Annotated in this window: 50 protein-coding genes and 1 pseudogene (1 of these 51 cut by a window edge); 27 read left to right on the top strand and 24 right to left on the bottom strand. The window is 62.0% G+C overall.

Annotation, left to right across the window (positions count from 1 at the left end):
* Positions 1-914, top strand: the 3' portion of a protein-coding gene (ltaE, locus tag U5A57_RS08735) for a low-specificity L-threonine aldolase (RefSeq protein ID WP_321910407.1). The gene continues 91 nt to the left of window position 1, outside the view; 914 of the gene's 1,005 nt are visible here — the last part of the coding sequence; the start codon falls outside the window, past its left edge; it ends in the stop codon at positions 912-914.
* Between the two features lie 97 nt (positions 915-1,011).
* Here the strand turns inward: ltaE and U5A57_RS08730 are convergent, their stop codons facing one another.
* On the bottom strand, positions 1,012-1,665 hold the full coding sequence (locus U5A57_RS08730) for an ankyrin repeat domain-containing protein (RefSeq protein WP_321909945.1): 654 nt from the start codon (positions 1,663-1,665) through the stop codon (positions 1,012-1,014).
* 79 nt (positions 1,666-1,744) lie between these two features.
* A complete protein-coding gene (locus tag U5A57_RS08725; protein ID WP_415774593.1) occupies positions 1,745-3,223 on the bottom strand; it encodes a catalase in 1,479 nt (492 codons plus the stop codon).
* A gap of 298 nt (positions 3,224-3,521) precedes the next feature.
* Here U5A57_RS08725 and U5A57_RS08720 point away from each other — a divergent pair, with 298 nt between their 5' ends.
* From U5A57_RS08720 to U5A57_RS08710, 3 genes are all read left to right on the top strand, one after another.
* Positions 3,522-4,193, top strand: a complete 672-nt coding sequence (locus U5A57_RS08720) for a heavy metal response regulator transcription factor (protein WP_321909942.1) — start codon at positions 3,522-3,524, stop codon at positions 4,191-4,193.
* The gene (locus U5A57_RS08715; protein ID WP_321910406.1) at positions 4,190-5,587 is read left to right on the top strand and encodes a heavy metal sensor histidine kinase; all 1,398 of its coding nucleotides are present in this window, start codon (positions 4,190-4,192) and stop codon (positions 5,585-5,587) included. Before U5A57_RS08720 ends, U5A57_RS08715 begins: the two co-directional genes overlap by 4 nt.
* A 415-nt stretch (positions 5,588-6,002) precedes the next feature.
* Positions 6,003-7,148, top strand: coding sequence for a DUF3300 domain-containing protein (locus tag U5A57_RS08710; RefSeq protein WP_321909940.1), 1,146 nt, complete (start codon positions 6,003-6,005; stop codon positions 7,146-7,148).
* Between the two features lie 86 nt (positions 7,149-7,234).
* Here the strand turns inward: U5A57_RS08710 and U5A57_RS08705 are convergent, their stop codons facing one another.
* From U5A57_RS08705 to U5A57_RS08685, 5 genes are all read right to left on the bottom strand, one after another.
* Positions 7,235-7,633: a helix-turn-helix domain-containing protein gene (locus U5A57_RS08705; protein ID WP_321909938.1), complete on the bottom strand. Its 399-nt coding sequence runs from the start codon at positions 7,631-7,633 to the stop codon at positions 7,235-7,237.
* Positions 7,634-7,739: 106 nt separating this feature from the next.
* Complete coding sequence (locus tag U5A57_RS08700) at positions 7,740-8,816, bottom strand: lactonase family protein (RefSeq protein WP_321909937.1); 1,077 nt, start codon at positions 8,814-8,816, stop codon at positions 7,740-7,742.
* Between the two features lie 78 nt (positions 8,817-8,894).
* Positions 8,895-9,704 carry an NAD(P)-dependent oxidoreductase gene (locus U5A57_RS08695; protein WP_321909935.1) on the bottom strand — a complete coding sequence of 270 codons (810 nt, stop codon included), beginning with the start codon at positions 9,702-9,704 and terminating at the stop codon, positions 8,895-8,897.
* Positions 9,705-9,788: 84 nt separating this feature from the next.
* Positions 9,789-10,526, bottom strand: a complete 738-nt coding sequence (locus U5A57_RS08690; protein ID WP_415765393.1) for a GntR family transcriptional regulator — start codon at positions 10,524-10,526, stop codon at positions 9,789-9,791.
* A 142-nt stretch (positions 10,527-10,668) separates the two neighbouring features.
* A complete protein-coding gene (locus tag U5A57_RS08685; protein ID WP_321909934.1) occupies positions 10,669-12,408 on the bottom strand; it encodes an IlvD/Edd family dehydratase in 1,740 nt (579 codons plus the stop codon).
* A 119-nt stretch (positions 12,409-12,527) separates the two neighbouring features.
* Here U5A57_RS08685 and U5A57_RS08680 point away from each other — a divergent pair, with 119 nt between their 5' ends.
* From U5A57_RS08680 to U5A57_RS08655, 6 genes are all read left to right on the top strand, one after another.
* Positions 12,528-13,529: a D-glycerate dehydrogenase gene (locus U5A57_RS08680; RefSeq protein WP_321910402.1), complete on the top strand. Its 1,002-nt coding sequence runs from the start codon at positions 12,528-12,530 to the stop codon at positions 13,527-13,529.
* A gap of 123 nt (positions 13,530-13,652) precedes the next feature.
* Positions 13,653-14,939, top strand: a complete 1,287-nt coding sequence (locus tag U5A57_RS08675) for an MFS transporter (RefSeq protein ID WP_321909932.1) — start codon at positions 13,653-13,655, stop codon at positions 14,937-14,939.
* 72 nt (positions 14,940-15,011) lie between these two features.
* Positions 15,012-15,797, top strand: coding sequence for an SDR family oxidoreductase (locus U5A57_RS08670; RefSeq protein WP_321909930.1), 786 nt, complete (start codon positions 15,012-15,014; stop codon positions 15,795-15,797).
* Positions 15,798-15,844: 47 nt separating this feature from the next.
* Positions 15,845-16,552 (top strand): ribonuclease activity regulator RraA, encoded by a 708-nt coding sequence (locus U5A57_RS08665; RefSeq protein WP_321909929.1) that lies wholly within the window; start codon positions 15,845-15,847, stop codon positions 16,550-16,552.
* A 113-nt stretch (positions 16,553-16,665) separates the two neighbouring features.
* Positions 16,666-18,213 carry an altronate dehydratase family protein gene (locus U5A57_RS08660; RefSeq protein WP_321909927.1) on the top strand — a complete coding sequence of 516 codons (1,548 nt, stop codon included), beginning with the start codon at positions 16,666-16,668 and terminating at the stop codon, positions 18,211-18,213.
* A 65-nt stretch (positions 18,214-18,278) separates the two neighbouring features.
* Positions 18,279-19,217: a dihydrodipicolinate synthase family protein gene (locus U5A57_RS08655; protein WP_321909925.1), complete on the top strand. Its 939-nt coding sequence runs from the start codon at positions 18,279-18,281 to the stop codon at positions 19,215-19,217.
* 43 nt (positions 19,218-19,260) lie between these two features.
* Here U5A57_RS08655 and U5A57_RS08650 read toward each other — a convergent pair whose 3' ends face one another.
* Positions 19,261-20,568, bottom strand: coding sequence for an MFS transporter (locus U5A57_RS08650; RefSeq protein WP_321909922.1), 1,308 nt, complete (start codon positions 20,566-20,568; stop codon positions 19,261-19,263).
* A gap of 132 nt (positions 20,569-20,700) precedes the next feature.
* Complete coding sequence (locus U5A57_RS08645; RefSeq protein WP_321909920.1) at positions 20,701-21,627, bottom strand: LysR family transcriptional regulator; 927 nt, start codon at positions 21,625-21,627, stop codon at positions 20,701-20,703.
* A 127-nt stretch (positions 21,628-21,754) separates the two neighbouring features.
* Between U5A57_RS08645 and U5A57_RS08640 the strand changes: the two genes are divergently transcribed.
* The 3 genes from U5A57_RS08640 (at position 21,755) to U5A57_RS08630 (ending at position 24,910) form a co-directional block, all read left to right on the top strand.
* Positions 21,755-22,879 (top strand): mandelate racemase/muconate lactonizing enzyme family protein, encoded by a 1,125-nt coding sequence (locus tag U5A57_RS08640; RefSeq protein ID WP_321910401.1) that lies wholly within the window; start codon positions 21,755-21,757, stop codon positions 22,877-22,879.
* A gap of 54 nt (positions 22,880-22,933) precedes the next feature.
* On the top strand, positions 22,934-24,421 hold the full coding sequence (locus U5A57_RS08635; protein ID WP_415765390.1) for an MFS transporter: 1,488 nt from the start codon (positions 22,934-22,936) through the stop codon (positions 24,419-24,421).
* Positions 24,422-24,520: 99 nt separating this feature from the next.
* Complete coding sequence (locus tag U5A57_RS08630; RefSeq protein ID WP_321909918.1) at positions 24,521-24,910, top strand: RidA family protein; 390 nt, start codon at positions 24,521-24,523, stop codon at positions 24,908-24,910.
* A 52-nt stretch (positions 24,911-24,962) separates the two neighbouring features.
* On the opposite strand, the gene oxlT is transcribed toward U5A57_RS08630, so the two are convergent.
* Complete coding sequence (oxlT, locus tag U5A57_RS08625) at positions 24,963-26,237, bottom strand: oxalate/formate MFS antiporter (protein WP_321909915.1); 1,275 nt, start codon at positions 26,235-26,237, stop codon at positions 24,963-24,965.
* 768 nt (positions 26,238-27,005) lie between these two features.
* Here oxlT and U5A57_RS08620 point away from each other — a divergent pair.
* The 3 genes from U5A57_RS08620 (at position 27,006) to U5A57_RS08610 (ending at position 29,872) form a co-directional block, all read left to right on the top strand.
* A complete protein-coding gene (locus U5A57_RS08620; RefSeq protein WP_321909913.1) occupies positions 27,006-27,773 on the top strand; it encodes a c-type cytochrome in 768 nt (255 codons plus the stop codon).
* A gap of 255 nt (positions 27,774-28,028) precedes the next feature.
* Positions 28,029-28,685, top strand: coding sequence for an acetyltransferase (locus U5A57_RS08615; protein WP_321909911.1), 657 nt, complete (start codon positions 28,029-28,031; stop codon positions 28,683-28,685).
* A gap of 164 nt (positions 28,686-28,849) precedes the next feature.
* Entirely contained in the window at positions 28,850-29,872 is a 1,023-nt protein-coding gene (locus U5A57_RS08610) for an aldo/keto reductase (protein WP_321910397.1), read from the top strand.
* A 57-nt stretch (positions 29,873-29,929) separates the two neighbouring features.
* On the opposite strand, the gene U5A57_RS08605 is transcribed toward U5A57_RS08610, so the two are convergent.
* From U5A57_RS08605 to U5A57_RS08590, 4 genes are all read right to left on the bottom strand, one after another.
* Entirely contained in the window at positions 29,930-31,141 is a 1,212-nt protein-coding gene (locus U5A57_RS08605; protein ID WP_321909909.1) for an MFS transporter, read from the bottom strand.
* 192 nt (positions 31,142-31,333) lie between these two features.
* The gene (locus tag U5A57_RS08600; RefSeq protein ID WP_321909907.1) at positions 31,334-32,680 is read right to left on the bottom strand and encodes an MFS transporter; all 1,347 of its coding nucleotides are present in this window, start codon (positions 32,678-32,680) and stop codon (positions 31,334-31,336) included.
* 142 nt (positions 32,681-32,822) lie between these two features.
* Positions 32,823-33,995, bottom strand: a complete 1,173-nt coding sequence (locus tag U5A57_RS08595; protein ID WP_321909905.1) for a DSD1 family PLP-dependent enzyme — start codon at positions 33,993-33,995, stop codon at positions 32,823-32,825.
* The gene (locus U5A57_RS08590) at positions 33,992-35,545 is read right to left on the bottom strand and encodes a M81 family metallopeptidase (protein ID WP_321909903.1); all 1,554 of its coding nucleotides are present in this window, start codon (positions 35,543-35,545) and stop codon (positions 33,992-33,994) included. The genes U5A57_RS08595 and U5A57_RS08590 overlap by 4 nt, the downstream gene beginning before the upstream one ends.
* 24 nt (positions 35,546-35,569) lie before the next feature.
* Here U5A57_RS08590 and U5A57_RS08585 point away from each other — a divergent pair, with 24 nt between their 5' ends.
* Positions 35,570-36,610 (top strand): LysR substrate-binding domain-containing protein, encoded by a 1,041-nt coding sequence (locus U5A57_RS08585; RefSeq protein WP_321910395.1) that lies wholly within the window; start codon positions 35,570-35,572, stop codon positions 36,608-36,610.
* Positions 36,611-36,641: 31 nt separating this feature from the next.
* Here the strand turns inward: U5A57_RS08585 and U5A57_RS08580 are convergent, their stop codons facing one another.
* Entirely contained in the window at positions 36,642-37,619 is a 978-nt protein-coding gene (locus tag U5A57_RS08580; protein WP_321909900.1) for an ornithine cyclodeaminase family protein, read from the bottom strand.
* Between the two features lie 609 nt (positions 37,620-38,228).
* On the opposite strand from U5A57_RS08580, the gene U5A57_RS08575 reads away from it, so the two are divergent.
* Positions 38,229-39,407, top strand: a complete 1,179-nt coding sequence (locus tag U5A57_RS08575; protein WP_321909898.1) for a porin — start codon at positions 38,229-38,231, stop codon at positions 39,405-39,407.
* A gap of 165 nt (positions 39,408-39,572) precedes the next feature.
* Here U5A57_RS08575 and U5A57_RS08570 read toward each other — a convergent pair whose 3' ends face one another.
* Complete coding sequence (locus U5A57_RS08570) at positions 39,573-40,961, bottom strand: sigma-54 interaction domain-containing protein (RefSeq protein WP_415765462.1); 1,389 nt, start codon at positions 40,959-40,961, stop codon at positions 39,573-39,575.
* A 252-nt stretch (positions 40,962-41,213) separates the two neighbouring features.
* On the opposite strand from U5A57_RS08570, the gene U5A57_RS08565 reads away from it, so the two are divergent.
* From U5A57_RS08565 to U5A57_RS08555, 3 genes are all read left to right on the top strand, one after another.
* Positions 41,214-42,098 carry an MBL fold metallo-hydrolase gene (locus U5A57_RS08565; protein WP_321909893.1) on the top strand — a complete coding sequence of 295 codons (885 nt, stop codon included), beginning with the start codon at positions 41,214-41,216 and terminating at the stop codon, positions 42,096-42,098.
* A 38-nt stretch (positions 42,099-42,136) separates the two neighbouring features.
* Positions 42,137-43,804, top strand: a complete 1,668-nt coding sequence (locus U5A57_RS08560; RefSeq protein ID WP_321909891.1) for a TIGR01244 family sulfur transferase — start codon at positions 42,137-42,139, stop codon at positions 43,802-43,804.
* 80 nt (positions 43,805-43,884) lie between these two features.
* The gene (locus U5A57_RS08555) at positions 43,885-44,691 is read left to right on the top strand and encodes a sulfite exporter TauE/SafE family protein (RefSeq protein ID WP_321909890.1); all 807 of its coding nucleotides are present in this window, start codon (positions 43,885-43,887) and stop codon (positions 44,689-44,691) included.
* Between the two features lie 279 nt (positions 44,692-44,970).
* On the opposite strand, the gene U5A57_RS08550 is transcribed toward U5A57_RS08555, so the two are convergent.
* On the bottom strand, positions 44,971-45,606 hold the full coding sequence (locus U5A57_RS08550; RefSeq protein ID WP_321909888.1) for a LysE family translocator: 636 nt from the start codon (positions 45,604-45,606) through the stop codon (positions 44,971-44,973).
* Positions 45,607-46,013: 407 nt separating this feature from the next.
* Here U5A57_RS08550 and U5A57_RS08545 point away from each other — a divergent pair, with 407 nt between their 5' ends.
* Entirely contained in the window at positions 46,014-46,238 is a 225-nt protein-coding gene (locus tag U5A57_RS08545) for a hypothetical protein (protein ID WP_321909886.1), read from the top strand.
* Between the two features lie 117 nt (positions 46,239-46,355).
* Here U5A57_RS08545 and U5A57_RS08540 read toward each other — a convergent pair whose 3' ends face one another.
* Complete coding sequence (locus U5A57_RS08540) at positions 46,356-47,627, bottom strand: MFS transporter (RefSeq protein WP_415774592.1); 1,272 nt, start codon at positions 47,625-47,627, stop codon at positions 46,356-46,358.
* 95 nt (positions 47,628-47,722) lie between these two features.
* On the opposite strand from U5A57_RS08540, the gene U5A57_RS08535 reads away from it, so the two are divergent.
* Complete coding sequence (locus tag U5A57_RS08535) at positions 47,723-48,628, top strand: LysR family transcriptional regulator (protein WP_321909885.1); 906 nt, start codon at positions 47,723-47,725, stop codon at positions 48,626-48,628.
* Between the two features lie 11 nt (positions 48,629-48,639).
* On the opposite strand, the gene U5A57_RS08530 is transcribed toward U5A57_RS08535, so the two are convergent.
* Complete coding sequence (locus U5A57_RS08530; protein WP_321909883.1) at positions 48,640-49,530, bottom strand: aldo/keto reductase family oxidoreductase; 891 nt, start codon at positions 49,528-49,530, stop codon at positions 48,640-48,642.
* 130 nt (positions 49,531-49,660) lie between these two features.
* On the opposite strand from U5A57_RS08530, the gene U5A57_RS08525 reads away from it, so the two are divergent.
* A complete protein-coding gene (locus U5A57_RS08525; RefSeq protein ID WP_321909881.1) occupies positions 49,661-50,572 on the top strand; it encodes a LysR family transcriptional regulator in 912 nt (303 codons plus the stop codon).
* A gap of 25 nt (positions 50,573-50,597) precedes the next feature.
* Here the strand turns inward: U5A57_RS08525 and U5A57_RS08520 are convergent, their stop codons facing one another.
* Positions 50,598-50,849 (bottom strand): hypothetical protein, encoded by a 252-nt coding sequence (locus U5A57_RS08520; RefSeq protein ID WP_321909879.1) that lies wholly within the window; start codon positions 50,847-50,849, stop codon positions 50,598-50,600.
* Between the two features lie 74 nt (positions 50,850-50,923).
* Between U5A57_RS08520 and U5A57_RS08515 the strand changes: the two genes are divergently transcribed.
* A complete protein-coding gene (locus U5A57_RS08515) occupies positions 50,924-52,636 on the top strand; it encodes a tetratricopeptide repeat protein (protein WP_321909877.1) in 1,713 nt (570 codons plus the stop codon).
* A 158-nt stretch (positions 52,637-52,794) separates the two neighbouring features.
* Here the strand turns inward: U5A57_RS08515 and U5A57_RS08510 are convergent, their stop codons facing one another.
* The gene (locus U5A57_RS08510) at positions 52,795-53,292 is read right to left on the bottom strand and encodes a GAF domain-containing protein (RefSeq protein WP_415765383.1); all 498 of its coding nucleotides are present in this window, start codon (positions 53,290-53,292) and stop codon (positions 52,795-52,797) included.
* A 247-nt stretch (positions 53,293-53,539) separates the two neighbouring features.
* Here U5A57_RS08510 and U5A57_RS08505 point away from each other — a divergent pair, with 247 nt between their 5' ends.
* Entirely contained in the window at positions 53,540-54,619 is a 1,080-nt protein-coding gene (locus U5A57_RS08505; RefSeq protein WP_321909875.1) for a tartrate dehydrogenase, read from the top strand.
* Positions 54,620-54,624: 5 nt separating this feature from the next.
* Complete coding sequence (locus tag U5A57_RS08500; RefSeq protein ID WP_321909873.1) at positions 54,625-55,587, top strand: LysR substrate-binding domain-containing protein; 963 nt, start codon at positions 54,625-54,627, stop codon at positions 55,585-55,587.
* Positions 55,588-55,929: 342 nt separating this feature from the next.
* Here U5A57_RS08500 and U5A57_RS08495 read toward each other — a convergent pair whose 3' ends face one another.
* The 3 genes and pseudogenes from U5A57_RS08495 to U5A57_RS08485 all read right to left on the bottom strand — a co-directional run.
* Positions 55,930-56,325, bottom strand: a complete 396-nt coding sequence (locus tag U5A57_RS08495) for a hypothetical protein (RefSeq protein ID WP_321909871.1) — start codon at positions 56,323-56,325, stop codon at positions 55,930-55,932.
* Positions 56,322-56,789, bottom strand: coding sequence for an Imm50 family immunity protein (locus U5A57_RS08490; RefSeq protein ID WP_321909869.1), 468 nt, complete (start codon positions 56,787-56,789; stop codon positions 56,322-56,324). Before U5A57_RS08490 ends, U5A57_RS08495 begins: the two co-directional genes overlap by 4 nt.
* Before the next feature lie 10 nt (positions 56,790-56,799).
* Positions 56,800-57,508, bottom strand: a pseudogene (locus U5A57_RS08485) (hypothetical protein); the annotation flags it as partial.

Here is a 57,508-nt window from a genome sequence, read left to right as displayed (position 1 = left end):
GCGACGACCCGACTGTCCTGCGCCTGCAAACTGCTGTCGCTGAACGCTCCGGCAAGGAAGCGGGCCTGTTCTTTCCGAGCGGTACGCAGGCCAATCTCGCCGCGTTGATGGCGCATTGCGAGCGCGGCGATGAGTACATCGTCGGCCAACTGGCCCACACATACAAGTACGAAGGCGGCGGGGCGGCGGTGCTGGGCAGCATCCAGCCGCAGCCGATCGAAAATGCCGCCGATGGCACGCTGCCCATCGAGAAGATGGTCGCCGCGATCAAACCGATCGACAATCATTTCGCGCGAACGCGGCTGTTGGCGCTCGAGAACACGATTGGCGGCAAGGTGCTTGCGCAGGAATACGTGACGCAAGCCACTGCGCTTGCGAAGAGCAGGGGGCTCGCTACGCACCTCGACGGCGCGCGCTTGTTCAACGCGGTCGTCGCGTCGGGACGGCCTCTCGCGGAGTTGGGCGCGCCCTTCGATTCAATCTCGATCTGCTTCTCGAAAGGACTGGGAGCGCCGGTTGGCTCGGTGCTTGTGGGCAGCAATGCGCTAATCGAACGCGCGCGTCGCTGGCGCAAGATGCTCGGTGGCGGCATGCGCCAGTCGGGCGTGCTGGCGGCCGCCTGCCTTTATGCGCTGCAGCACAATGTCGAGCGCCTCGGCGAGGATCATAGTAACGCCGAGTATCTTGCGCGCAAGCTGGCGGAAGTCGAGGAGATGCGCGTGCAGTCGCAGGCGACTAACATGGTCTTCGTGCAAATCCCCGAGACGCACTGCGCGACACTCGAGATATGGCTCAAGGAGCGCGGGATCCTGACGCAGATGCTGTACGCATCGCGCTTTGCCACACACCTTGACGTCTCACGTGCCGATATCGACACGTTTGTCGACGCCGTGAAGGGCTATTTCGCGCGCTGAAGACCTCGCGTGCTGCCGGCGGCACAGTCCGGCAAGCACGCGTGTGTTTGCATGTTCAGGCCCAATTGAGCCGCCGTGGCGTTAAGTGAGACCTCTTTCAAGGCTGCTTGTATAGCGTGGCGTCAACAACGCGCTGCGCCCCGGCGTTTTCGAGCGCTGCGATGGTCGACGCGTTACCTTGCTGGACTGCGACCTGCAGCGCAGTTCTCCCGAGCGCGTCGACATGTTCGGGATTTGCTCCTCGGGCAACGAGTTGCGGCACGAGATTGGCCCGTCCGAACAGCGCCGCAAATGAAAGCGCCGTTTCGCCGGCATTGTTCGTCTCGTCGATCGGGCAGCGCGCTTTCATCAGGCGTTCAGACAGCGCGGTATCGCCCTTGAAGATCACGCCCATCAGTGCGGTGTTGCCGTGCTGGTCGCCGATGCACGGATTCGCTCCGGCGTGCAGCAGATAGTCGAGCGCGGCGCCTTGATGCCGGTAGGCCGCGAGAATGACCGCCGTATAGCCTTCGCGGGTCGTGGCGTCGATCGGATAGCCCGCCGCGACGAGACCCTGCAGAATGTCGACGCGGCCTGCGCGCGCCGCGTCGAACCAGTCGTCGTCGTAACGGCGCAGATCCTGCTGCGCCCCCGCATTGACGGCCAAAGTTGCGGGCAGCGCGCTCGACGCACAACCGGCAGCCGCGGCCGCCACGCCAGCCAGTGCAGTTACGCAAAGTGCGCGCCAGAGGACGGGGCGCAATCGTTTCATCGTCTCGCTCCTGCGCAAGAGTTTGCAGAACACGGCAAGCTGGCCCGGCGGCCGGATGGCCGCCATTGCCCGCTGCTCGTTAGTTATCCGAAAGTTTTGAGGCAAGCGATTTCACGCGGGACAAATCGGCATGCGTTGCACTTGCAAGACGTGTGCCGTAATCGGCATCGGCCTTATAGAAGTACGAGAGCATCGTGTACTTGTTCGCGTCGTTGGTCACGTGATCGAGGTCGCCGGACAGCGCAGTCACGAGGTCCTGCTTGTCCTGCTCGGACAGGGTACGGTAATACTCGCCCGCCTGGCGGAAATCGAGCGTCTTATGGATCGCCATTTGCTGAGTCGTGCCGGACAGGGGCGTCTGCACATATTTGTAGCGCGGATCCTGTGGGATTTCGCCCAGAGTAGACGGCTCATAGTTCACCTCGCCCTTGCGGTCGCCGAAATTCATCATGCCGTCCTGATTGTTATTCACAACCTGCACGCGCGGGCGATTGATCGGCAAGCTATTGAAATTCGGACCGAGCCGGTACATCTGCGTGTCGGCATAGGCGAACATGCGGCCCTGCAGCATGCGGTCTTCAGACGGTTCGATGCCCGGCACCAGGCGCGAAGGCGCGAACGCGGACTCTTCGGTGCTCTCGAAGTAGTTGTCCGGAACGCGGTTGAGCGTGAGCGTGCCGATCTTGCGTTCAGGCACGTTGTCCCAGACCTTCGTATCGTCGAGCGCGTCGTAGTCGAACTTGTACAGGTCCTGTGGATTCAGCACTTGGATATAGAGATCCCACTTAGGATCGTCGCCTGCTCTCAATGCTTTGTAGAGGTCGTCGGTCATGAGATTCCAGTCCGCGCCGATCGAGCCGGGAATATCCTGAGGACGAATGCCATGCACGCCCTGCTCACTCTTGAAGTGAAACTTCACGTAATTAACCTGGCCCTGCGCGTTGACGAATTTGAACGCATGCACACCAAAGCCGTCCATATGGCGGTACGAATCAGGCATGCCTTCATCCGTGTAGAGATGCGTGAGCATGTTGGTCGCTTCGGGCGTATGCGCGAAGAAGTCGAATGCGAGATTTGCATCCTGAACGCCCGTCACCGCGCCTGGTTTGTTCGCGTGGACGAAGTCGGGGAACTTGATGGCGTCGCGGATAAAGAAGATCGGCCAATTGATGCCCACGATGTCCCAGTTGCCCTGGGTCGTGTAGAACTTGATCGCGAAGCCACGTGGATCGCGCGCCTGCTCAGGCGAACCGCGATAGCCCATCACCGTAGAAAAACGGACAAAAACCGGTGTTTTCGAGCCAGGCTTGAACACTTGCGCCATCGTCAGGTCACTGATATCGGCAGTGCTCACGAAGTCGCCGAATGCGCCGGTGCCGCGCGCGTGCACGACGCGCTCGGGAATGCGTTCGCGATCGAAGCGCTGCAATTTCTCGATCAGCTGGGAGTCTTGCAGTAGCGTTGGACCTTCCGGGCCGGCAGTCTGTGAATTCTGATTGTCGCCGACCGGTGATCCGTTGTCGCGCGTCATATCCGCGGCGTAAGGAGTCGACATCATCGCGGCACACGTTGCTGCTATGAGGCCCTTTGCTATTTGCTTCGCTTTTACTGACATTTCGATTTCTCTCCGGCTTGAACGGTTGACTACTCAAAACGCAGATCGATTAGACGAAAGCTGCTAGTTCGAGTCCAATTGAAAATGGAAATGACAGCGATAGTTGTGAATGCATCTAATATGAAATGCACTCGAAAATGACGAATTTGTAATCCGTGAGACAGATTGCCGTCGGAAAAATAATTGCAGAATTCGATCATTGTGGCAGTCACGCCGGATGTCGACAAAAGGGGTTCTTATCATGCGCATTCTGATCGTCGAAGATGAGCCAAAGATGGCGTCCTACCTTCGCAAGGGCTTGCTGGAATCCAGCTTTCGCGTCGACGTCGCACTCGAAGGCAAAGAAGGTCTATTTCTCGCGTTGCACGAGGACTATGATGCGATCGTTCTGGATGTCATGTTGCCTGAGCTTAACGGCCTCGAAGTACTCAAACGCTTGCGCGAGCAAAAGCGCACGCCAGTGTTGTTGCTGACGGCGCGTGATGCCGTTGAAGACAAGGTTGTCGGATTCGAGTCAGGTGCCGATGACTATCTGTCAAAGCCATTCGCGTATGCGGAGCTCCTGGCCCGAATCCATGCGTTGCTGCGAAGGCCGGTGAAATCGGTCGGTACTGTCCTTACGATAGGCGACTTGGAGATCGATCTCGCGAAGCGTCGAGTTCGGCGCGGCAGTGCGCGCATCGAATTGACGGCGCAGGAGTTCTCGCTCTTGAAGCTCTTCGCCGAACGCAAAGGCGAGGTACTCACGCGCACTTTCGTCACTTCGCAAGTATGGGACATGAATTTCGACAGCGACACAAACGTTGTCGACGTCGCCATCAAACGCCTGCGCGCGAAGATCGACAATCCCTTCGGGAACAAACTCTTGCATACCGTGAGAGGCATGGGGTACGTAATGGAATGGCGGCCATGAGTGCCGAAACAAGGGCATACTCGCTGCTCCGGCGGCTAAGCTTCGCGTTCACCGCCGTTGCGATCGTCGTGCTATCGCTCGCAGGCGGGCTGCTTTACCACGCGTTGTCGCGCGATCTCAGGCGGCACGACGATAACGAGATTACGGTCAAACTTCGCGAATTGCTCATCGAGGCGCACGGGTTCGGTTCGACCTCGGCGGTGGCACGCATGAGTGATCTCTTTCGCGACGAAATGCGTTCGCACCCTGCCATGACGTTCGCGATACTGGATAGTCAAGGCGACGTACTAGCCGATTCCGGCCGCCCTTTGCAGCACCTGACGTCGCCCGGCCCCGGCGCGCCCGGGCAAGGGGAGCCCTGGTCGTGCAGTCCGCCATCCATAGGTGCCGCGCGTTGCGTATACGGCGACAGCGTGTTGCCTTCAGGCGAGAAGATCCGCGTGCTGCTCTCGCACGGCGCTTCGGAAAGGAATGACTTGCTTGGTCAGTATCAAGGCGACGTATGGGGCGTGTTGCTGGCGGGTTCCGTGCTGATGGGCCTGCTAGGCTATCTGATAGCCAGGCGAGGATTGAGGCCGGTGAAGACGATAGGCCGTCGCATCTCGCGCATCGAGACCCATAACCTCGGGGAGCGGCTCGATATAGATGGCGGTCCCGTTGAACTGCGCGACATTGCGGTGCCGGTGAACCGCATGCTCGACAGGCTCGAGCGCGCGTTCGCGCGTCTCTCGCAGTTTTCATCCGATCTCGCGCACGATATGCGAACGCCGCTAGCCAATATCATCAGCGCATCGCAGGTTACCTTGTCGCGCGAAAGAACGATCGAGGAATACGAAACACTCATCGACTCCAATATCGAAGAATGCGAGCGGCTACAGCGCATGATCGAGACGATGCTGTTCCTCGCGCGAGCCGAGCATGCGAAGGAATCGCTGAGACTCTCCGATCTCGATTGCGAAACTGAGTTTGCGAGGCTTACCTCGTTTTTCGAGGGTGTTGCCGACAACAAAGGCGTCCGCTTCGTTGCGCAGGGGGCACAAAGCGTGCGTGCCGATCCAACGTTGTTTTTACGTGCGCTCAGCAACCTGGTATCGAATGCGCTCAACTATGCGGAACCCGGGTCCGAAGTGGCGCTGCGCACTTATCGATCTGGAGATTGCATTGCGGTGGCCGTGACGAACGTGGGGCCTGGCATTGCGCCGGAGCATATCGGCAAGATCTTCGATCGCTTTTATCGCATCAACGCCGCGCGCAAGGGGTCTGCAAAGAACATGGGTCTTGGGCTCGCAATTGTCAAGTCGATCATGGAACAGCATCGAGGTGCGGTTGATGTCGTGAGTCGCGGTGGCATTACGACGTTTACGCTTCTTTTTCCTGTGCTATCGCACCACTAAGGCCTTCGGCGCCTTCACGTTGTTTCAGGCGGCGGGCGGTGGCTGATGGAATCGCGCAGATTCCATGGTTGCCGTAGACGTGTCCGATCCCCGCAAATGACTTTTGCTACCAGTAACAACCACTGCCATGAAACGACTCCTGCTTGCTCTGATGCTTTCAACTTCACTGAGCGCGTGTGCGAGCGAAGCCCACGCGCTGAGTGCCCGCTCGCGCAATGATTCGTCGAAGAGAGTCCTGGTCGATTACGCGGGAGAAGCCTGTGGGAATCAGAACTTGCATGTCAAAGCGCCTGTGTGCCTTTTCCCTCACTACGAGTGAGGGAGCAGATGACTGAATCGTAATCGGAAACTCAGTTGTCCGACATGACGCGCATCTATGATGGACATACCGGACTGCATTTCGAGAACAGATGTGATGAAATTTCCTAAGCAAATCGTGTCATTGATCGTATCTCCGTGCATCGCCCTCGGAATAGTGGGGCATGCATTTGCGGATCAGGACAATGGGGCACCGAATTCGCTATCCACCGCGATACAACGCAGCCCCGAGGAGTTGCAGCAGCTTGTCGCGCCCATAGCGCTCTATCCCGATACGCTGGTCGCACAGATCCTGGCAGCCGCAACTCACCTGGCGGAGGTGGTTTCGGCGAACCGCTGGATGCAAGCGCATGCGCAACTGAAAAGCGACGCGCTGGCCGCTCAGGTGGATCAGCAGTACTGGGATCCCAGCGTCAAGGCGCTCACCGAATTTCCGGCGGTGTTGAGCAATATGGACGAGAACGTGGTCTGGACATCGTCGCTTGGTGACGCGTACCTGAGCCAGCCTCAGCAGGTGATGGCCGCCATACAGGCGTTGCGTCAGCGGGCGCTGGCGGCGGGCAACCTTCAGGCCAATGCACAGCAAACGGTCACGTCCGAAGGCGACCTGATCAGCATCGCGCCGGCTGCACCCGACGTCGTGTACGTGCCCGAATACGACCCATCGCTCGTCTATGGTGCGCCGTTGGCAGCCTGGCCGGGCTGGTATCCGTACACGAGCCTCTACCTGGGCGGCCCGGGAATCGTGTTCGGCAGCGGATTCGCACTGGGTTACTTTGGCGGCTACGGATGGGGCTGGCATCACTGGAGGCCGGACTGGCATCGCCATACAGTGACGTACGATCACAGCCCATATGTATGGCACGATCGCAGTCTCGCGGACGCCGGGCATGAGTTGCATAGCCGCGACAGTTTCAATCGTCCCATGGATTCATTGCGTCAGCAGGGATCATTCGCGGAGCACGGCGCATATCCCCAGCATGGTCCTTTTGGCGAGCATGGCGCGTTCTCCCAGCGCGACTCCTTCGTGATGCCGGACACGCATGTTCGTTCGGCGCCATTGCAGGCAGGCGTCCAACCCCACGCGATGTTGGGGAGCGACCTCGGCCGCTTCGGGGGTGTCGGTCAGGCAGGCTTCGGCCACGCGGGATTCGGCGCGGCGCGCTCAGGCTTGAGCGCCATGGGACACTTCGCGGGCGGGCATGTGGGAGCGGCTGCGCATGGCGGAAGCGGGCGCGGATAGTGCCATCGTGAACGAGTCCGTGAGATCGTTGCGGTCACACCCGCGCGGGTAGTTCAACGCGCGGGCGAACCTTGCATCAAAGAGGACTACGATGCGAATCGTTGTCGAGCCTGCTCGAGTTCTTCCATGTGCGTTTCGACCCAGTCCCAGATTCCGCAGATCTCTTCCAGAAGACTCCCGCCAAGCGGAGTTAGCGTGTAGTCGACGTGTGGCGGTATGACCGGGTGAACGTAGCGTGAAAGGAGGCCGGCACTCTCGAGTTGGCGCAAGGTCTTTGTCAGCATTTTCGGGCTGACTCCGGGAATGCCGTCGCGCAGCTCTGAAAAGCGCATCTTGCCGCGCGTGCCCAATGCATCGATCACGAGAATGGTCCACTTGTCGGCAATCTGGCCAATCAGCGCACGCGCGAGATCGTCAGCTTTCCGCCGGGGATCGCTAGTCGCGAGAGGCGTGTCGTGGCCATGTGTTTCCGTGGCGTATCGCAAAGCTTTCAGCCCTTTATATGCATGGGTTCACTACGGCATGAACAACATGCTGGTACGAGAAATCTCCGCACCATTGCGTTTCGCCGGTTGTACGCGGCGTCGCGTTCTAGTCGCGAGGTACGATCTCAATCCAGTTCGCGCCACTTCCTCCGCGAGTGCGTGAGTGCAGTGTCAGCGCGCCAGACTTCGCATCGATGCCATAAAGCGAGACTTGCGTGGACTTCTCTCCGCATACGAGAAGAAAGCGGCCGGAAGGGTCGATGGAGAAGCCACGTGGTTGCGTCTCCGTTTCGAAGTCGCCAGCTTGCTCGAGTGCGCCATTGGGCGTGACATGCAAAGCAAAGATGCGGTTTGTCGTGCGCTCCGAAATGTAGACGTATTGTCCGTCGGGGCGTACGTGAATGTCGGCGGCCCAGATCAGCGACGTGAGCGTTGCGGGGTCGGGTTGGGAGTCGGTAGCTGGAGGGCGGACAAAGCCGTCGAACATGCCTGCGAGCGCATGCGGTCGCGCAGATACGCTGTGCAGCACCAGCTTTCCGCTATCGCCAATGCGCCGGAACACGGCCACAGTTGCGCGAAATTCGCTCAGGACATAGAGCCAGTTACCGTCCGGCGAAAGACGCATATGTCGCGGGCCGAAGCCTTGGTCGAGCGTGACTGTCTCGATCATGCCAAGCGGTTGTGCAGCGTTCTCATCGATCGAGCAGCACAGGATTTCGTCGTTTGCGAGCGACGTGACATAGGCGAAGCGATTATCGTCCGTCACGACTACCGAGTGTGCATTGCGCACGCCGCGTAGTGTTTGCACCGGCTTCGGATCGCCGCGATCGAGGCGTGCGACGCTATACACGACGACTTCATGGCTGCCGTATGCGGCGCCGAACAAGAAGCGGTCAGTGCGGTCGAGCGCGAGCGCAACGAGGCTCGCATCGATCGCGACCCGATAGTCCGTCGTGAGACGGCCGGCGAACGAGTCGAGCGTGCATTTCACGAGCGATGGCGCGGCGCCGCGCGTAGCCGCGAAAACGGTTTGCCGTCCGGCGCTTATCGCGAGCGGCATGACGTGAGCGCCGACCCGATGCCGCTCGCCGGCGCGCAAGGAGGGTGCTGAAGCGCCGAACCCGTAGGTCGCAATGTCGGCGTCTTCGGAGTTCGAGACTAGTGCGATGCAATTTTCCAGCATGTTCTTGACGCTCTATGTGTGGGTGGCCGCCTGCAGCCACCCGATAGCAGCAGATAGCGCGAATCCGTTCGTGCGCTATCAGTCGATCTCTTCTACCCGGCCAGCGAATTCCGCAAGACAGCCGAAGCCTCCGTGGAAGAGCGCTTCGCGCTCATCTTCCTTCGCGCCTGTCGAGACGATCTCGCTTGCATAGCGCTCTGCATCGTCCTGAGGCTGGTAGCCAAGCAAGCGCGCGTTCGAATTGTCCCAACGATTGCGCGCGTTGTCGGAGACACCGTAGGCGACAACGAAGTGATAGTCCGGGTGATCGATTGCGCGCTGCACCAGCTGGACCGTGTCGCGATGGCTGATCCAGGTGTAGAGGTGGCGCGGCGCGGTGGGTTTGTCGTCTGGGCGGAACGACCCAATGCGCAGACAGGCGACCGAAAGCCCGTACTTGTCCGCATAGAGTCGTCCGACCGCCTCGCCGAAAACCTTCGAGACGCCATACCGGCTGTCGGGTCGGGGCGTGACCTGATCGTCGATCATGCGGTCGCGACGGTGAAATCCCACTGCGTGATTCGAGCTTGCAAAGATGACGCGCTTCACGCCAGCAACGCGTGCCGCTTCGAAGACGTTGTAGCAGCCTTCAATATTCATCCGGTGGATACGCTCCCACGTGTCTTCATCGGCAATGCCGGCGAGGTGAACGACACACTCGATGCCTTCCATCGCATGCGCGAGCTGAGCGGGGTCGGTAATGTCAACCTTCACGACTTCCTCGCCGGCTTGCGCGGGCGCTTGTGCTGCGATGTCGGCGAGCCTGATGAGCGGGTAGCGGCGCTTCAGTCCCTCTCGCAACACGCGGCCGATGTGCCCGGCCGCACCGGTAATTAACACTCGCTTCATATCAACTCTCCTGATTCAATGGCGTTGCTGTGATTGCGTAGGTCTACTGTGCAACGCAAACTTGAAGATGGGTTGCCGCGAGGCCTATTGCTTCTCTTTCGCGCCGACGTTAGCGGCGTTGCGGCGGTGATAGGCCTCGAGGTAAGCGTCGCGCGCGGGGACCAGATGCTCACGGCAAAGCTCGACTAGCTTGAGCTGGTCCTGGCCTGCCAACGCTTCGAGCATTGCATGGTGCTCGGTGCGTGCCTTTTCGAGGTAGTGCGGAAAAAGCAGCGAAGCCGAACGAATGGGGTGCGTGCGCCGCTCGTACTCGCGTATCGCCTCGGTCAGCGCCTGATTGTCGGAAAGCGCAAACAGTGCGTGGTGAAAATCCATATTCGCGCGGAACACGGCGCGGAGGTTGCCGGCTTGTGCTGCCGCATCGTGCGCCTTCTGGATCTCGACAAGCTCGGCCAGTTGCTCAGGCGCGACCGGCAGCGCGATGCGTTGCGCCGCATTCGTCTCGAGTATTTCGCGAACCGAATACAGTTCCATCACTTCGCGCGGCGAGTACGACTTCACGAGCGCGCCCACGTTCTTGCGGCGTTCGATGAGACCGCGCTGCTCGAGCTCGGCGAGCACGAGGCGCGCAACGTGCCGCTTGAGCGCGAAGCGCTCGCACAGTTCGTCTTCCACGAGCCGTTCGCGCGGATGCAGCACGCCAAGCACGATTTCCTCTTCGAGCGTGTCGGAGACGCGCGCAACGTTCATGTCGATATCGCGGTCGCGCACGGCAGGCTGCGCTTGCACGGGGGTTTTCTGGGGAGTGGAGACGCTTTTCATGTCGGCAGATTCGGTTACGGAACCCGGGTGAACTCGCAGGAGGCGAGCAGTATATCGGCAATTCTGCCCGCGGATTCTCGCGTGCGGCGCACCCGCTGTGCGCGCCGCACCGCGCAATCCGTGGTGGAGCCGCATTGCGTCTTCAGCCCCGTGGTTTCGGTACTTTCGCCGTCATTTCCGCCGCCGCGAGGAAGTCGAAGTCGCAGCCCTGGTCCGCTTGCGTGATCGAGGTGAGGAACAGCTTGCGGTAGCCGCGCGCCGCCGGATCCTGCGTGCGGGGCGCCAGACTTTGCGCGCGCCGCGCGAGTTCCTCCTCGCTCACGAGCACATCTATCGAGCGATTCGCGACGCTCAGGCGGATCCGGTCGCCGCTCTGGACGAGTGCAAGCGGGCCGCCGATCGCGGACTCGGGCGTCACGTGCAGCACGATCGTGCCCGCCGCCGTACCGCTCATGCGGCCGTCCGACACGCGCACCATGTCCTTGACGCCAAGCTTCGCGAGCTTTTTCGGGATCGGAATGTAGCCCGCTTCCGGCATGCCCGGCGCGCCGATCGGGCCGATGCCCTTGAGCACGAGCACGTCGTCGGCCTCGACATCGAGTTCGGGATCGTCGATGCGCCGGGCGAGGTCCTCGGCGTTCTCGAATACCACGGCGCGCGCCTCGTGCTCCATCAACGCGGGATTGGCCGCCGACTGCTTGATGATCGCGCCGCCCGGCGCCAGGTTGCCGTGCAGCACGGCAACGCCGCCTTGCGGATAGATCGGCTTGTCGAACGGACGCACCACCTCCTGTGAGAAGCTTGCAGGCGCCGCATCGAGCTCTTCGCCGAGCGTTCTGCCAGTGACCGTGAGGGTGTCCAGGTGCAGGAGCGGCCTGATTTCGCGCAGCACCGTAGTGAGGCCGCCGGCCTTGTGCAGGTCCTCCATGTAGTGTTTGCCCGATGGCTTCAGATCCACAAGCACCGGTGTTTCGCGTGCCATGCGGTCGACTTCGCCGAGATCGATCTCCACACCTAGCCGTCCGGCAATCGCCGTGAGATGGATGATGCCGTTGGTCGAACCGCCGATGGCGAGCAGCACGCGCAACGCGTTTTCGAAGGCGTCGGGCGTGAGGATGCGCTCGGGTGTGAGCTGTTGCCCGATCATGGCGACCGCCGTCGCGCCCGTGCGCTCGGCGATGCGGATGCGATCCGCCGTGACGGCGGGCGCGCTTGCGCCGCCCGGCAGCATGATGCCAAGCGCCTCGGCAATGCAGGCCATCGTGCTCGCCGTGCCCATGACCGAGCAGGTGCCGACCGTCGGGACGAGCTGGTTGTTGACTTCGTCGATTTCGTGCGCGTCGATTTCCTCGCCGCGGAATCGCGCCCAGAACCGGCGGCAATCGGTGCAGGCGCCCACGCGCTCTCCGCGGTGGGAGCCGGTGAGCATGGCGCCCGTGACGAGCTGGATCGCTGGCACGCCGGCCGCCGCTGCGCCCATCAGCTGAGCAGGCACCGTCTTGTCGCAACCGCCGATGAGCACGACCGCGTCCATGGGCTGCGCGCGGATCATCTCTTCGGTGTCCATCGACATCAGATTGCGCAAATACATGCTCGTCGGATGCGAGAAGCTCTCCGCGATCGAGATCGTCGGAAACTCGATGGGCAGGCCACCCGCGAGCATCACGCCACGCTTGACCGCCTCGATCAGTTGCGGGGCGTTGCCGTGGCACGGGTTATAGCCGCTGCCCGTGTTCGCGATGCCGACGATAGGCCGCGACAGCGCGTCTTCCGTGTAGCCCGCCCCCTTGATGAAGGCCTTGCGCAAGAACAGCGAGAAGCCTTCGTCACCGTAGTTGGTGAGCCCTTTTTTCAGTCCGGATTGCACAGATTTCTTGTCCATAATGTCATCGATGAGATTATCAATAATCCTTGACGCCCATCTTATCTACTTTTATATTGGGCTGCAAGTCACCTGCCGGCACACGGTGCCGGAGCCAGTTCGAAAGGGAATGATTCATGATGAGAAAGCGTGTTGTGCTGTATCGGCCGGTGCCGGCGGACGTGCTCGAAAGTCTGCGTGCGCGCTTCGACGTGACCGCATTCGATGAGGTAAGCGAAGCGAATCGGCCGCAGTTCGTTCAGGCGCTGGGCTCGGCGCACGGCATCATGGGCAACACCCTGAAGATCACTGCGGCGCTGCTGGACGCGGCGCCCGAGCTGGAAGTGGCCTCGACGATTTCCGCGGGCTACGACGCATTCGACGTCGAAGCGCTCACGCGCCGGGGCGTCGTGCTCACGAACACGCCCGACGAGGTGACGGAAACCACGGCGGATCTCGTGTTCGCGCTGTTGCTTTCGAGCGCGCGCCGCGTGGTCGAACTCGCGAACTGGGCCCGCGCAGGCGAGTGGCGGGGCGGCGTGAGCGAGCATTACTTTGGCATGGACGTGCACGGACGCACGCTCGGCATCGTGGGGCTCGGCCGCATCGGCGCGGCGGTGGCCCGGCGGGCCGCGCAGGGCTTTGGCATGCGCATTCTCTTCACGAAGCGGCGGCCCGACCCGCATGCCGAGTCGGCCTGGGGAGCGCAACGCTGCGAACTCGACGCGCTGCTGGCGCAATCCGACTTCGTTTGCACGATGGTGCCGCTGTCGAGCGAAACCCATCATCTGATTGGCGCGCGCGAGCTCGGACTCATGAAGCCCGACGCGATCCTGATCAATGCATCGCGAGGGCCGGTTGTCGACGAAGCAGCGCTCATCGCTGCGCTGGAATCGGGGCAAATACGCGGCGCCGGGCTCGACGTGTTCGAGCGCGAGCCGCTGCCGGCAGACTCGCCGCTCTATTCGCTGCCGAACGTCGTTGCGCTCCCTCATATCGGCTCCGCAACCCGCGCCACACGCGAAGCCATGGCGCGCCGCGCCGCGGAGAATCTGATTGCGGCGCTCGAGGGGCGCCACGTGTCGACGATCGTCAATCCGCAGGTCATGGAATTACGGCGCGCACGAGGTGTTTGCATGTGATTAGCACCGCGTCGTGGCGATGCTCACGACCTCAGGCTGAAGCGTTAATGGCGCAATCAATTTGAAATTGAATATACAGGTTTTTGAAAAGTAGTTAGTAAACCGAATTAAATGGAGACGCAGATGCGTGGCAGGTATCGATACACCGTGGCGGGACTGTTGTTCGCCGCGGGCATGATCAACTACATGGACCGGGCGGCGCTGGGCGTGGTCGCACCGATCATCAGCAAGGACCTGAGCCTGTCGCCGTCGCAGCTTGGCGTGATCTTCAGCAGCTTCTTCTTCGGCTACTCGATCTTTTCGTTCGTCGGTGGCCATCTCGCGGACCGGTTTGGACCGACACGCGTGTTTTCGTGGGCGATGGGAGCGTGGTCGCTGCTGTGCGGCATGACCGTGGCCGCCACGGGTTTCGTCTCTCTGTTCATCCTGCGAGCGCTCTTCGGTTTTGGCGAGGGTCCGATGAATTCGACCACGAACCGCGCAATCACGAACTGGTTTCCGCGCGACGAGACCGCAACCATGATCGGCTTTACGTTCTCCGGGCAAACCTTCGGCAATGCGGTGGCGGGTCCGCTGGTCGGGCTCGTGGCGGTCGCCTTCGGCTGGCGCGTGTCGTTCGTGATCGTCGCGCTACTGGGCTTCCTGTGGATTGCCGTCTGGCGGTTGTTCGTCACCGACACGCCTGCGCAGAGCCGGCGTGTTGGCGTGCAGGAGCGCGAACTCATCGAGCGCAGCCGTAACGCGGCGCATCCCGCCGAAGAAGGCGACGACGGCTTGCCGCTGCGTGCCTACCTGGTTCGGCCAAGCACGCTCGCACTGGGCGTCGGTCTCTTCGCAGTGAACTACACGCTTTTCATCTTCATTTCGTGGCTGCCGAGCTACTTCACGAACGCGCTGCATCTCGACCTTACGCAGATGAGCTTGATGACGGCGATTCCCTGGGCGTGCGGCGCAATCGGCTATTTCGGCGGCGGCCTCGCTGCGGACGTGCTGTTCCGGCGCATGGACAACAAGTTGCTGGCGCGAAAGATCGCGGCGGTCTTGCCGCTTGCGCTTTCTGGCCTCGCGATGCTGGCGGTGAGCTTCGTCAGTTCCACCGCGCCGGCTGTCGCATTGGTCGCGGCTGCGGTGCTGTTTCTTACGGCTTCGTCACAGGCAGTGTGGGCGGTGGTCCACGAGCTTGTACCGAGCCGGCATCTCGGCGGCGTCAGTGGTTTCGTGCATCTGATGGCGAATATCTCAGGAATTATCGGTCCGACGGTCACAGGCCTCGCGGTCGAATATTTTGGCGGTTATAGCACCGGGTTCGCACTGGGCGCCACGATCGATCTGATCGGCGTGCTCGCCATGACGTTCGTGGTGCGCAGCCGCACCAGCGTGCGCTCGGCGACCTCGGGCGCAACGATGTAACGAATGAACGAAGCGGCGGTTGAGCCGCGCATCTGATCAACACTGAAATGGCTGTGAGGCCGGGAGTGAAGGATGGATTTGGGTTTGCGTAACAAGACCGCGCTGGTGATGGGCGCAGGCGGTGGATTGGGACAAGCGATTGCGGTATCGCTTGCGCGCGAGGGAGCGAACATCGTTCTCGCGGACGTCGACGAGGCCGCGCTGCAGCGCTCGGCACAGCGCGTAGAAGAAGCCGGTGCGCGCGCGTTCTCACTGCAATGGGATCTCGGCGACCTGGCTTCAATCGAGAAGCACGTCGCTTCGATCGAGGCCCAATTCGCAGGGGTCGATGTACTCGTGAACAATACGGGCGGCCCCCCGCCGACACCGGCGTCGGGGCAACCCGCCGATGCCTGGCAAAAATATTTCGGCTTGATGGTGCTCTCCGTGATTGCGATCACGGACAGAGTGCTTCCGGGCATGCGCGAGCGCAAATGGGGCCGCGTCATCACCAGCGCGTCATCGGGCGTCATTGCGCCGATCCCGAATCTCGGCATGTCCAATGCATTGCGGATGTCGCTCGTCGGCTGGTCGAAGACGCTGGCGCGTGAAGTTGCATGTGATGGCGTAACCGCGAATGTCGTCGTGCCCGGACGTGTGGCGACCGATCGCATTCGTTTCCTCGATGAATCGAAGGCTAAACGCGAAGGCCGGACGGTCGAGGCAGTAGCGGCTGAGAGCACATCGTCGATTCCCGCCGGGCGGTATGGCGAACCGAAGGAGTATGCGGACGTCGTTACGTTCCTTGCGAGCGAACGCGCGTCGTACATGACCGGGGGCGTCGTGCGTGTAGACGGCGGCCTGATCGCGAGTATCTGATTCGCCGGGCGACCAGTCTGGCAATTATCTTTGCATGAGAGACTTCCATGTCAGTTGATCAAGAAATTATCGATACCTTGTCGGGCGTCACGACGGCGACGCTGACCACGCTCCTGCTGAAAAAGGGCCTGCGCAACGTGTGGATTCGGGGCGCGCGGCCAATCAGGGAAGGCCTGCCGCGAATCGTCGGGCGCGCATTCACGCTGCGCTTCGTACCTGCCCGGGAGGATCTCGCCACGCCGGAATCCTGGTCTTCGCCGCGCTCGACTCGTGCGGCCATCGAAGCGATGCCCGAGGGGTGCGTGGCCGTGGTGGATGCGATGGGTGTGACGGACGCCGGTATCTTCGGCGACATTCTCTGCGCGCGCATGCAAAAGCGCGGCGTTGCGGCGCTCGTGACGGATGGCGTCGTGCGCGACATCGGGGGCGTGCTCGGCACTCAATTGCCCGTCTGGAGCAGAGGCGCTGCCGCACCCCCGTCAGTCGCGGGTCTGACTTTCGCCAACTGGCAGGAGCCCGTTGCCTGCGGCGGCGTAGCGGTTTTCCCCAATGACCTGATCGTCGTCGATGCGGACGGTGCGGTGGTGATTCCTGCGGCGCTCGTCGACGAGATCGTCGCCGCTGCACCGGAGCAGGAGCGGCTCGAAGCGTGGATCATGGAGCAAGTGGAGCAGGGCGCATCCTTGCCGGGGCTCTATCCGCCTAACGAGGAAAACAAGGCGCGTTACGAAGCGGCTAAACGACGTCAGCAATAAAGCGATTGCGTTTTGGCAAGAGGTCCGCCGCACGTTGCATGCGGCGGGCCTTTCATTTCTCCCACGCGACGCATTGATTCAACTTGGCGTCGAGATCCCTGCTTCGAGGTATTGTGAATAATCCATCCGACAAGGTGATTGATGGTCCGGTAATTCGTCTGCATCCCGACGACAATGTGGTGATTGCCCGCACAGACGTTGCGATCGGAACGAAGCTGGGAACCACACAACTGTTGTGCCGCAGTCAGGTGGCGGCCGGGTACAAGATTGCTTGCGCGCCGATTGCTGCTGGAGAGCCGATCCGCAAGTACAACGTCGTCGTCGGGTTCGCGGCAACGGACATCGCCCCGGGCACGCTCGTGCACACCCATAACACGACGTTCCGCGAGTTCGAGCGCGACTATGCCCATGCGAGCGAATATCGCGCGCTGGAGCGGGTGCCGGCAGCGCAACGTGCGAGCTTCGAAGGGTACGTGCGCGCAAACGGCCAGGTCGGCACGCGCAACTTCATCGGCATTCTTTCTACCGTCAATTGTTCTGCAACGGTCGCGCACAAGATAGCGGCCTGGTTCACCCCGGAGCGGCTAGCTGCGTACCCGAACATCGACGGCGTCGTCGCATTTACACACGGCTCAGGGTGCGGCATGGAAATGAGCGGCGAGCCGATGGCCTTGCTGCGGCGGACGATGGCCGGCTACGCGCGCCACGCCAATCTGGCGGCTGCGTTGATTGTGGGCCTCGGTTGCGAGCGCAACCAGCTTGCCGGGCTCATGGCTGATGAAGCGTTACAAGCGGACGAACGATTGCACACGTTCGTCATGCAGGAAAATGGCGGTACGCGCAAGACGATCGAGGCAGGCATCGAAGCGGTGCTAGCCCTGTTGCCTGAAGCGAACCGCGTGAAGCGTCAGACAGTGAGCGCAGAACATCTCAAGATCGGCTTGCAATGCGGCGGTTCAGACGGCTTTTCGTCGATCACCGCGAACCCGGCACTTGGTGCCGCAATGGACCTGCTGACACGTCATGGGGGCACCGCGATTCTCTCGGAGACGCCAGAGATCTACGGCGTCGAGCATACGCTCACACGCCGTGCGGCCAGCCGCGAAATCGGTGAAAAGCTGATCGAGCGCGTCCGCTGGTGGAAAGAGGAGTACTCGGTCGGTCGCGACGTGCAGATCAACGGCAACGTGAGTCCGGGCAATCAGATGGGCGGCCTCGCAAACATTTTCGAGAAGTCGCTGGGCTCGTCGATGAAGGGCGGCACAGGTCCTTTGATGGAGGTGTATCGTTATGCGGAGCCCGTGCTCGCGAAGGGCCTGGTCTTCATGGATACACCCGGATTCGATCCTGTCTCCGCGACAGGCCAGATCGCAGGCGGCGCGAATCTGATTGCGTTCACCACCGGCCGCGGATCGATGTTTGGCGCCAAGCCGGTGCCGTCGCTCAAGCTCGCAACGAATACGCCAATGTATCAGCGGCTCACTGAAGATATGGACCTGAATTGTGGCGCCATACTCGACGGCGATGCCACGATCGAGTCCATGGGGCAGACGATTTTTGACACACTGCTGCGCGTTGCTTCAGGCGAGCGCACGCGTAGCGAACTGCTGGGGCTCGGCGATCACGAATTCGTACCGTGGCAAATCGGCATCATGAGCTGACAGGCGCGGCGGCTGCAAGCGGGCGTTAGCATCCCGCCGCATACTCGATCATTCAGGAGTGGACTGTGACCAGGCTATTGGATGAAAGCGCGAAAGGCGTATATGTGCTTGCGGTGACGCCATTTACCGACGACGGCACGCTCGATCTGGCGAGCACGGACCGGATGGTGGACTTCTACCTGGAAGTGGGCGCAACGGGGCTCACGATTCTTGGCATTCTGGGCGAGGCGACGAAGCTCACGTCGCTCGAATCGCGCACATTCGTCAAGCGCGTATTGGAGAGGGTGGCAGGGCGGGTGCCCGTCGTGGTCGGCGCGTCGGCGCCGGGGTTTGCGCCCATGCGTGAACTGGCGTCAGAGGTCATGGACATGGGCGCCTCCGGCGTCATGGTCGCGCCGGCGTCGACCTTGCGCACCGACGAGCAGATCGTCGCTTACTTCGACATGGTGACTGCAACGCTTGGCGAGAGTTGTCCGTGGGTCCTCCAGGATCATCCCACGTCGACAGGCGTGCAGATGTCCACCTCGGTAGTACTGCGAATCATGAAGAATTCGCCAACCTGCGTGATGCTCAAGCATGAGGACTCGCCTGGACTGGCCAAGCTGTCCGCCATCCGCGCCGCAAGCGAAGATGGCGATGTCAGGCGGGTTTCGATATTGACCGGCAACGGAGGCGGATTATTTCTGCCGGAAGAGCTCTCACGCGGCGCAGACGGTGCGATGACGGGCTTCGCCTACCCCGAGATGATGGTAGGCGTGTGCGCGGCTCATGCGAGCGGCGACGTTGAGCGGGCCCACGACATTTTCGACGCTTATCTGCCGCTTGCGCGCTATGAGCAGCAGTCGAACATCGGTCTCGCCGTGAGGAAGTATCTCATGGCGCAACGCGGCGTGATCGCATCACCGACATTGCGTAAGCCCGGCCCCCGGCTGTCTTCCGCCGATGTCGCGGACATTGAGCGCCTGGTGACGCGTCAAACGAAGAGGCTGCGGGAGTTGAACTGAGGGATGGCTGGCGCGATTCAGTCGCGCCAGCGTTTGTTGAAAGTCACTTATTGACCAGCCTGGCGGGAATCAGCGCGAGAATCAGTATTGCGGACAGCACGAGCGAAGCCGCGACGACGAGCAGTCCTGACGTCAAGGTATGGGTAACGGTCTTCAGCCATCCGATAATGGCCGGGCTGATGAACCCCGCGAGATTGCCCGTGCAGTTGATCAGTGCGATACCGGCTGCCGCTCCCATGCCGCCAAGGAATGAGGTAGGCAGGGCCCAGAACATCGGCAGCGCCGTCACCACTCCGCCCGCGGCAAGCGTAAGACCGATCATCGACAGCAACGCATGGTCGCCGTTGAACGCGCAGATCACGAAGCCGAGCGCCGCAACAACGGCGGGTATGGCAACGTGCAGTCGCCGCTCGCGTGTGCGATCTGCGTTCCGGCCAACTGCGATCATCGCAACCAGCGCTGCCGAGTACGGGATCATCGTCAGCAGGCCGATCGTAAGCGGATCGCGGATACCGGTGCCGCGAATGATCGTGGGCTGCCAGAAGCCGATCGCGTAAGAACCCATCACAATGCCAAAAAGAATCAGGCATAGCAGCCAGACGCGCAACGAGGTGAACACCATCCGCACCGAACTATGCGTGTGCGTCGAGGCATCTGCATTGATCTCCTCCTGGATCAGGCGCTTGTCCTCGGGGTCGAGCCAGTGCGCGTCGGCGATACGGTCATCGAGAAAGAGAAAGATCACAATGCCAAGCGCGATTGCGGGCAAGGCTTCGATGATGAAGAGCCATTGCCATCCGCCCATGCCCAGCGTGCCGTGCATGGCGTGCATGATGTAGCCGGAAAGCGGACCTCCAAATAGCCCCGAGACCGGATTGCCAGCCATCAGTAGCGCGACCATCTTGCCCCGCCGGTGGGAGGGAAACCAGTAGGTCAGGTAAAGAACCATGCCGGGGAAGAAGCCAGCTTCCGCAATGCCGAGCATAAAGCGCATGACGTAAAACATCGTCGGCGTACGGACAAAAGCAGTGGCGATCGACAATGCACCCCACGTTACCATGATGCGCGCAATCCAGCGCCGGGCGCCCAGCCGGTGCATCAGCAAGTTGCTCGGCACCTCGAAAAAGAAGTAACCGATGAAGAAAAGCCCAGCGCCGAGTCCATACGCTGCTTCGCTGAAGTGCAGCGCGTTGACCATCTGCAGCTTTGCGAAACCCACGTTCACGCGATCGAGATAGGCAATCACGTAGCCGACGAACAGCAACGGCATGAATCGCCACGCGACGCGCCTGAAAAGCGAGTCAGATTCAGTGGCGCCGAACGTTTGGTCAATCGAGGTGCGGACGAACATGGTGTCTCCTTGTCCGCCCTGTTGTTCGAGGTAGTGCACAAGTGATCCGCAAGGGTCACGCAGTGGCGGCGAGCGCAGTATCGCGTGGCGTCTCTCATCGAGGAAGCGGTTGCTCGTTGCTTTAGACAACAGTTATTTTTGCGTCTCACCGGACGAAGGACCGGTTTGCGCTTCCCTGGCCTGCGCGCCACACAATTGTTCAACGGCCATCTCACGAAATGCATGGACGAGCCGAACGCGAGCAGACGATCGGTTCCACAACAGCCCAACGACTCGCTTGGGGAACGGATGTGGCAGCGGCCATTTTGTGAGCGAAAGGCCCGAAAACGGCGTCATGCGCCAATCGGGAACGAGCGTCACGCCAAGCCCGCGATCGGTCAGGACGGCGAGCGCGTCCAACCCGTCGAGTTCGCAGCGCTGACGCGGCAAGATGCCGTGCTGCCGCAAATAGGCGTCGGCGAGCTGACCTCCGACGACGTTTCGGTCGTAGCGCAAAAATGGCTCTGTTTGCAGCGTATGGTGGACATCGGTGACCTGCATCGAGGAGGGCGTCAACAGCACCAGCGGTTCCTCACGGAACGTGTGCCAGTCACAGTTTTTTGGAAGCTCGAAAAGCGGCCGCACGAGAACTGCGGCGTCGAGATGGCCATTCACGACCTTGCGGTACAGCTCCGTCGAAGTGCCAGGTTCCAGGTAGATGTCTATTTGCAGGTGACGAGTCAACAGGTTGGCGAGGACGTCAGGGATCAGACTCGTCATCATCGTGGGCGTACCGCCGAGGCGCAATTGGCCTGCCAGTGTCGATGAATCGTTCAGGTCGGACTTCAGGTCGCGTATCTCATGAAGCACGGTGCGTGCGCGGCCAAGAATACGCTCGCCGGCTTCGGTCGTTCCGACCGTGCGGCCGGAGCGGCGCACGAGTTTCATCCCCAGTTCATTTTCGAGCATCTTGACGCGCTGGGCCACGGCGGCCGGCGTTAGATCGAGCCGCCGCGCGGCTTCTGCGATCGATCCGAGTTCAACGACATAGACAAAGCTCTGAAGATAGCGCGAGTCCATCAATAAAAAGTTTTATCTTGTGAAGAAGGCAAAGGATACTGTTTTTTATAGTCTGGGACCAGCACACTCGATTGCGTATAGCGGTGAATTGGACAATACGTCTGCCTTTCAAAAAAGGAGTGCCGACATGCCACGAATCGAGTCGATTTCCATCTGTGCGGCCGTCGTTCCGCTGGACCGGGTGACGTCGTTCGCTACACGCACCGTGTCGAAGCGCGAGTACGGTCTGGTCAAGGTTCGCTCGAGCGATGGTGTCGAAGGCATCGGATTCTGCTATGTCGGCAGCGCAGCCGGCGAACTTCTGCGCGTGGCGGTCGAGCAATTGCTCGCTCCCGTACTGATCGGGCAGGACTCGTATGCCGTTGAAGGCCTGTGGCAGGCGATGTATCGCGAATCGCTCCTGCAAGGCCGCTCGGGCACGGTCATGCGCGCAATCAGCATTCTGGACACGGCGCTCTGGGATCTCAACGCTCGCACGCACGGCTTGCCACTTCACAAATACCTGGGCGCTGTGGAGCTCGATACAGTCCCCGCTTATGCAAGCGGCGGCTATTACCTCGACGCCAAGACGCCGCAGATGCTCGGCGACGAAATGGCGAGCTATGTCGAGATGGGGTTCAAGGCGGTGAAGATGAAGGCTGGGCGCCTGTCGCCCGCCGAGGAGGAAGCCCGTGTGCGTGCGGCACGCGAAGCGATCGGTCCGGACGTCGAGCTAATGATCGATATTAACAACGGATGGCGTGATGTCACGGAGGCACTGCAGTTCGTGCGCCGATTCGAACAATACGACCCGTACTTCATCGAAGAGCCATTCTCGCCCGACGACGTGGATAACCATGCGCGCCTCGCGAAGCGGACACGCGTTCCGATCGCAACGGGCGAGATCGGTTATGGCCGGTGGTATCACAAGGAGTTGCTGGACAAAGAGGCGGCGGCGATTCTTCAGACCGACGCGCTGGTATGCGGAGGCATCTCGGAGTGGCGGCGCATTGCCGCGACCGCGGCCAGCTACGGCGTCGCCGTGTGCCCGCATTGGTTTCATGATGTGCACGCGCCACTCGTTGCGGCAACGCCGAATGCGCGCTATGTCGAGTTCTTCTGGGATGACCAGGTGTTGAATTTTCGCCGCCTTATCGATCGCCAGCTGACGCAAAAGGGCGGCCGGATTGCACTGCATCAGGAACCTGGGCTGGGGTTCTCGTTCGATGATGATGCGGTGGCGAAGTATGGTAAGTGGACCGAAGCAAGATGAGACGCAGGGCGAGTCACCCGGCGCGGGAAATCGATGGGAATGAGGGAGGCGCGCATGCGGCGTGGTGAAGGCCGCCATGCGCCGTCACATGACAAGGTGGCTAGTCGGCCATTCCGTGAATCGCTGTTGGCGATGCTCGGGATCGGTCTCGTCAACATGCTCGTCGCGCTCGATCAGACCGTCGTCAGTACCGCGCTGCCTTCCATCGTCGCGGATCTCAAGGGCGCACAGTACTACGCCTGGATCGCAAGCATCTATTTGCTTGCATCGGTCGTCTCCGTACCCATCTTCGGTCGGCTCGGCGATTATTTCGGCCGCAAGAGGTTCGTGACCGCGTCGATCATCACGTTTACGGCCGCTTCCGCACTATGCGGGCTCGCGCCGAACGTAGGGGTCCTCGTATTCGCAAGGGCGCTGCAGGGGGTCGGGGGCGGCATGATGGTAGGCACGGCATTCGCGGCGATCCCCGATCTATTTCCCGATCCACGCGTTCGAATGCGCTGGCAGGTCGTAATGGCCGGCTCGTATGGCATTGCCACGGCTGCCGGGCCGTTTCTCGGTGGTTTCCTGAGTGATGCCTATGGCTGGCGCTCGACGTTTCTCGTCAATCTTCCGGTCGGGCTTGCGGGTCTCTACTGCGTCATTTGCTATTTGCCGAAAATCGAGCAGCATCGCGGCCAGCGTTCTACGATTGACTGGACAGGTGCAGCATTGCTATCGATCTTGCTCGCGTCGCTCCAGATGGGCATTGAACGCTTTCCCGTGCAGGGATTCACGCTTTCGACGCTGGCTCTCGCCGCGACGACGATCGTCTCGTGCGTGCTGACGTACAGATGGGAAAAGCGTCACGCGCATCCGATACTGCCGGTCGATCTCTTCAATGATCGCAATCTGATGTTTCTTCTTCTGCTTTCTTTTGCCGCCGGCTTCGCGATGTTCTCGCTGCTCTTTTATATGCCGCTTCTGCTGCAAACCGGTTTCGGCATGACACCGCAGGCAGCCGGCCTCGCTGTTACGCCGCTACCCGTTTGCCTCGCGCTTGGCAGTTTTGCAAATACGCAAATCGTGACGCGCGTTCGCTCACCGATGACGGTCGTCACAGTCGGTTTTGCATTGATTGGCATAGGATGCGTCGGCGCAGCGATGCTTGACGTCGCCAGCCAGAGCGCGTTGGGTGGTGCATCGATGGGTGCTGCTGGAGTCGGACTCGGCCTCATCTTCAACAACCTCAACGTCTTCGCCCAGGAGTTGTGCGGACCCGCGCGCTTCGGTATCACGACCGCGTTGATACAGTCGACGCGAATGGTTGGCGGGATGCTGGGCACGGCCACCGTCGGTACGCTGGTGTCGCGCGCGCTCGCGAGCGTGGTTGTTTTCACCGGTCATGGACAGCACGGCACTGAGCGGACTTCTGTCGTGCATGCGATCCATCTAGGCTTTACCATCGACGTTGCGGTGGTAGTCGCCGCCTTGATCTGTACACGGCGTATTGTCGGCGTTCAATTCGGAGCCTGGCCTGGGTCGTTGCAGCAATCCGAGTGAACGGTTGCGAGTGACGGCTGGATGCGCCGAAGCGTTTTCGACAACTTCAAGGCGCCCCAGCATCGCGCCCTGATTCGATATCTGCACGGAGGCCTTTCGATGAACCCTTTGTTCCATATGATTGCTGGCGCACCCGACCCGGTCGCGCCGTTCAGTCACGCGGTCGAATGCGAGGGCTGGGTATTTGTCACCGGACAGATGCCGTTTGCTGGAACTTCGATCGACAGTCCATACCCGGAGGGGATCGAAGCCCAGACGCACGCGGTCATGGCCAACCTGAAAACGGTGCTGGCGGGCTGCGGCCTTGATCAGTCGAATGTGATTTGTGCGCGCATCTTTCTCACGCATTTCAGTGAGGATTACGAGCGAATGAACGCGGTGTATCGCACCTACTTCCCGGCGGGGCGCTTTCCCGCGCGCACTTGTATCGGCGTCACCGGACTTGCGAAAGACGCGCGCGTTGAGATCGATTTCATCGCGCGGCGTTAGGCGCCAGTCGCTCTGGGGCGAGCCGGCGCCTGGCTGGCGTTGTCGGCGCGGCTTAGTGTCTACGGAGGAAGCGGCTGCGCGCAGGCTTGAGGACAAAGAGCGCGAGCAGGGCAGTCGTGATGTCGAAGGCGATTGCGCAACCGAAGACGGGAATCCAGCTGTTCGTGTGCTGATGCAGGAGGGCGGCAAGCGGGCCACCGAAGATGGAGCCGATACCAAACGAAAGATAAAGCCATCCGTAATTGGCCGTGGCGTGGCGGGTGCCGAACGTATCGGTGAGCGTGGAGGGGAACAGCGAGAAGATTTCGCCCCAACCGAAGAAGACCACACCGGAAAGGATGACGAACAGCACTGCGTCGTCGCGCGTGAGCAACCACAGGAGCATTGCAAGTCCTTCGAGAGCGAATGCGAACGCCATCGTATTTTCACGTCCAACCCGATCGGAGATCCACCCGAATAGCGGTCTCGTCAGCCCGTTTGTGAAGCGGTCGATCGTCAACGCCAGAGGCAACGCTGCGAGCCCCAATACGAGTACCTTGCTCACGCCGAAATCGGCGGAGAAAATCGCCATTTGCGAGGTCACCATCAAGCCCGAGGTAGCCATCAACGTCATCATGACGAACATCAGCCAGAACAGCGGTGTGCGCAACATTTGTGCGGGCCGGTAGTCGAGCGAGGGCCGCGTGCCGGCCGCTTCCGGTTGGTCGTGCAGGTCGGTGATTTCGCTGCGTGGCATCCTGAGCCCTTGCGAGGCGGCGAGTCCCACGACGGCGAAGAGGAGGCCATATCGTTCAAGCGTGCCGTCGATCCCCCGCGTGACGAGCGACGCGGAAATCGGGAACGTCGTGATGATCGCGCCCATGCCATACCCCGCGGCCGCGATGCCCGCGGCAAAGCCGCGGCGATCGGGGAACCACCGGACCATCAGGCCGAGGACGCCAACATAAACGATGCCGGTTCCGATGCCCCCCACGCCGCCATACGTCAGATAGAGGCCGAGCACACTCTGCGCGTGCGATGCGAGTAGCCAGCTCAGGCCGGTGAGCACCGTGCCAATCGAGATCAGCGTGCGCGGGCCGAACCGATCGATCAGTGCCCCCTGGACTGGCGAGAAGAACGCCTGCAGGAGCACGAGAATCGAAAACGTCACCTGCAGCTCGGGTAGCGCGACGCCGAGCTTGGTCATGAGAGGCTTCGTCATCAGCGTCCACACATACTGAGGACTCGAGATGGCCATCATGCAGACGAGACCGAGTGCGAGCTGCCCCCACCGGTGCCGTTCGGCTAGTCTTGTGTTGGGGAATGCCGATGTGTTCACTGTGTTCATTGCATCATTTCCAGGGTGCAGGGTATGTCACGGGCGGCTCGCTGTCCTTGCGAGCCAGAGGTCGGTTACGACTGGGTCGCGCCCGCCAGGCGATGGGATGAAAACTATGGGGTTCGTCGAACGACACTGTAGAAAGGTGCGGAACTCGTTGTTGCTGGCAGGCGAATCAGGCATACGTCATCGTTGACAAGAGCCAGAATCGTGCCAGTGCAAACAGGTGAGGCGACCAGGACCGTGCGGTCTCGCAGTGAGGTGGAGAAGGGATGGAAGCCACATGCCTGCAGTGATTTCCAATCGCCAACGATGCTCGCGGTTGGTGCGCAGCTGTGAGCATTGGTGCGTGGCGCATGCAGTCGGTGCAAGATCGGCTTTCAGATTTGATTCGCATTACTAACCGGAAGAACTAATTCACGAGACCGCGGCTTCAGCATCAACGACATTAATCGTCGTAGACCCGATCGAGCCAGCGCGTCATGCGAATGCAGCCCGGTCGAACGTCGGTACTCAGACACTTTGTATTTACGCTCTCTGAAGATAACCGCAACATGGCAGGCCGATTACAAATTCGTCATGTTTCCGATGGCATTGCGATGCGGGTCCGATACGCAAAAAAATGGACATCGTCCCGAGAAGGCGTGTGCTCACGGCGTTGCGCTTTGGGTGCGGCGATTGCGGCGGCGTCATAGTCAGGGCATATCACGACGATTCGAAGTGCCTATTTGCGAGGGATTCTGGTGCGCTCAATAATTTCCTCTCGTTGAAAACAGGTTGGCGCAAACCATGTCAAAGTCCTTCGCTTTGCAATCTCTGCAAGCACGAAAATCGCGTCTCGGGCAGCGTGAGATGTCCGCAGCGACGCGCAATCAACCGCATGGCCGAATAGCTGTCTCCTTCGACACGACCCATTTCACTGCACGGGTTGCGTATGTACTGGTATTGGCGATTGGCGCGCTCTTTAGTGTGACCCCAGCGATTGCCGATCCTGCAGCGACCACTCCGCGTGATGGGTTGATCGCTACCTGTGCCGCTTGTCACGGCGCCAGGGGCGAAGGTTCCATGGCGGTAGCGGCGCCCCGGCTCGCCGGGCAGGATGCAGAATACCTGGCCCACGCACTGTCCATGTTCAAGGCAGGCACGCGCGCAAGTTCGATCATGCAACCGGTTGCGCGCACGCTGTCCGACGCGGACATGCAAGCCGTGGCCGGTTACTTCGCGGCCCAGCATCCGCCCGTTGTTGCGCAGGAACAGCCACAAGGCGATGAAGCCCGTGCCGGCGCGCAGCTCGCGCAGTTCGGCGATGGAGCGGGCGTTGCGGCCTGCTTCAGTTGCCACGCAGCGGGGGGCAAGGGGAACGGCGCGCGTTTTCCGAGCATCGCGGGGCAGCCGGCCAGCTTCACGGTCGTCCGTCTCCACGAGTTCCAGGCACGCGCAGCGCAGGGCGGAGCGAAGCCAGGAACGATGACGGCTGTGGCTGCGCACATGTCCGAGGCACAAATCGCGGACGCTGCCGCGTATTTGTCGACGCTGCCACGTTAGCTAAAGCGATGCTTCGAGTGTGGTTTCGGTGAAGTACACGTATTCGTAATGATCTAGATGTATAAACATCTGGTCATCAGTATGAATATTACCTTCGCGACAGGAAACGTTCACAAATTCATCACTTGTACCCTCCTACAATGATCGTTACGCAAGCACGACAATCCAGGTGTTTCGTACTCAGAGGTTCACGATGGTACGAACCCGATCGACATACATCATGTAGTGATACGAATGACTTACTCGAGGCGTGTAATGAAAATTGATCACGGTGCTGGCGTCGATCCGTGGACACTCGGCCAGGATTTGACCGAGAATCCGGAGATTCATCCTACGTCAGTGGTTCGTAGAAGCGAGTTCGGCAGCTACACCTATCTTGGCCCTCGTAGCAACGTGACTGATTCGGTGATCGGCGACTACGGCTACGCAATGGGTGACAATCAGATCGCGCATGCGCAAATTGGTAAATTCGTGAATGTCGCGACGGGTGTGCGGATCAATCCGTCTAACCACCCAACATGGCGGGCGACCCTTCACCATTTCACTTATCGCTCGCGTTCGTACGGATTCTCTCTTGAGGACGATGCCGGCATTTTCGAATGGCGCGCCAAGGACCGGATTGCAATTGGTCATGACGTGTGGATTGGGCACGGTGCGATCGTGATGCCTGGTGTGACAATTGGAACGGGGGCCGCGATCGGTTCCGCGGCCGTCGTGACGAAGGACGTGCCGCCTTATGCGATCGTTGTTGGCGTGCCTGCGCGCGTCCTGCGCCCGCGCTTCGACGCCCGTACGGCGGAGCGACTTCAAGGCATCGCATGGTGGGACTGGAGTCATGATCGGATCGACGCGGCGCTAGCCGACTTCCGTAGCCTCACTGCAGAAGCGTTCGTCGAGAAGTACGAGCGGTGAGCCGGTTTGCCATACGGCGCACGCATGGGCGGAGGCCGCCCATGATGTCATGCGCCATGGCTTCGTTTAGCGGACAGCAACTCCACGAATTATTGTCCGGTCCTCAAGGGCGGATTCGCCGGCTGGGGACTGGGAGGTATTGAATTTCGGGAAGGCAATCAATGATGGAATATCGACAGCTTGGCCGTAGCGGCATCAAGGTGTCTGCGCTGACGTTGGGCACGATGATGTTCGGCGAGTCCACCGACGACGTGACCGCAGCGCGCATCGTAGACAAGGCATTTGAGCAGGGTGTGAACTCGATAGATACCGCCGACGCCTATTCGCGCGGGGAATCGGAGCGTGTGGTGGGTCGCTCCATCGCCAGCCGCCGCGACCGATGGGTGCTTGCAACAAAGTTCGTCAATCCAGTCGGCGACGGTGACGTCAATGGCAGGGGCGCTTCGCGCAAGCACGTCGTGCGGTCCGTCGAAGCCAGCCTGAAGCGCTTGAATACCGACTATATCGACCTTCTCTACTTGCATGCGGAAGACCCGCAAACGCCGGTCGACGAGACTGTGCGTGCACTGAACGATCTCGTGGCCGCAGGCAAGCTCCGGTATTACGGCCTCTCGAATCATCGCGGCTGGAGGATCGCCGAGTTTGTACATACCGCACAGGCGCTCGGTCTGGAAGCGCCAGTCGCCAGCCAGCCGCTCTATAACATCGCGAATCGGCAGGCCGAAGCCGAACAGCTGACCGCGGCTCACCGGTATGGCCTCGGCGTGATCGCGTACAGCCCGCTTGCCCGCGGGGTGCTGACCGGCAAGTATGGTGCGGACGCCCAACCCGCACCCGAGAGCCGTGCTGGTCGAGGCGACGTACGCCTTCACCAGACCGAATGGCGGCGCGAGTCGCTCGATCTCGCGCGGCGCGTGCACGAGCATGCATTGACGCGCGGGCTGAGCGCCGGACAGTTTGCTGTTGCATGGGTGCTGAACAGTCGCTATGTGAGCTCCACGATCGCGGGGCCGCGCACCGAGGCGCAATGGGACGATTATTTGCCCGCGCTGGAATACCGGCTGAGCGCGGACGACGAGGCGTTCATCGATTCGCTCGTGGTGAGTGGCCACCCGTCCACCCCCGGCTTCAACGATCCGAAACACCCGTTTTTTGGCCGCATTCCGCGGCACGGCTCGCAAGACTAGCGAGGCCGCTTCAACGTGGGCTGACGCCTGTCTCGTCGAGATTGCGTACGCAGGCAGTTAACGCCCCGCCGCAGATTCGATCGGGTGCCGCTGACGACGCACGATGAGCCACAGTGCGATTAGCACAGTCAGTGTCGTCAGAATCGCGAATAGCAAAGTGGCGTGCGCAATGCCGATTCGCTGTACGGCGAAACCGAGCCCGATAACCGGCAGGGAGATCGCGATATAGAGCACCACGAAGAAGCTCGAGGTCACTTCCGCGCGGCGATTCGACGGACATTTCGCAGCCAGATCGCCGAGACTCGCTCTGAAGCTCACACCTTGGCCGATGCCTGCGATCGTCGTGCCGACGACAAGCGTCGTCAGCGAGCGGTCCAGGACGCAGAGTGCGATCGCGGTCAGCCCCACCGCGAGACCGATGCAGCCAGCTGTGAGGCGATGCTGCGTGGCGATGCGGGCCTGAATGATCTGACCGATGGCCGAGCAGGCGAAAAGCAGGAAAACGAGTGCGCCGATCAGCACACTGCTGTGATATCCGAGCAGCACACTGATCAATTGCGGAACCACGGCAGCGAAGAAGCCGACCACGACGAATCCTGCAAAGCCGGCGAGCGCAGCGGGAATAAATGCGTCGCGCACCTCCACGGGCAGTGAAATGCGCTGAAACTGCAGCTTCGTGCGCTCAGCAGGGCGCGCAGTTTCTGGCACGCGCCAGACGGCGATGAGCGCGAGAGACACCAGTGCGAGATGGACGGCGTAAGGGACGATGGTCGGACGCGGGAGCAGGGCGACGAGTATGCCGCTCAGCAGTGGACCGAATCCAAGTCCCAGCATGTTAGAGGCGGTTGCTGCCAGCGTTGCCTGCGGTTGCCATGCGGGGGGCGCGAGTTCGATCACGGCGACGGTGGCCGTGCTGGTGAAAATGCCTGCGGAAAGCCCGGACAGCAAACGTCCCACCATCAAACCGGTTGCCCCGTGGCTGGTGATGAATGCGATGGCAGAAGCAGCGGAGGCACACAGTCCCACAAACAACATACGCCGGCGACCGAGTTGATCCGACCAGTTCCCGACCGTGAGCAGTGCGCCCAGAACACCAACGGCATAGCACGCGTAAATTACGGTAATCAACGTCGGTGTAAAGCCGTACTGCTGCTGGTAAAACCGATAAATGGGCGTCGGAAGTGTCGTGCCCATCATATTGATCATGAAAGCGACCGCGATTGAAATGAAAGCGGAAGCAGAACGACGGGTACCCAATAACCGTTTCATCAAAATTACCGACAAGCCAACAAGCATTTCAGGGAGATGGCCGGCGGCGACACGAGACTACGTTGCCGCGACACCGGAGCCGCCATCATACAAGCCGCGAGAAAATGCTGCAGGCGTGGCACGTGAGCGTTGGATTGCCTGTTCGCTCATCAATCTGCATGACGAAATGGTGGCTGAGACGAGGTCGCGATTTCATGACGGGCTGCCGGAAGGCCGCGTATCAAGCGTCGAGGCCGTGCGAGCCGAGCGTTCGATGAGCACCACCACGATCGCGGAGATGCACATCAGTGCTGCGACGAGCAGCATAGGCGCCTGATACGATCCGGTGGCGTCGCGCAGCCAACCCGTTGCATAGGGCCCAAGGAATCCGGCAAGCGTGCCGATCGTATTGATGAGCCCGATTCCCGCGGCCGCCGCTTCCCCGCTCAGATAGCGCGGCGGCAACTGCCAGAACGACGCGTGCGGCGTATAGATGCCAACTGCGCCAAGCGTAAAGGCAATCATGACTTCGTAGGGCGACGAAAGAAAGAGCGCGGCGGCGAACGACAGGCCGCCGATCGCGGCGGGTATCGCGACATGCCACGCGCTGACTGTCGTGCGGCGCGCATATTGCCCCCAGGAGACGATCGTGACGGCGGAAACGGCAAACGGAATCGCGGTGATGAGACCGATCTGTGAGACCGAGTACTTGACCGCGAACATTTGCGAAAATCCGGCGATGATCTGGGGCAGGAAGAATGCAAGGGCAACCACGCCGCTATTGATGCCGAAGAACACGAGCCCGAAAGTCAAAACACGGCGATCCGCGAGGGCACGCCATACGCCCTTGGGCGAATGGCGTTGCGCTTCAGCGCGCTCGACGGCAAGCGCCCGGTTGAGTTGATCGCGCTCCGCCGCCGTCAGCCAGGTGGCTTCATCGGGCCGGTTCTTCATCATGGTCGCGGTCACGACGCCCAGCGCAATCGCCGGCAAGCCTTCGAGAAATAACATTGCGCGCCAGCCCGACCAGCCGAAAAGCCGCACATGCTCCATCACGTAGGTCGAAATTGGCGCACCGAGCATATTCGAGAGCGGAATGGACAGGAACAGCAGCGACATCAACCACACGCGTTCCTGACGCGGCAGCCAGAACGTCACGTACAGCACGATGCCGGGAAAGAAGCCCGATTCTGCGATGCCAAGAAGAAAGCGCAGCAGATACAGCGTATGCGCGCTGTCGACGAATGCAGTGAGCGAAGCAATCACACCCCAGGTCACGAGAATACGCGTCATCCACACACGTGCGCCGAAGCGTGCCAGCATCAGATTGCTTGGCACTGCCACGAGTATGTATCCTGCGTAAAAGAGGCCCGCCGCCAGACCGAATTGAGAGGCCGAAAGACCGAGTTCGCGATTCATCGTCAAGGCGGCATAGCCGACGTTCGCCCGGTCCATTTGATTGACGACGTAAAGCAGGATCAGCAGGGGTGCGAGACGCCATACCACTTTGCGGGCGATCTTCGGACTCAGGGGCACGGTAGCATCCGCGGTCGCATTCATACCGGTTTCTCCTCAGGTCAAGACTCGAGATCGGCGCACACGTCGCGTCGGTCGGGAGGGATTGCCACGCAGGCGCGCGGCGCAGTCTCTGTGCTCACCGGCACAGGGCGAATCGTTCGAGCCAAGTGCCGGACGGCAGCGCCTACCAGCCGCTAAAGCGCTGCCAGCGTGCGACGACTGCTGGGCTGCCGGGTCTCACCACCTCGTAGGTGTCGTGTTGGGCGCCCGTTGCACACGCATGGTTCGGCAGCAGACGTACCTGGGCGCCGATCTGCAGGTCGGGCAGCGTCGCGGTGCTACCTGGGCGTAGGGCGAGGATGCCTTGTTCCTGATTGGCTTCGACCATGATCAGATCCGGGTACAAGCGCCCATCGATGTCACAGGCCACGCCATAGCCCTGATCGACACGCTGCTTTGCTGTTCCGCGGTCGCGCGACATCGCCATCCAGCCAGCGTCGACGAGTATCCAGCCCTTCTCCCTCTGATGGCCGATAACCGTTGCCAGTACGCTCAGCGCGACATCGTCGGTCGAGCAAACGCCGAGGCCTGCCATGACCAGGTCGAAAAACACGAATACGCCGGCGCGCACCTCGGTGACGCCGGTGAGGTCTCGCGCGTACAAAGCGGTCGGCGTCGACCCGACGCTGACGACGGGCGACGGCAGGCCGGCCGCGCGCAATGCCTGTGCGCCCGCCACGGCGGCGGCCCGTTCTCGCTCTGCCATTGCTGCTATCGCGTCGACGCTTGTGCAGTTATAGGACTCGCCAGCATGCGTGAGCACCCCACGCAATTGCGCGCCACCGTCGTGCAGTTCGCGGCCGATTGCAATGAGCGCTTCAGTATGTTCGACGGATACGCCCGCGCGATGACCGTCGCTGTCGATCTCGATGAGCGTCGGAATGGGAGCGCGCGCTTCACGCGACTTCGCGGCAACGGCGCGCGCAGCGTCCACGCTATCCACGATTACGGACAGGTTCGCGCCGCTGCGTCTGAGCCCCGCTACGCGATCGAGCTTGCCAGGCGTTACGCCCACGCAGTACAGGATGTCGCGCACGCCAGCCTCGAAAAAAAGCTCGGCTTCCTTGAGCGTCGAGACTGCGGCGCATTGACGGCCACCGTTCAGAATGCGCTGTGCGACCTCGATGGATTTCGGCGTCTTCAAATGGGGACGAAGATCAACACCCAGCGAGTCGAGATGGTCGCGCAGACGCTTGATGTTGCGCTCCATGCGCACCTCATCGAGCAGCAGGCAGGGCGTTTCAAGCGTCTGAAGCGCTTTCGGCAACACGCCGTCGAGTGGAATTTCTCGATTCATACGGACTCCCGTGGAATGACCGTGCGAGCATTGGCATGCCACTCCAGGTCCGTGTCCAGTGGCACGACCGGACGCGGCAGCTTCCTGAAGCCAAACCGTGACAGCATAGGCGAGGTGAGCCCCGGTGCGTCGACGCTGATGATTCGATCGTTCGAAAAGAACTCGTCGAATGCAGCGCGGAAATGGCCGCGTGACTTCAGCACGACGACGCGCGCGCTTGCAATGTCGATGTCGAACATCTCGAAGAACATCGGTTCGTGGCACTGATGCCGTTTGGTGATGACGATGACGGTCACTCCGCCTACCTGCAGCGCAGCCGACGGACCGAGGTCGAACCGGCATCCTGCAAGCTGTCCGCGCCGCCCCACGCCCTTTCCGCTGTGTAGCCGCAACACGCGGGCGGGAGCCTCGAACGGCTCGGAATGCACCGTGGTTTCGCTGCGATTGAAGCGGGCGAGCAGCGTTGCGCCGGCGCCTGCGCTTACGGCGTCTACTACGAGTTCGGGATCGGTCACGACACCGAGAATCACGCCGCGAATGTCGGCCTCGAGTAAGGCGCGCAAGATGAACGGTGTGTTGCCGCGTCCGCCACCGCCCGGATTGTCGGCTACGTCGGCGAGAAGTACCGGCGCACGGGTTGCTTCGTCGGCAATGGCTTTGGCGAGGTGGATGGCGTCGTCGAGCTGCGTCAGTTGCGGTACGAATGCCGCGCGCTCCTGCCAGCCGAACGTTGCGAGTTCGTTCGCAATATGGGCTGCGAGCGGTGCGTCGTTGCGAGTGGTCACGAGCACGGTGAGCCCGTTCTTTGGGGTGTCCGCGAATGCAAAACCGCCGACTACGGAAATGTTGACGACGCGCGGGTCGTCGATTGCCTCGGCACGCCGGATCATCTCCGCGTAGGGGCCGGTGCCGGGGGCTGTTAGCAGCTGGGTCGGCGGGGAGCAGACGGGGAGCCTGACATGGGCAACGGAGGTGCGCATGCCGTTCGCGAGTTCGTTGAGTATGCGCGCCGCGTCTGCGCCGCGCTCGGCCATATCGGTGTGGGGATTGCGTCGATAGGAGATCAACGCGTCCACGGAATCGACCATTCGATCGGAGACGTTCGCATGGAGATCCACGGTGGCGACAATCGGCACGCCGGGCCCGACGATGCTGCGCACGAGCGCGAAGACGGCACCATCGGGATCGTCCTCTTCGGTCGTGATCGCCGCGCCGTGCTCGCAGATGTATACGGCGTCGAGCGGCAGCGCCTCGCGCAAGCCATGCTCGATCTCGGCCAGCGTTTCAGAGAAGAACGCGTGCTCGACTGCGCCGCCCGATTCCGCGTTGGCAAAGAGGACGGGCACGGGCGTCCACGGCCCGATGCTGTCGAGTGTGCGGATAAAAGCGGGGATTTCGGGTGTCATGGCTGGCGCGTCACGTTTGGCGTCGGCGACCAGGTCCGCTCCCTTCAAATACGCGCGCGAGACAAAATCCGCGCGCGTGGAGACGGGAGCGAAACGGTTGGACTCGATCGCAAAGCCAAGCATGGCAATGCGTGGAGATTTCATCGGGTAGCTCCTGAGTTGGACGTCGTGAAAAAATTATTGGCAGCCAATAAGCACTCAGGGTTAACATGCGGTGATTCCTACATTAACTCTGCCTTAATGCTTTCGACTGAAGATTTGCGTTTCTTCGTTGTCCTTGCATCTTCAGCGTCGCTGGCCGACGCGTCGCGCAAGCTGGATGTCACGCCACCCGCCGTGACACAGCGCTTGAAGCAACTCGAATTGCGGCTGCATACGCGCTTGCTCGATCGATCTGGGCGGCGTCTCGTTCTGACCGACGAAGGTGAGTTGCTTGCGGCCCATGCGCGCAGGATTTGCGGGGAGATCGACGATCTGAGCGACATGCTGTCGTCGAGGCGAAGTACGGTGGCTGGCGCATTGCGTGTGATCGCGCCGCTGGGTTTCGGGCAGCGTTATGTCGCCCCCGTAATTGCCGGGTTTCGTCGTGAGTACCCGGAGGTAACGATCAGCCTCACGCTCTCCGATCGACCCACGCGCATTTCGGATGACATGTGGGAACTCATGATCCACATTGGCGAGATGCGCGACTCGTCACTCGTCAGTAAGTATCTCGCTCCAAACCGTCGCGTGCTTTGCGCCGCACCGCAGTATCTCGCCCGGCACGGTGCGCCGAAGCACCCGGATGACCTGCGCGCGCACGACTGCATCGCGCTGCGCGAAAACGACGAAGACGTGACGATGTGGCGTTTCAGCCCGAGCGGTCGTGGCGCGGCGGCGAACGTCAGGATCGAACCGGCGCTGTCGAGCAATGACGGTGGCACGGTGCGAGACTGGGCGCTCGCGGGCCTCGGCATCATCGTGCGTTCAGAATGGGATGTGGCCGGGCATCTGCAGGCGGGTACGCTTGTGCGCCTGCTCGAGGGCTGGAAGCTGCCCGACGCGGATATCGTGGCGCTGATCAACTCGAGGCATGGGCGCTCGCTGCGGGCGACGCGCTTTTTCGAGTATTTGCGCGCGTCGATGTCGCCGCCGCCGTGGCTCCCTTCGAGTGGCGGCGAGGACAAGCGCGCACGTGCACTGCAAGTGCCACGCGCGACACGCGGCTAAACGCAATCGGGATGCGCGGTGGGGAGCGGGGCTACCACGGCCACGGAACCGACGTGCCCATGTTCGTTTGAACGGCGCGCTCGCGCAATAACCTGGCGAGAGTCAGGTCCTGCAAGGCAAGACCCGTCATATCGAACACGGTAATGTCATCACGCTGGCGCTCGAAGCGGACATTGCCGTTCAACACATCGCCAAGCTCGACTGCTTCGACTTCCTGTGCCCATTGCGCTTCGCCAATTTCCGACGCCTGGCCGGCGTCGTCGACGAAAAGGCGCGCGCGCTTCAGAAGACCGTCCGGCAATTCTCGTTTGCCCTTAGTGTCCGCGCCCACGCAGGTGAGATGAGTGCCGGGCCGCACGGCGTCGGCGTCGAACAATGGACCTTTGCCCGGTGTTGCGGTGATGACGATATCGCTTTGCTCAACGGCGTCGTTACTGTCCTTCACGTGTGAGATATCGCAGTGCTCGCGGAATTGTGATTCGAATGAATCGTTAACCTCCCCATTCGAAGTAACGTAGCGAACCCGGTCGATTGAGGGGAAGAGGCGCAACGCGAACGTCAACTGAATGCGCGCCTGCACGCCGGTGCCGAACACGCACACGCTCGTGCTGTCGGGACGGGCGAGTTGCTCGAGCCCCAAACCGCCCGCTGCGCCCGTGCGCATTGTCGTAATGGCATTCCCGTCGATCACGCAGGTGGGACGCCCCGTGAGCGGATCAATCAGCATGATCGTGGCCTGATGAGGCTCGCCGCCAATCTTCCGGTTGTCTGGCCAGAAGCCCGCGGCCTTGAAACCGAGCAGCGCTTGCGTCTCGACATCGCCGGATTTGATCCCGAAGATGCCGCTACGAAGCCGTTCGCGCACGACCTGGAAAACCCGGCCTTCCCGCTGGCTGTGCAGGACGAATGCTTCGCGCGTTGCGGCAAGTGCGTCTTGCTGGGTCAGCAGGGACTCGACGGCATGCTTGTCGAGAAGCAACAGGGTTTGATGTCGCGTGGTCTTGCTCATAGGGGACTCGGGTTGCGTCGCGAGGGGGCGAACCCGAGTATCGCGGCTCCGCGCGGCAATCGGGTTAACCGCTTCTAAGTTTGCGGTTAACGTCGACGTTAATGCCGTTTTGCGCGGTCAAGGGTAGGCTCGCAATACAGAGAGCAAGTTTTTGCATTGGATTTTCACACACTCGCTGGTTGCGCTGGGCGTGTTCTTTAAAAAGAAATGTGCAAAATTTCATGCAATATCCCTTGGTATTCATTTACCTGTCGCTTTCCTAAGTAAAAGCCACCATTTTCTGCCTTCCCTGTTTTTCCAGAGCGGTGCGCGGTGGACGTCACGTCGTCTGAAGTATCGTTCCGCTTAATTCATTCTCAAGGCGGCATTGGCAATGTCTCGTTCTCAATGAAGCGCGGCGCATCAAGACCCAACTGCCAGGTTCGTTATGCTGCACACAAAAATTATCAGACGATTTGCGCATGGCTGTCCCGGGACAGCAAATAAACAACAATCGGTAACGAATCTCTGTGCCTCAATGCAATGACACGCTACGCTCCCGTTCACGGTCTTGTTGTTCGAGCGTGGGAAAATTTTCCCAGTTTGCTTACCAACTACTTTGGACTGCTAATGAAAAAAATACTTATTTCCGGCACCGCTGGCGCACTTTTCGCTGCCGCGGCGTCGTCGGTATTCGCGCAAAGCTCGGTCACGCTGTACGGCATCGTCGATGAAGCCATCCGTTATCAGACGAATGCCGGCCCGGGTGGCGACGACCAGGTTGCCATGACGTCCGGCCCGGAAACCCACAGCCGCTGGGGCTTAAGGGGCAGTGAGGATCTGGGGGATGGCTGGTCCGCAATCTTCCGCCTCGAAAACGGCTTCGAAGCCTTCAATGGGCAACTACACGTCCCCGGTACATTGTTCAGTCGGCAAGCTTTCGTGGGCCTTTCGAACAAAACGTGGGGCTCTCTGACCTTTGGCAGGCAATATGCGCCGGCCTACGACACCCTGGGCGATATCTTCGACCCGCTGACCGTTGGCAACTATTGGCAAAACAGCTGGATGTATAACGGCATCGGCCCTTATCTCGAAGTCAACAACTCGGTGAAGTACAAGGGCAGCTTTTCGGGCCTGGATATCAATGCCCTTTACGGCTTTGGCAATCAGCCGGGAGCGCTCGGTCTCGGCGCCACCTATGCCGTGGAACTGACGTATACCTACGGCCCTGCCATGCTCAACGCAGGCTTCCAGCAGGTCTCCGTTCCGACATCTGCGACTGGCTCTTCGGTTGGCACGAGTGTCGGCAGCTCAATCAATGGCGCCAAGAGCAACTTCATGCACGTCAGCGGCGCGTTTCAGGTCAACCACGAAATCCGCCTCCTGGCCGGCTGGCTGCGGGGGCAGGACCGGACGGGTTTGACTGACCTCTACATGCAGCAATCTGGCGCGCCGACGTTGAACGGTCCAGGTAGCCCCAACCGTATCGACGACACCTGGTACGCAGGTGTGAACTGGCACGCCATGCCTTCGCTGCTGTTCACGTTCGCCTACTACTACGGGCAGACGCGCAATGCTGAACTGCTCGACGGCACGCTCGGCAGGGGTGTGAATCAATCGGCTACCGTTCTCGCCGAATACTCGTTCACGAAGCGCACGGAAGTCTACGGGATCACGGACTTTGCGCGTGGCACAGGTGCGTTCTCTGCCGACTACCCGGGCGGTGTCAACGGCGAGGGCGTTCCGACCAACACCATTGGCCGGACCAATCAGTTGGGGGTAGCGGTCGGACTTCGCACGATGTTCTAAAGACGCGTTCATACCCGCCGACGCGGATGTCGCGTCCGGTGCGCGGGCCAGCGTAACAGCGTCGGCCCGCGCTCCCTTTTTCTTCGACGAGGCGGGTTTCTCGCTTCGATGCTGCCTCTCAGGCCATTTCCACGAGTGTCGCAGTCACGTCCAAAAGCGGCCGTTCTAATTTAAGCCAAGCGCTTTCAGGCGACGGTAGAGCGTCCGCTCGCTCCACCCTAGATGCAATGCGAGCGCCTTGCGAGTGCCGGAGAACGCTCTTGCAACGTCCACCAGGTCTGCATCGGACAGTGCGGGCGATGAACGTGCTCGCGTGCGCCGCTCGACCGCATCGGCGTGTTCCATCGTGCCTTTCAGTATGTTTTCCGGCAAATGCTCGGGGCGAATGACCCCATCATCGGAAAAGAGGCACGCGCGCTCGAGCACGTTGCGCATTTCACGAATATTGCCCGGCCATGGGTAAGCTTCTAGCGTCGCGATGGCCTCGCGACTGGCCGTGAGCTTGTGGCCCCGTGCGCGGCCGACGCCATCGCCTGCGTTGCCGATGCGCTGGAGAATCGAATCGACGAGAAGCGCGATGTCGTCACGACGCTCGCGCAATGCGGGCAACTGGATTGGGAACGCGCTGATCCGATAGTACAAGTCCTGCCGGAATCGCCCATCGTGCGTCATGTCGAGCAAAGGCTTGTGGGTTGCCGCAACAAGACGGAAGTCCGAGTGCAAGGTCTCGGTGCTGCCTACCCGGCGAAACGTGCCCGTTTCGATCAGGCGCAAGAGCTTCACCTGCATCGAGAGCGGCACATCGCCGATTTCATCCAGAAACAGCGTGCCGCCCTGTGCCGTCTCGACCAGCCCGGGCTTTCTCGTCATCGCGCCCGTAAATGCGCCTTTCTCGTAGCCGAAGAACTCGCTCTCGAACAGCGACTCCGCGATGCCTGAGCAATCGACGACGACAAGCGGACCCTGCGCACGCGGGCTCGCCTCATGGAGTGCCGCGGCAAAGAGCTCTTTGCCTGTTCCGGATTCGCCTAGCAGCAGCACCGGCAGCTTTGACGGCGCAACGCGCTGAAGCGCGGCGATCGCGTTGTTGAACGCGACCGAGCGTCCGACGAGCCCGTCCGCACTCGGTTTTGCCGACGCGCTGCGAACCGTCACGAGCCGCTCGACGTACGCAATAACTTCCTGCTGCGCGCCGAAGATCGGACGCAGTTCGACATCGACATGCTCGGGGCCACGCGGCGTGTGGTGAATGTGCAGCACGCGATCCGGGCCGCGCTGCTCCAGCGCGCGCTTCATCGGACAGTGCTCCCCCGCCTGGTCACAGGGAACGTCGTAATGGTGCGAAATCTGATAGCACTTGTGGCCCAGATGCGGCGCACCGGCAACGCCAAACTGACGCTGGTAGGCCGTATTCGCCGCAAGAATCCGGTATTGCGGATCCAGCACGATCATCGGCTGAGGGTCGTGCTCGAGGTATCCGACGAGCGCGGCCACGTCCGGCGCCGGTTCGTCGCCCGAGACCGTCGATAACGAGTCTGTGCCGAGGATGGGGATGTGCGATTTCATGCGAAAGCATTCGGAAGAGGTTCTCACTATAGCCGATCACTGCCAACTCTGCCAGATCACTGCCAAATGTGGCAGTGGCAGCCATGCAGCAGACCAATCGTCGTCCGCGATGTCTCGACGATGATCAATCAATATCCTTTAGCGTCAGTGACTTGCGATCAATTCGCCGACACACATGAGCAGATGGCATGGAGCTTGTATAAGGGCTGGCTCCCATTGATCTGCACCGAGGATACGGCGATGACGACTGCGAGCCCATTGTCCATCGAGGGCTTCTTCGACCCGAAGACGTCCACGGTCAGCTATGTGCTGACCGATACTGACACGCGCGAGTGCGCATTGATCGACAGCGTGCTGGATTTCGATCCGAAGTCCGGGCGCACCTGCACGGCAAGCGCAGACAAGCTTGTTGCGCGCGTTCGCGAGCTAGGCCTGAACGTACGATGGCTGCTCGAGACCCATGTGCATGCCGACCACCTGTCTGCCGCGCCTTATCTGAAGGAAAAGGTCGGCGGCGAGATCGCAATTGGCGCCGAAGTGATCCGTGTGCAAGAGGTCTTCGGCAAGCTCTTTAACGCCGGCCTCGATTTCAAACGCGACGGCAAGCAGTTCGACCGGCTGCTCGCCGATGGCGATGAGTTCGAAATCGGCGGCCTGAAAGCGCGGGCGATGCATACGCCCGGCCACACGCCCGCCTGCATGACCTACGTGGTGGGCGACGGCCAGGAGACAGCCGCATTTGTGGGCGACACGCTGTTCATGCCCGACTACGGCACCGCGCGCTGCGACTTTCCCGGCGGCGATGCGCGGGCGCTCTTTCGCTCGATCAACCGGGTCCTGAGCTTGCCCCGCGAAACGAAACTCTATATGTGCCACGACTATCAGCCAGGCGGGCGCGAACTGCAATTCGTCAGCACGGTCGACGAGCAGCGCGAGCGCAACATCCACGTTCGCGACGGTACGAGCGAAGCGCATTTCGTTGCGATGCGCACGGCGCGCGACGCGAAGCTCGACATGCCTCAGCTGATTCTGCCGTCGGTGCAGGTCAACATGCGCGCCGGACAGCTGCCCGAGGCCGAGGAAAACGGCGTTTCGTATATCAAGATTCCGGTGAACGGCCTTTGAGGCGTTGCATCGGGAAATCGGAATTCGTGGAGAAAAGCATGGAATTCAGAAGGCTGACGGACGACCTGTCCGTATCGCCGCAAATTACGGTGAAGGATCTGGCGGCGGTTCGCGCGGCGGGGTACCGCGCGATCATTTGCAATCGCCCCGACGGGGAAGGCGCGGACCAGCCGACCTTCGTCGAAATCGAGCGAGCTGCGCGCGAACGCGGGATAGCGGCCTTTTACCTGCCCGTCGAATCGGGCAAGGTAAGCGACGACGACTCCGTGAAATTCGGCGACCTCATGCGAAAGCTCGACAAACCCGTGCTCGCCTATTGCCGCACGGGGATGCGCGCTGCGACGCTGTGGGGACTGTCGGAGGCACCGTCGAAACCCCTGCCGGACATTCTCGGCGCCGCGCAGGCGGCCGGTTATGAACTGGGCGCGCTGACTCGCCGCATCGTCAATGGCGGCAAGGTACCGGTGCAAGTGGCGACTGCAAGCCACGACATCGTCATTGTCGGCGCGGGTGCCGCAGGCCTCGCCACCGCCGCCAGCCTCCTTGCGCGCGACAAATCGCTCGACATTGCGATCATCGATCCCGCTGGCACGCATTACTACCAGCCCGGCTGGACGATGGTGGGCGGCGGCATATTCAAACCGCAGGCAACGACACGTGAGATGGCGGCCGTCCTGCCGGGCAAGGTTCACTGGATCAAGGCAGGCGTCGCAGCATTCGAACCCGACAATCACGCTGTGATTCTTGAAGGATGCCGCGTGGTGCGGTATCGAAAACTGGTCGTGTGCCCTGGGCTCAAGCTTGATTGGGGCGCGATTCCCGGTCTTCCGGAAACGCTTGGGCGCAACGGCGTGACGTCCAACTATCGCTACGACCTCGCACCTTATACGTGGCAACTCGTGCGCGAGATGAAGCGCGGCCGTGCCATCTTCACGCAGCCGCCGATGCCGATCAAGTGCGCGGGCGCACCGCAAAAGGCGATGTACCTGTCGTCGGATTACTGGCAGCGCTCAGGCCGGCTGCAAGAGATCGAGGTTCAGATGTTCAATGCGGGCGCCGTTCTGTTCGGCGTCGCCGACTACGTGCCGGCCTTGATGGAGTACGTCGAGCGATACGGCATCGATCTCAACTTCGGTTACAACCTCATCGAGATAGATGGTCCGCGCAAGCGTGCCACCTTCCGCCGTGCGTTGCAGGACGGCACGGTCGAAGCGGTCACCCATGACTTCGACATGATCCACGTCGTTCCTCCGCAGAAGGCGCCCGATTTCATTCGCGTGAGCCCGCTGGCGGATCAAGCCGGCTGGGTCGACGTCGATCAGAACACGCTGCGCCACAAGAAGTTCGCCGACGTCTTCGCGCTAGGCGATGTGACCAATGCACCCAATGCAAAAACAGCAGCGGCTGCGCGCAAGCAGGCCCCCGTCGTCGCCCACAACGTGCTCGCGAGTCTCGGCAAGGCACAGGGGCAAGCCGCTTATGACGGCTACGGCTCGTGCCCGCTCACGGTCGCGCGCGGCAAGATCGTGCTCGCGGAGTTTGTGTACGGCGGCAAGCTTGCACCGTCGTTCCCGGCCTGGCTGATCGATGGAAAGCGCCCGTCACGACTGGCGTGGCTGCTGAAGGAGCGCGTGTTGCCTCCGCTCTACTGGCGCGCCATGCTCAAGGGCCGTGAGTGGCTGGCCAGGCCGGAAATAGTCGGCTGAGTACTGAGCAAGCATCCCGAGCGTGCCGAATAACGCCGGCTGCGGCCGGTGTTGCGACCTAATCCTCTTTTCAAGCACTCATGCTCACTTCACTGATACTTGGCGCCCTCGTCGGCGCTGTACTTGGCCTGACCGGTGCAGGCGGCGGTATTCTCGCGGTTCCCGCACTGGTAGTGGGAATGGGCTGGCCGATGCAGCAAGCATCGCCGGTCGCACTGATCGCGGTTGCTGGAAGTGCGGCGATTGGCGCCGTCGAGGCTTTCCGGCGCGGTCTCGTGCGCTATCGTGCGGCACTGCTGATGACGTTCGCCGGCGTGCCGTTGACCACGCTTGGCGCCAACCTCGCGCACAAGCTGCCGCAACAATTGCTGATCGAACTCTTTGCGGGCGTGATGCTGCTCGTTGCGATTCGCCTGCTCACTCAGGCGTTACGCCGCAGGCCAACGGAGCAGGCGATGCCGCCGTCCAGAATCGGCCAGGTGGACCCACGCACGGGGCGCCTCCTGTGGAACTGGACAACCGGCGCCGCGCTCGCGGGAACGGGTGCACTGACAGGCTTGATGACGGGTCTACTGGGGGTGGGTGGCGGTTTCGTCATCGTGCCGATGTTGCGAAAGTTCACGAATGTGTCGATGCACGGCATCGTTGCCACGTCGCTGATGGTCATCGCCATGGTCGGCAGCGGCGGCGTTGTGTCGACGATACGAGCCGGCGTGTCGCCGCCGCTTATGCTCACGCTGCTGTTCAGCGTCACGACGGCGCTCGGGATGATCGTGGGGCGCGGCGCATCGCGTTATCTGGCCGCGCGGCATGTGCAGATCGGCTTTGCCGGCGTGCTGGTCTGCGTTTCACTGGGGATGATGATGAAAGCCTGGATTAACCCATGAGCAACCGGGCTGCTCAGGTCGGTGTGGGCTGCGACGCGGAATTCCGTTGCTCGACCCAGTCAACCGGGAGTCGTCCGCGACAAGCCGTGATGCGCACATGGTTGCATCGGCGCATCACCTCGTCCGCCTCAGTTTTGCTGTGTTTGCGTCAAATCCCGTGCGTGGCGAGACTGTTGCGACCAACGAAGGTTGCGCTCGGGCCGCAAAAGGGAACCATTAAAGTCCAAAGTTAAAGTTTTATGGTTCCCGCACCACTAGACGCCGCGCCGCCTGACCGGCCTATTGGCGAAGCAAGGCCATCATCGCGCCGAAGCCAACGAACACCCCGCCCGTCACACGATTGAAGGCTTTCGCCACGCGCCGGCTTTTGAGCGTCGCGCCGATGCGCGTGCCGAAACCCGCATAAACGAGATACCAGCTCACTTCGCACACGGCGAAAGTCGCAACGAGCACGCCGAACTGCGGCAGCACGGGGCGGGTCGCGTCGATGAACTGCGGCAGGAGCGCCGCCGCGAAAAGGATCGCCTTCGGGTTGCTGCCGCCGACGAAAAAGCCGTTGCGGTAGAGCGCAAGCGGCGAGCGCACGGGGCGCGCGGCCACACGCTCGGCAATGTCGGCGGCGGCCTCGGGCACGGGCGCGCCCCAAGCCTTGATGCCCAGATAAACGAGGTACGCGGCGCCGATGAATCGAAGCGCGTTGAACATGGTCGGCCACGCCTGCAGGAACACGCCGAGTCCGGCTGCGGAGACGGCCAGCATCAGGACCAGTGCGGAAAGGCAGCCGGCCATGGTTGCGCTCGTGCGGCGCAATCCGTACTGCGCGCCGTGCGACATGATGAGCAACATGTTGGGACCAGGAATGGCGCAGACGACGAAGACGGTGACGAGGAACAGCCACCAGGTATGCAGATTCATTGCAGCGGCGAAGTGTAAGAGGGCTGGAAAACGGCGAAGGGTGAATTATGCCAGCGGACGCCGCGTGCCTGGTTGCGGCCCCCAGGCTGGAGCAAGGCGAGCAGCGGACCAAAGCGCGGGCCAAAGTGCAACGCGGGAAAAAGAAAAGCCCGCAGCGATTGCGGGCTGAATCCATATCAGGAGGAGACATGGAGGAGACAATTTCACTATAGTCAAACTATTGACTCGTCGCAATATACGTTCGTATATGGAATCGTTAATCATTGTCAGATTAATGAGTTAGTGATTGATGCGGCCATTCACCAGGCACACAATGAAGCGGCGCGCTCGCTGGATGGAAGGTGCGGCGCACGGGAGGCGAGACATCGCCTCGTCAGCCCGGAGCGGGTTTCAACTGGAGGGGTGATATGGGCATTCTGGACAAGGTCGGAGAAATTGCCGGTGCGGTGGCCGCAGTGGAAGGCGCCGAGAAGCTCGATCCAAATGCGGGCTTTCTGACCAAGGCGGCAGCGGCGGTTGCCGGTTTCGAGGGCGCCAAGGAAGTCGAGCAGCTAGTCGAAAAGAAGGAAGAGGAAAAGCCTGCCGACGACAACACCGCGCAGTCCGCGGACGGGTCGGATCAGCAGGCGTGAGCGCTTTGCCGCGCGCGTGACGGATCGACCGGGGAGTGGCTACGCGAGTGGCAATTCAGATACAGGAAAGCCGCGGCTGAAGAGCCGCGGCTTTTTCATTGGCGCGCCGGGGGCGCGCTAGCGGGTAGAGGCCGGCGATGCACGATAAACGAAGCCGAGCGCGATAACCGCTACCGTGAAGCCGAGTGCGACGAAACACACGCCGCTCCAGCGCGCCGAGGCCCACGCCGCGCCGGCCATGAGCGCGCCGCCCGCGCCGCCGATAAAGAACATTCCCACGAAAATCGCGTTGAGCCGCCCGCGCGCGACGGGGTTTAGGAGGTTGATGGCGCGCCGCCCTAGTGTCTGGTCGGCGATCACGCCCGCATCGAGCGAGGCTGCGCCCGCAACGAGCAGACCCAGCGCCAGCACGGGGTGCGCGGCGGGCGAAAAGCCACCCCAGCCCGCGCCCGCCACACCCAGCAGCACGACCGCGCCGAGCATCGTCGCGTGCGCCGCGAATTGGACCGCGCGCCCCGCGCCACGGTCGCCCAGCCGGCCCGCGAGCGGTGTGACGATCGCGCCGCTCGCGCCGGCCAGCGCAAATGCGGCAATGCCGTTCATGCCCAGCGAAAACGGCGGCTGCGACAGCAGCAGCGCAACGGCGGTCCAGAACGCCGAGAACGCCCCCAACGCGAGCGACGCGAGGAAAGCGCTGCGCCGCAGAACGCGTTCGGTGCGCAGCAACGTCCAGAGCGAATAGAGCAGATCGACGTAGCGTGCGGTCACGGCCGGCATGCGGCGAGGCGTGCGCAGGAAGAGAACCACGGCGAGCACGCCATCCGCTGCCGCTTCGATCCCGTAGAACGCACGCCAGCCCAACGTTCCCGCTATCAGGCTGGCAAGCGGCCGCGACAGCAGAATGCCCAGCATCAGGCCGCTCATCACATTGCCTACCGCCTGCCCGCGATGACTTTCGGGCGCCATCGAGGCGGCCATCGGTACGAGCATCTGGATCACGCTGGAGGTCGCTCCCGCGAGGAACGCAGCGGCGAGAAAGAGTGGGCCCGAGCGCGCCAGCGCCGCGAGGGCGAGAAAGGCGGAGCAGGCAAGCAGTGTGCGGAAAATCAGGCGCCGGTTTTCGAGCAGATCACAAAGCGGCACGAGCAGCAGCAGGCCGGCGGCGTAGCCAAGCTGCGGCAGCATGGCGACCGCGCCGACGAACGCCGGGCGCAGATGCAGCGAATGGCTCACGAGCCCGGCGAGCGGCTGAGCCGCCGAGAGATTGACGACGATCACGCCGACAGCGGCGGCGAAGAACAGTGTCATCGGCAGCGTGAGCGTGGCGTGACTCGCGGGGGTGGCTTCGCGCGCCATCACGCGCGTACAGGTTTCAGCGGGGTGCTCCATCGATTGGCTCCGCAACGTGGCAGGTCCAGGTATCGTAGGGAGCCTCACGTTATGCGACAATTGAATTATCGCGATAATCTTTATGCGGAGTCGTTGTGAACACGCGAGATCTGGAAGCCTTCGTGGCGGTGGTCGAAAGCGGCTCGCTCGTGCGGGCTTCGGAGCGGCTCTTCCTCACGCAGCCGGGCCTTACGCGCCGCGTGCAGAACCTGGAGACGACGCTCGGCGTCGAGTTGCTCGACCGCCAGAGCAAGCCCCTCAAACCCACGGCTGCTGGCAACGAGGTGTACAGCCTCGCGCGCTCGGTCCTGAGAGCGGTCGACGACCTGATGTCGGTCGCTTCGCCGGAGACCGAACCCACTGGCGAGCTCAAGCTCGGTGTGCCGCCGTTTCTCTCGGAGCTGGCGCTCGAGCAGCCCGTTGATCAATTGCGTGGCGAGTTTCCGAAGCTGACGCTGCGGGTGAGGGCGGGCTGGTCGCCGGGGCTGCTCGACGAAGTCGAGCGCGCACGGCTCGATGCGGCGGTCATCCTGCTGCCCGCCGCCGTTGCGCCGCCGGAGAGTGTCGTCGCGACCCAGCTTGGCTATACGCCGACCCTCGTCGTCGCGGCGCGCTCGTTCGGCTTGCCCGACGAGCCCACCACGCTCGCCGCGCTCGCGCATCACCCGTGGGTGCTGAACCAGGACGGCTGCGGGATGCGCTCGGCGCTGAGCCGCGCCATGGGCATGGCGGGTTTGCCGTTCAACGTGGCGGTCGAGGCGTTCGGCTCGGAGCTGCAGCTTTCGCTGGTCGCACGCGGTATGGGCGTCGGGCTCGCCGCGCCGCAGGCGCTCGCGCGCAGTCCGCTGCGCGACCAGCTGCAGGTCATCGACGCGACCGACTTCCGCTCGGGCCTGAACGTGTGGCTCGTGCACGGGGCGCTGCCGGGGCGCCTCGTGCGGCCGGTCGCGCTCATTCGCGAAGCGCTGGCAAACAAGCTGGAGACGGCCGACATGGCGTGACGGCCTGGCGCTCAGGCGTGCGCGGCTGCGCCGCCGCTGCTGCCGATCGCGTCGAGTTCCGTGAGCACTTCGTCGTCCAGATCGATCTGCGCCGCCGCCACGTTTTCACGCAGATGCGAAAGCGTGGACGTGCCCGGAATCAGCAGAATATTGGGCGAGCGCCGCAGGAGCCACGCGAGCGCGAGCGCCATCGGCGTGACGTCGAGGCGAGCGGCGATCGACGCAAGCGCCGACGACTGGATCGGCGTAAAGCCGCCGAGCGGAAAGAACGGCACGTAGGCAATGCCCTGCGCGGCCAGTGCGTCGATCAGCGCGTCGTCGTCGCGGTGCACGAGGTTGTAGTGGTTCTGCACGCACACAATGGGCGCGAGCCGTTGCGCCGCCGCGATCTGCGCAGCGGTGGCGTTGGACATGCCCACGTTGCGCACGAGGCCGCGCTCGCGCAACCGGGCAAGCGTTTCGACCTGCTTTTCCACGGGCCCTTCGGAGGGCTTGTGAACATCGCCCATGATGCGCAGGTTGACCACGTCGAGTGCTTCGAGGCCCAGATTGCGCAAGTTGTCGTGCACGGCGCGCTCGATGTCGGCGGGCTCGAGAGCCGGTAGCCAGGCACCCTTGTCGTCGCGCACGGCGCCCACCTTGGTGACGATCGTGAGGTTTTGCGCATAAGGGTGCAGCGCTTCACGGATGATCTGGTTCGTCACGTGCGGGCCGTAGAAGTCGCTCGTGTCGATGTGATCGACGCCCAGCGCCAGCGCCTCGCGCAGCACCGCGACGGCCTGCGCCCGGTCCTTCGGGGGCCCGAACACGCCGGGCCCGGCCAGTTGCATGGCGCCATAGCCCATGCGGTTCACCTGACGGCCGGCCAGTTCATACGTGCTTGCGGGTTTGCGGTTCGGCATTGCGCACTCCTCGGTTGACGAATGCCCGCAGTATGGGCGCGCTCGAATTGTCCGATAATCCCGTCTGATCAGAACAGGCTGTACATAATTTCGAACAGTGCGTTCGAGCAGTGCGAGGTGAACGATGCCGATGGAAATGAACGATCTGGCCGCTTTCGTTTCAGTGGCGCGCGCGGGTGGCTTTCGCGATGCCGCGCGCGTGGGCGGCGTCTCGGCGTCGAGCCTGAGCGCCGCAGTGCGCAGGCTGGAGGCGAAGCTCGGACTGCGCCTTTTGAACCGCACCACGCGTAGCGTCGCGCCGACCGAGGCGGGCCAGCGGCTGCTCGAATCGATCACGCCGCTCTTCAGCGAGATGGAAGCGGCGCTCGACGTGCTCAACGGCTACCGCGAAAAGCCCGCGGGCACGCTCAAGCTGAACGTGCCCGCAAGCGCGGCGCGGACCATCTTGCCCGGCGTGCTCGCGCCGTTTCATCGCGCGTATCCCGAGATCCGCGTGGAAGTGGTGGTGGAGGACGGCTTCGTCGACGTGCTGCAGATCGGCTGCGACGCCGGTATCCGCTATGACGAGCGGCTCGAGCAGGACATGATCGCGATTCCCATCGGCCCACGCGTGGAGCGCTTCGCGACGGCCGCTTCGCCCGCGTATCTCGCGGCGCGCGGGCAGCCCGAACATCCGCGCGAGCTGCTCGGGCACGCCTGCCTGCGCGTGCAGTTCGCGGGCGGCGCGCTGCCGCTCTGGCATTTCGAGCGCAATGGCGAAGTGTTGCGCCTCGACCCGCCCACGCCGCTCGTCGTGCGTCCCGGCGCCGCGCTCGACTTGCTGATCAACATGGCGCTCGACGGCGTCGGCGTGGTGTATCTGTTCGAGGAGATGCTGCTGCCGCATATCCGAAGCGGCGCGCTCGTGCGCTTGCTCGACGACTGGGACGTCTCGTTTCCAGGGCCCTTTCTCTACTATCCGGGAAGGCGGCACCTGCCGGCGCCGTTGCGCGCGTTCGTCGACTTCGTTAAGGCGCACGCGCAAGACGATTCGGCCTCCTGAGCATGTGCCGAGGCGCTCACGTCGCTCACGTGGCCCACTCGGGATGATGCGGCGTTTCGCCGTCATCGGTGAGCCAGGGCACGTCGCGCGAGGTCCAGATATCGAACTCGGGGCGTGCACCGGGGTCGTCATCGAGCGTGGCGACGCGCAAGATCACATGCGGCTGCACGGGACGCTCGGCCAGGATCGGACAGGGCGCCGCGCGCAACGGTGGCGCGGCGCGCAGCCAGTATAAGGGCGCGATTGGGCCCGAAATCGCATTTTCGGACTTTGCCAATGTTCATGACGATGAGACGTCCATAGATTGAGCGATGTCGCGCCGCAAGCGCTTTGCCTTTCATGAGATCGCCGATGAACCTGTCCCTAGCTCGCACACCGTCCGCAGACGCCGCCTGGCATGACGCCTTGTCGGCGCACACGGCGGGCCGGCACGAGAGCGCGCTCGGCGCGCTCGAACGCGTGCTGGACGCCGAGCCCGCCGACGCAAGGGCCCTGGAGCTGGCAGCCCGCACGCTCGCCGGCGACGCCCGGCACCGCGCGTCGCCACCGTTTGCCACGCCCGAGGCGCAGGCCGACGCGTACGTCGCACTCGGCGCGTGGTTGTACCGTCGCGGACATTTCGCGGCCGCCTGCCACGCGTACCGGCGCGTACTGTCGATCCGCCCCGGCGACCTGCCCGCGCGCGCCAACCTCGCCCTCGCGCTGATGAACGACGCCCGCGCCGATGAAGCCGAAGCCGAGCTTTCACGCGCGCTGGAGATCGATCCGCATCATGCCGCGGCGCTGCTCAATCAGGGCGTGCTGATGTGGCGTCTGGGCCGCCTCAAGCAAGCCGAAGCCGCGTATCTTGCGGTGCTCGGGCAGCATCCGGATCACGTCGCGGCATGGAACAATCTGGGCCTGCTGTACAAGGAGATGAACCGCCTGCCCGACTCGGAGGCCGCATGCCGCCGGGCGCTCGCGCTTGACGACAGCCATGCCGAAGTCCACAACAACCTGGGTAACGCGCTCTGGCAACTCGGCCAGGTCGAGGCGTCGATCGAGCCGTATCAGCGCGCACTCGCGCTGCGTCCCGACTACGCGGCGGCGCGCGTGAACCTGGCGTTGCCGCTGCTGCGTCTGGGCGCGTACGAGGCGGCGTGGCCGTTGTACGAAGCGCGCCACGATCCGTCGATCGGCGAGGGCGGCGTCGGCCGGCCGCCCGTGCCGTATCCGCAGTGGCAAGGCGAACCGCTCGCGGGCAAGTCGATTCTCGTGTGGCCCGAACAGGGGCTCGGCGACTGCCTGCAATTCTGCCGCTATGTGCCGATGCTCAAGGCCCTGGGCGCGGCGCACGTGAGCATTGCCTGCGCGCCGGCGCTCACGCGGTTGTTCGAAACGCTCGCGGGCGCCGACCGCGTGATCCCGTTGAACGGCCAGGGGCGTATCGAGCGCCACGACTTCTGGTGCCTGACGATGAGCCTGCCGCTGCGCTTTGGCACCGCGGTCGCGTCGATTCCGGCGCGCGTGCCGTATCTGCATGCGCACGCGCCGCAGGCGCAGGCGTGGCGCGCCCGGCTGCCCGCGGGCGCCCTGAAGGTCGGGCTCGTGTGGGCCGGCAATCCGCGCGAGGGCGAGGCGAGTTCAAACGCCATCGACCAGCGCCGCTCGCTCGACGCGCGCGCGTTCATGCCGCTGCTGGGCACGCCGGGCGTGACGTTCGTGAGCCTGCAACTCGGCGCGACGACGCGGCCACAACTCGCCGGGATTCCCACTGACTTGCGTCCGTTCGACCCGATGGACGGCGTGCGCGATTTCGCCGATACCGCCGCGATCGTCGCGAATCTCGATCTCGTGATTACCGTGGACACCTCGATGGCGCACCTGGCCGGAGCGCTCGGCAAGCCGGTGTGGGTGCTGTCGCGCTATGCGGCGTGCTGGCGCTGGCTCGGAGACCGGGAAGATTCGCCGTGGTATCCAACGGCGCGGATTTATCGCCAGGGCGAGAACGGCGCCTGGGGCGATGTCCTGCAGCGTGTGGAAAAAGCGCTCGCCGCGCTGGCGGAGCAGCACGCGCAAGCATAGGTTGGCCAGGTTCTGGCGTGGGCTGTCGCGCCGCTGGCTGGCAACCTCTTAGCGGCTCCTGGACCTTTCTCGGTGTGCTGGCATTGCTGCACTGGCACCACCACGGCGCGTTGCCGCAGACCTCGCGCAACGCGCTTGAGCGTGGTGTTTGAGCGCGTTTAAGCGCGCTTCATGCCGTACTCGACGAACGTGCGGCACAGCAACTCCATGCCTTTCGCGTCCTCTTCGTCGAAGCGCGCGAGATGCGGGCTGTCCACGTCCCAGACGCCGATCAGCTCGCCGTCCGGCGTGACGAGGGGCACGACGATTTCCGACTGCGAAGCCGAATCGCACGCAATATGTCCCGCGAACGCGTGCACGTCGGGCACCACCTGGGTTTGCCGCGTGGCCGCTGCGGTGCCGCACACGCCCTTGCCGATGGGAATGCGCACGCACGCCGGCTTGCCCTGGAACGGACCGACCACGAGCTCGGTGCCGTCGAACGAATAGAAGCCCGCCCAATTCAGCCCTTCGAGCGAATGAAACACGAGCGAAGCGAAGTTTGCCGCGTTCGCAATGACGTCGGTTTCGCCTTCGATCAGCGAGCGCGCCTGCGCAGCGAGCGATTCGTAGAGGGCGGGTTTGTCGGAGGGAAGGGTGTCGGAAAGCGAGAACATAAGTCGGTCGATCAGGATATGCGCCGGTCCAGCGAAAGGCGCGGTGGAGCCAAACGAGAGTGTAGGCGAGATCGGGCATCGGCAGGAAATCGCCGGACGCTGAATTCAGGCTCGTGCATGGACCGTGGCGCGCACTCGTGCGATTATTCACGTTTCGTGTTGAATCTATCCACGCCTGCGGGGCTGGTCGCGCGCCGTTTTTCAGGCATGCTGGCGCATCGCGACAGACAGAAACGGAGAACGCAGCATGAGCAAGACATTCAAAATCGCCGCCATTGCCGGTGACGGCATTGGCCAGGAAGTGATGCCCGAGGGCGTGCGCGTTGTCGAGGCGGCGGCCGCGAAGTTCGGCCTGAAGCTCGAATTCACGCATTTCGACTGGGCAAGCTGCGACTACTATCTGCAGCACGGCAAGATGATGCCCGACGACTGGTTCGCCACGCTCAAGGGCTTCGATGCGATCTATTTCGGCGCGGTCGGCTGGCCCGACAAGGTGCCCGATCACATTTCGCTGTGGGGCTCGCTGCTGAAGTTCCGCCGTGAGTTCGACCAGTACGTGAACCTGCGCCCGGTGCGTCTGTTGCCGGGCGTGCCGTGTCCGCTCGCCAACCGCAAGCCTGGCGACATCGATTTTCTCGTGGTGCGCGAGAACACCGAGGGCGAGTACAGCTCGGTGGGCGGCAGGATGTTCGAAGGCACCGAGCGTGAGTTCGTGTTGCAGGAGTCGGTGTTCACGCGCCACGGCGTGGACCGCATTCTCAAGTACGCGTTCGAGCTTGCGAACCAGCGCAAGCGCAAGCAGCTCACGGCGGCCACGAAGTCCAACGGCATCTCGATCAGCATGCCCTACTGGGACGAGCGCGTGGCGGCCATGGCGCAGACGTATCCCGACGTGAAGTGGGACAAGCAGCACATCGATATTCTGTGCGCGCGTTTTGTACTGCAGCCGGATCGCTTCGACGTGGTTGTCGCATCGAACCTCTTCGGCGACATTCTTTCGGACCTCGGCCCGGCATGCACGGGCACGATCGGTCTGGCGGCATCGGCGAACCTGAACCCCGAGCGCAAGTTTCCCTCGCTGTTCGAGCCGGTGCACGGTTCCGCTCCCGACATCTTCGGCAAGAAGATCGCGAACCCCATCGCGATGATCTGGTCGGGCGCGATGATGCTCGACTTCCTCGGCAACGGCGACGCGCAATACAAGGCCGCGCACGACGCGATCATGCAGGCGATCGAGAAGGTGCTGGTGGAAGGCCCGCGCACGCCCGACATGGGTGGCACGGCGAACACGACTGTGCTGGGCGAAGCGGTAGCCGCCGCGCTGTGACGCACATGCCGGACGCACCGAAAGCGCCGAAGTCCGTAGCGTCGCCCGAACTCGACGACTTGCGCGTGTTCTGCATGGTCGCGCGCAAGGCGAGTTTCAGTGCGGCGGCCGAAGCGCTTTCGGCGTCGCCGGCTTATGTGAGCAAGCGCGTGGGCGTGCTCGAGGCGCGTCTCGGCACGCGTTTGTTGCACCGCTCGACGCGGCGCGTCGCGATGACCGAGGCGGGCGAGCGCGTGTATGCATCGGCCGGCAAGATCCTCGACGACGTCGAGCGGCTCGTGGACGACGTCTCCACCGCGCGGCGCATTCCGCGCGGCACATTGCGCGTGTCGAGCAGCTTCGGCTTTGGCCGCAATTTCGTCGCGCCTGCGCTCGCGAGTCTTTCCGAGCGGTATGCGCAACTGAGCGTGCGGCTCGAACTGTTCGACCGGCTCGTCGACGTGGCGGGCGAGGGCTTCGACCTCGACGTGCGTATCGGCGACGAGATCGCCGGCCATCTGATCGCGCGGCGTCTTGCCACGAACTATCGCGTGCTATGCGCGGCGCCCGCGTATCTCGCGCGGCGCGGCGCGCCCCGGGAAGTCGCCGATCTTGCAGAGCATGCGTGTCTCGCGATCAAGGAACGCGATCATCCGTTCGGCGTATGGCGCTTGAACGTGCATGGCGAAACGGTTTCGGTGAAGGTGGCCGGGCCGCTCTCCACCAATCACGGCGAGGTGGCCGTGCAGTGGGCGCTGGCGGGACGCGGCATCGTGCTGCGCTCGATGTGGGATGTCGCGCCATTGCTGGAAAGCGGGCGCTTGCAGCGCGTGCTGCCCGGCGTCACGCAGCCGGCCAACGTCTGGGCCGTGTACCCGGCGCGGCTCGCGCAGTCTGCGAAAGTGCGCGTGTGCGTGAATCATCTGGAGGAAACGTTCGCGCGCATCGGCATTTCCGTGCCTGCGAGCGAGGATGAGAGCGGGGGCTAGCGAGTGTTAGAGCGTGTTGGGCACCAGGCTCCTGGTGTCCGGGTCATAGTAGCAGGCGAAATGTTCAATCATGGATAGGCTCTGCATATCGACCGGTTGAATCCACAATCCCCATAGGCCATTCGTGGCTGTGTTTGCCGCCTATTCTCCAATTTCTGGGTCAATTTTATATAACGTCCAATCCGATACGACGGTAGTTTGTTTGAGTCGCTCAATTTACGAGACGTCGAGCGTGAAGATTTCAAATTTTCTCGTCCGATCTCGTGCCATCAGTATGCCGCTGTGCGTTTCCCCATATCGCGCTCATGATGATCTAGATATGCCGTATGCTGCATTCGTCAATCATCCGACGGTGGAGTCAGGCATTACATCGAAAGTATCGAATTCGACAAGTATTTCAGCGCCTAGCGTTGCGGTGAACATTGCTATTGGCTTTGGGTTGTGATTTTCTTTGCCGAAGTATGACTTTTCGAGCATGCCGAGTGCTCGCGCGTATTCTTCGACACTGTAGTCTGTCAGTATCTTTGCATTGTAGATGATGTTCTGAATCAGAAAATCGTTCATAAGACACCGGGATACGCCTTTGAAAAGCACACGGGCGCGTGTTTTTCTGTCATCGAACATCAACGTCAGTTCCACAATTCCGGCATTCATATCTGCTGAGACGCCCCTCAAATACCAATCGTGGAAATGGTTCCATGCCGTCAGTATGGTGTCTGTCATGTCGCTGCCGTTCATGAGGATGGGCGGACATAGGGCTGCAGGTCGCGGACGACGACTTGCGCACAGGTGAGTCGAATGTCTAACCCGACGTTCGGCACCAGGTCTAGCTTGAGCAATCCGCCTTCGGCTTTGGTAAGCGACATTTCCATTATGGTGGCTTCCTCAAGCATTGCGTTTATGTCAATCTCTGCGGTTCGCACGTCAAGACAGTCAAGGAAAACGACGTAGTCGCGCGTTCGCCCTGCAGGAGGCGGTCCATAGCGGTCGTGAAGCACTTCCAGTTGCACATCTACCAGGTCGCGCGTTCGCGTACCGGGCATTGGAAGCCCGTCAGCACCTTCGCGCGTTTCTCGCCGACGAATCATGCAAAAAGAGCGAACGGCCGAATCATGAAACGACGTATACGTTCCCAGTACACGCTTTAGCATGTCGCTTCGGGTTGCCAATTCCCAGCCCCAAGTCTGTTCCGGTTTATTCATCGCCTTCTCTTCATTCGCAGTTAATTGGAGACATCGGGAGGTGAGCGTTGTCCCGCTTCCCATCGGAGAAATTATGACCATGTGGTTCGCCGTGGCTCGCGTGATATTGAGCACAGAGGTTGCCATTCGAATCGAAGTAGTCCACATCCACGCCGTTAGGATTCGTGCGATAGCCACCGGGCTCGTTGCCCGTCAAGCGGACGCCACGCGCCGCGAACTGCTGAGTGTCATCACTTGAGCTATCTGGTTGATAGTCGAATGGCTGAGAGTCGCTGAGCGACGTCGACTCACATTCGGTGGTGCCGCTGTCCGAAACATCGTCGCCGCTGGCCAATGCGCCTGCCGCCGTCTTAACGAACCCCAAGAGTCCTGCGCCTCCACCTTCTCCGCTGGTACTCGCGGCACTACTCACAGCCTGTGTTAAGCCGCGAGCGGCTTTGGCTACCTGCGAGGGCGCATCGAATGCCGTAGACAGGACCGACCCTGCGCCAGCCGTTTTTCCCTCCTGTGCGGCCTTGAACGAGACCCACTGATCCCATGTCAATGGACGGTTCGCGTTTCCCCCGCCTGATGCACTGGCTGACTGCCAGAACTGCGGTGCTGGCGTGAGCCGGAACACGCGCGGGCGCTGCGTCCACTCCCTGTCCATATACGGCACAAGGCGACCACTGCGCACCACATCGCACAAAACGCGCCGGACATCGTCGTTGGTCTGTGGA

Source organism: Paraburkholderia sp. J11-2, from assembly GCF_905220185.1.
Classification (GTDB): Bacteria; Pseudomonadota; Gammaproteobacteria; order Burkholderiales; family Burkholderiaceae; genus Paraburkholderia.
Note: the sequence above shows the minus strand (reverse complement) of the source record. Positions and strands in the feature narration are given on the sequence as shown.

Excerpts from the sequence above, each read along its gene's own strand:
- U5A57_RS08730 (WP_321909945.1), bottom strand. The coding sequence starts at position 1,665 with ATGAAACGATTGCGCCCCGTCCTCTGGCGCGCACTTTGCGTAACTGCA.
- U5A57_RS08725 (WP_415774593.1), bottom strand. The coding sequence starts at position 3,223 with ATGATGTCGACTCCTTACGCCGCGGATATGACGCGCGACAACGGATCA.
- U5A57_RS08720 (WP_321909942.1), top strand. The coding sequence starts at position 3,522 with ATGCGCATTCTGATCGTCGAAGATGAGCCAAAGATGGCGTCCTACCTT.
- U5A57_RS08715 (WP_321910406.1), top strand. The coding sequence starts at position 4,190 with ATGAGTGCCGAAACAAGGGCATACTCGCTGCTCCGGCGGCTAAGCTTC.
- U5A57_RS08710 (WP_321909940.1), top strand. The coding sequence starts at position 6,003 with ATGAAATTTCCTAAGCAAATCGTGTCATTGATCGTATCTCCGTGCATC.
- U5A57_RS08700 (WP_321909937.1), bottom strand. The coding sequence starts at position 8,816 with ATGCTGGAAAATTGCATCGCACTAGTCTCGAACTCCGAAGACGCCGAC.
- U5A57_RS08695 (WP_321909935.1), bottom strand. The coding sequence starts at position 9,704 with ATGAAGCGAGTGTTAATTACCGGTGCGGCCGGGCACATCGGCCGCGTG.
- U5A57_RS08690 (WP_415765393.1), bottom strand. The coding sequence starts at position 10,526 with ATGAAAAGCGTCTCCACTCCCCAGAAAACCCCCGTGCAAGCGCAGCCT.
- U5A57_RS08685 (WP_321909934.1), bottom strand. The coding sequence starts at position 12,408 with ATGGACAAGAAATCTGTGCAATCCGGACTGAAAAAAGGGCTCACCAAC.
- U5A57_RS08680 (WP_321910402.1), top strand. The coding sequence starts at position 12,528 with ATGAGAAAGCGTGTTGTGCTGTATCGGCCGGTGCCGGCGGACGTGCTC.
- U5A57_RS08675 (WP_321909932.1), top strand. The coding sequence starts at position 13,653 with ATGCGTGGCAGGTATCGATACACCGTGGCGGGACTGTTGTTCGCCGCG.
- U5A57_RS08670 (WP_321909930.1), top strand. The coding sequence starts at position 15,012 with ATGGATTTGGGTTTGCGTAACAAGACCGCGCTGGTGATGGGCGCAGGC.
- U5A57_RS08665 (WP_321909929.1), top strand. The coding sequence starts at position 15,845 with ATGTCAGTTGATCAAGAAATTATCGATACCTTGTCGGGCGTCACGACG.
- U5A57_RS08650 (WP_321909922.1), bottom strand. The coding sequence starts at position 20,568 with ATGTTCGTCCGCACCTCGATTGACCAAACGTTCGGCGCCACTGAATCT.
- U5A57_RS08645 (WP_321909920.1), bottom strand. The coding sequence starts at position 21,627 with ATGGACTCGCGCTATCTTCAGAGCTTTGTCTATGTCGTTGAACTCGGA.
- U5A57_RS08640 (WP_321910401.1), top strand. The coding sequence starts at position 21,755 with ATGCCACGAATCGAGTCGATTTCCATCTGTGCGGCCGTCGTTCCGCTG.
- U5A57_RS08635 (WP_415765390.1), top strand. The coding sequence starts at position 22,934 with ATGCGGCGTGGTGAAGGCCGCCATGCGCCGTCACATGACAAGGTGGCT.
- U5A57_RS08630 (WP_321909918.1), top strand. The coding sequence starts at position 24,521 with ATGAACCCTTTGTTCCATATGATTGCTGGCGCACCCGACCCGGTCGCG.
- oxlT (WP_321909915.1), bottom strand. The coding sequence starts at position 26,237 with ATGAACACAGTGAACACATCGGCATTCCCCAACACAAGACTAGCCGAA.
- U5A57_RS08615 (WP_321909911.1), top strand. The coding sequence starts at position 28,029 with ATGAAAATTGATCACGGTGCTGGCGTCGATCCGTGGACACTCGGCCAG.
- U5A57_RS08610 (WP_321910397.1), top strand. The coding sequence starts at position 28,850 with ATGGAATATCGACAGCTTGGCCGTAGCGGCATCAAGGTGTCTGCGCTG.
- U5A57_RS08605 (WP_321909909.1), bottom strand. The coding sequence starts at position 31,141 with ATGAAACGGTTATTGGGTACCCGTCGTTCTGCTTCCGCTTTCATTTCA.
- U5A57_RS08600 (WP_321909907.1), bottom strand. The coding sequence starts at position 32,680 with ATGAATGCGACCGCGGATGCTACCGTGCCCCTGAGTCCGAAGATCGCC.
- U5A57_RS08595 (WP_321909905.1), bottom strand. The coding sequence starts at position 33,995 with ATGAATCGAGAAATTCCACTCGACGGCGTGTTGCCGAAAGCGCTTCAG.
- U5A57_RS08590 (WP_321909903.1), bottom strand. The coding sequence starts at position 35,545 with ATGAAATCTCCACGCATTGCCATGCTTGGCTTTGCGATCGAGTCCAAC.
- U5A57_RS08580 (WP_321909900.1), bottom strand. The coding sequence starts at position 37,619 with ATGAGCAAGACCACGCGACATCAAACCCTGTTGCTTCTCGACAAGCAT.
- U5A57_RS08575 (WP_321909898.1), top strand. The coding sequence starts at position 38,229 with ATGAAAAAAATACTTATTTCCGGCACCGCTGGCGCACTTTTCGCTGCC.
- U5A57_RS08565 (WP_321909893.1), top strand. The coding sequence starts at position 41,214 with ATGACGACTGCGAGCCCATTGTCCATCGAGGGCTTCTTCGACCCGAAG.
- U5A57_RS08560 (WP_321909891.1), top strand. The coding sequence starts at position 42,137 with ATGGAATTCAGAAGGCTGACGGACGACCTGTCCGTATCGCCGCAAATT.
- U5A57_RS08555 (WP_321909890.1), top strand. The coding sequence starts at position 43,885 with ATGCTCACTTCACTGATACTTGGCGCCCTCGTCGGCGCTGTACTTGGC.
- U5A57_RS08550 (WP_321909888.1), bottom strand. The coding sequence starts at position 45,606 with ATGAATCTGCATACCTGGTGGCTGTTCCTCGTCACCGTCTTCGTCGTC.
- U5A57_RS08545 (WP_321909886.1), top strand. The coding sequence starts at position 46,014 with ATGGGCATTCTGGACAAGGTCGGAGAAATTGCCGGTGCGGTGGCCGCA.
- U5A57_RS08540 (WP_415774592.1), bottom strand. The coding sequence starts at position 47,627 with ATGGAGCACCCCGCTGAAACCTGTACGCGCGTGATGGCGCGCGAAGCC.
- U5A57_RS08530 (WP_321909883.1), bottom strand. The coding sequence starts at position 49,530 with ATGCCGAACCGCAAACCCGCAAGCACGTATGAACTGGCCGGCCGTCAG.
- U5A57_RS08525 (WP_321909881.1), top strand. The coding sequence starts at position 49,661 with ATGGAAATGAACGATCTGGCCGCTTTCGTTTCAGTGGCGCGCGCGGGT.
- U5A57_RS08515 (WP_321909877.1), top strand. The coding sequence starts at position 50,924 with ATGAACCTGTCCCTAGCTCGCACACCGTCCGCAGACGCCGCCTGGCAT.
- U5A57_RS08510 (WP_415765383.1), bottom strand. The coding sequence starts at position 53,292 with ATGTTCTCGCTTTCCGACACCCTTCCCTCCGACAAACCCGCCCTCTAC.
- U5A57_RS08505 (WP_321909875.1), top strand. The coding sequence starts at position 53,540 with ATGAGCAAGACATTCAAAATCGCCGCCATTGCCGGTGACGGCATTGGC.
- U5A57_RS08500 (WP_321909873.1), top strand. The coding sequence starts at position 54,625 with ATGCCGGACGCACCGAAAGCGCCGAAGTCCGTAGCGTCGCCCGAACTC.
- U5A57_RS08495 (WP_321909871.1), bottom strand. The coding sequence starts at position 56,325 with ATGAACGGCAGCGACATGACAGACACCATACTGACGGCATGGAACCAT.
- U5A57_RS08490 (WP_321909869.1), bottom strand. The coding sequence starts at position 56,789 with ATGAATAAACCGGAACAGACTTGGGGCTGGGAATTGGCAACCCGAAGC.